Consider the following 57671-nt stretch of genomic DNA (forward strand, 5'->3'; position numbering starts at 1 on the left):
GTGCCCCTTTCAGCGTGAAGAAATCACAGTCACCATACATTCCCAAAGTAAGCTGCATCCGTTCATCCGGAAGTTCTGTCAGCGGAAGATTCTTTGGCAGATAGATGTTTCCAAACTCATAAAGGCGTACATTCTGATTTCTGTGGCTGTAATTATTTGCAAGGGATGTCATCATGCCATTTAAGGAAATGGTACGCATAATGCTGAAATCCTCACCCAGCGGATTGGAAATCTTTATTGCCTCCCGCTCCCTGGCATCTTCCGGCAGCAAAAGCAGGTCAAAAACTTTCGGACTTTCAAAAGAGTAGCACATTCCGCCGCTGAATCCATTTTTCTCAACGGACTCTCTCGCAATGTCCTCTACCCGGATCTTAAATGGCTTTTTGCCTGCTGTAGCCTCTCCTCTCGGAAGAGTGACCGGAATGTTGTCGTATCCGTAAAATCTCGCCACTTCCTCTGCCAGATCAGCCATGCAGTTTAAATCCTGCCGGAAAGACGGGATCAGCAGTTCGTTGGCGTCTACATCATATTTCACGTCAATGCGTCTGAAATACTCGATCATATCTTCCATGGAGATTTTTGTGCCGAGAAGGGCATTGATCTTGTCTGTCTCTAACGGAAGGCGTACCGGCTGTTTCGGATTTGGGTATACATCCACAGCGCCCCCGATCACTTCTCCTGCTCCCAGCTCTTCAATCAGCTGGCAAGCACGGTCCATGGCAGCCATTGCATTTTCCGGGTCCAATCCCTTTTCAAACTTGCTGGAAGCATCCGTCCTAAGACCGATTCTTTTGGAGGAAAGACGAATATTAGTGCCATCGAAGCAGGCAGCTTCAAATAATAATGTCTTGATATCATCCGTTACCATGGAGTTTTCGCCTCCCATGATACCGGCAATTCCAACTTCCTTTTCCCCATCGCAGATCATGAGTACATCGCTGTCCAGATTTCTTTCTTCGCCGTCCAGAGTGGTGAACTTATCCCCGTCCTTAGCCCTGCGCACAATAATCTCATTTCCCGCTATGGTGTCTAAGTCATAGGCATGCATAGGCTGTCCATACTCTTCCATCACATAGTTTGTAATATCTACCAGGTTATTGATCGGACGGATGCCCATAGCTGCCAGCCTTCTCTGCATCCATTCCGGAGACGGTGCAAGCTTGATATTTTTCACGACTCTGGCCGTATATCTTGGACAAAGTTCTGTATCTTTTACGGTCACTTTGATAAAATCATTCACGTCCTCGCCGTTGCCTGTCTCTTTTACTACAGGCGGATGGAACTCTTTATGAAAGGTTGCAGCCACTTCTCTTGCCATACCGATCATGCTGAAACAGTCTACACGATTTGATGTGATCTCAAATTCCACTACCTGGTCACGAAGCCCCATGGCCTCCACAGCATCATCTCCCGGCTTTACATCCTTCTTAAATATATAAATACCGTCTTCCGGCGCTTCCGGATACATATCTTTGGTAGTTCCCAGTTCCTCCACAGAACACATCATCCCGAAAGATGCCACACCCCTTAATTTTCCTTTTTTGATTTTGATGCCGTTTTCCGGATTTGGGCTGCCGTCATGGCCTCCGGCTACTCTTCCTCCCACTAAAACCACAGGGACCAGATCACCTTCTGATACATTGCTGGCACCTGTGACGATCTGGATGGTCTCTGTTCCCACATCTACCTGGCAGACGATCAGCTTGTCTGCATCCGGATGCTTTTCAATGGAAAGAATTTTTCCTACAACAATCTTTTCCAGGTTTTTATCTAATTCCTCATAACATTCCACATTTGATCCGGAAAGTGTCATCTTGTCCACATACTCCTGAATCGTACAGTCAAGATCCGGCACATATGCCTTGATCCATGAAATTGGTGTATTCATTCTCTATTCTCCTTCAATCATTATCCTAAATTCACTGAAATCTTCCTAAACTGCCGCTTTAGAACTGGCTTAAAAATCTCTTATCATTTTCATAAAGCAGGCGCATATCATCAATCTCATATTTCAGGAGCGCTACACGTTCCAGACCGATTCCAAAGGCAAAACCTGAATAGATGTCCGGGTCGATTCCGCATGCCCTGAGTACATTCGGATGCACCATACCACAGCCTAAGATCTCGATCCAGCCGCTTCCCTTGCACATGCGGCAGCCCTTTCCTCCACACTTAAAGCAAGTGATATCCACCTCTGCGCTTGGCTCTGTGAACGGAAAATGATGCGGGCGGAATTTGACCTTTGTCTCCGGTCCGAAAAATTCCGTGGCAAACTGCTGAAGCGTCCCTTTCAGATCCGCAAAGGTGATCCCTTTGTCCACGACCAGCCCCTCCACCTGATGGAAAGACGGAGAGTGGGTAGCATCCACTTCATCGGAGCGGAATACCCTTCCAGGTGCAATCATCCGGATCGGCATTTTGCCTGTCTCCATCACGCGGGCCTGTACCGGTGATGTCTGTGTTCTCAATAAAATATCTTTTGAGATAAAAAAGGTATCCTGTTCATCCTTCGCGGGATGATTTTCAGGAATATTCAGCATTTCAAAATTATACTTATCGTATTCTACTTCCGGGCCTTCCACAACCTCATAGCCCATCCCTATAAATACCCGCTCCAAATCTTCCAGGGCAATCTGGTTCGGATGACGGTGTCCTTTTTCATGCACCTTTCCTGGAAGCGTCACATCGATGACTTCCTTTTTAAGTTTTTCTTCCATGATCTTTTTCTTGAGCACGGACATTTCCTTTTCCAGTGCCTGTTCAATAACCGCACGTGTATCGTTGACCATCTGTCCTACGGCAGGACGTTCCTCTTTCGCAACATCCTTCATGCCCTTTAATACCTGGGTCAGCTCTCCCTTTTTCCCAAGGACCGCTACCCTGATATCATTCAGAGCGTCCATGGCCTCTGCTGTGTTGATCTTCTCCAAGGCCTCTTTTCTAATCGCCTCAAGTTTCTCCTTCATAATCACTTCTCCTTGTACTTATAGAATTAAAAAATCCCGTTCCTTATAAAATATATAAGGGACGGGAATCATCTCGCGGTACCACCCTAATTCCAGGCACAAAAAGATACCTGGCACTTAGTATCCTGCGTAACGTGCAGCCTGCGTTATCCCCTACTGATATTTCAGGGATACAACTCCGGTGTGAAATTCGGGAATAGCTTCCTTACTGTGCACCTTCTCTGTCTTTATCATTCCTTATTCTATCACACAAAGGCAGAATGTCAAGACGGAATAACAATCCTCACCTTATGGATATCTAATTATTTTTTTAATGAGAGCACCTCTGTGCCGGCATTCAGTTCACCGGCATTTACTATCGTAATACTCGTATACTCCTCGCTGTTGCTCACAACGACCGGTGTTGTGACAAAAAATCCTTTTTGTTTAATTTCCTCAAGATCAAATTCAGCGATTCTGTCTCCTTTTTTCACCCTCATGCCGGGCTCCACCTTCACATGATGATATTTCCCGGCCAGTTTCACCGTATCAATCCCCATATGGATAAGGATTTCAGCCCCTCCCCCGGATTTAATGCAGATGGCATGTTTGGTATTAAATACAGCAGTGACCGTGCCGTCTGCCGGGGCAAAGACCGTTCCTTCAGCCGGCCTTACGGCAAATCCCTGCCCGAGCATTCCTCCTGCAAAGACCTCATCTTCCACTTCACTAAGTTCTATGACTTCTCCTTTGACAGGCATGCAGACTGATTCTGCTGCCACCTCTGGTATCTCTTCTGCCGCCGGCATTCTCGGCATTTCCACAGCTGTCCTGTCTGACATACTGCTTGCCAGATAATCCTCCAGATTTGACTTTATGACTGTGACCATCGGTCCATAAATAATCTGAACCCCATCGCCTTTCTTTACAATTCCCCTGGAACCGCTCTCTTTCAATATCCTGTCATTCACCTTTTCCGGATCCAAAATCGTACATCTTAAGCGTGTGACACAGCAGTCAACATCTTTTACATTTGCTTTCCCACCTAAACCGGCAACGATCAGTGCTGATATATCAGATCCGTCAATTTCAGGATCACTCTCCAAAGGCTTTGATGCCATATCAGTTTTGGTATACAGCTTGATATTCTGGTCTTCCTTCTCCCTTCCCGGAGTCTTCAGGTTTAATTTTCTGATCAGAAAGCTGAACAGAAAGTAATATACAATAAAATATACAATGCCCACCGGAATGAACATGAGCCAGTTAGTTTTTGACTGTCCCTGAAGAACGCCAAAAAGAAACATATCGATGATACCCCCTGAAAAAGTCAGGCCCACGCAGACTCTAAGCATATGCATAAGCATATAAGCCGCTCCTGCAAAAACACAGTGTATTGCGTACAGACCCGGCGCCACAAATAAAAACGTAAATTCAAGAGGCTCTGTGATCCCCGTCAGCATAGAAGTCAGAGCAGCAGAAGCCAGCAGGCCGGCCACGGCCTTTCTTTTCTCCGGCCTTGCACACCTGTACATGGCAAATGCAGCTCCCGGCAGGCCAAAGATCATCAGAGGAAATTTGCCCGTCATAAATCTTGTGGCAGAAACCGCAAAATGGGTTGTCCCTGGATCGGCCAGCTGCGCGAAAAAGATATTTTGAGCGCCGTCGATCATCTTCCCTCCGATTTCCATCGTGCCTCCAAGAGAAGTCTGCCAAAACGGCAGATAAAATACGTGATGCAGTCCGAACGGGATCAGTGCACGCTCCATAACACCATAAACAAAGGTGCCGAGATAACCTGAAGCACTCACAAACCCTCCTGCCGCATACATAGCATCCTGGATGGGCGGCCAGATAAAATACATCAGGATTCCCACAAACACAAATACAACGGTACAAATAACCGGTACAAATCTTGTCCCTCCGAAAAAGGACAATACTTCCGGAAGTTTGATTTTATAAAATTTGTTGTGCAGTGCTGAAACACCGAGGCCAACGATAATACCTCCGAACACTCCCATCTGAAGAGAGGTGATCCCCAGAACAGAAGCTGTTGCACCCTCACGCATGGCCTCTGCCCCGCCGTTGATGGAAATCATGGCTGAGATAGCCGTATGCATAATAAAAAAAGCAATAGCGCCGGCCAGTGCCGCGACTTCCTTTTCAGCTCTGGCCATACCCACGGAAACTCCGATGGCAAAAATCAGCGGCAGGTTTCCGAATACGGCATTTCCGCAGTCACCGCAGACTTTTAATATTGCATATGGAATCGTGTCCGGTCCCATAATTTTCATCAGTCCATAGGCATTCAGCATTGTTTCATTTGTCAGTGATTGTCCGATTCCCAACAGCAGCCCCGCCACAGGCAGAATTGCGATCGGAAGCATGAAGGAACGTCCCACACGCTGTAAAACACCGAATATTTTGTCTTTCATATTTTCCCTCCTAAACACCTCATATCAAAGACATATCTGATGTTTCGGCTTTATATTTACACTGAAACCCCTTTTCATACAGTTACAGCGCTGCTATCATAACATCCATTGTTCCGTTAAAAACAGTTTCCTTCTGGTCTGAACAGATAAGGAAATGGTCACCTTTTTTAACACTCTGGCCATCTATATCCCCTTGTCCTTCTATCACGCTGACCATCTGGAACGGTGAACAATTTTCTATTGTATTCCTGCCGTTCAATTTATAGCAGTCTACTTTAAAGAAATCACTCTCCACATACCTTACTTTTGTTCCATTTTCGATTTTGCTTTCACTGAAGCTTTTACTGCTGCTGATCTGTGCAGGAACATTGGTAACATCAATAGACTGCTGAACATGCAGCTGTCTCTCATTGCCGTCCTGATCCTTGCGGTGATAATCGTAAACACGGTAAGTAATGTCAGAAGACTGCTGGGCTTCATAGATCAGCGATCCGCTGCAGATAGCATGCAGTGTGCCGGAAGGTATATAAAAGAAGTCTCCTTTTTTAATATCAAAGGAATTCAAAAGATTGTCATAATCATCTTCCTCTATGGCTTTTATAAATTCTTCCTTTGTTTTTGCATGATGGCCCATGACCATTTTGGTGCCCTCGTCCGCCTGAAGTACATACCAGCATTCTGTTTTTCCTAAAGAATCTTCATGAACCTTTGCATATTCATCATTGGGATGAACCTGCACAGACAAGTCATCTCTGGCATCAATAATCTTTACCAGAAGAGGAAATTCATCACCCTCAATATTTCCAAACAGTTCACGATGATTTTCAAAAAGCCATGAAAGCGTTTTTCCGGCAAACTCGCTGTTTTCGATTGTACAGTCACCATTCTTATGGGCAGAGATAGCCCAGCATTCACCCGTATGGCTGCTGGGGATCTCATATCCGTACACATCTTTCAGCTTGCGGCCTCCCCAGATCATTTCTTTAAACACCGGTTTCATTTTTAAAATATGTCCCATAATCTTTTCCCCCTAAGGCTTATTTGCTGAATTTAGATTTTAGTTTCTTTTTGATTACTCCAAAAAAGCTCAGAGAACGGACCATATGATCCGGGGCTACATATTTGCTGATCGCACGAAGTACCTTTTTCGGCTCTTTTGAAGCAAACGAATAAGTTCCGTTTTCTTTCGTCTGCAATGCATAACGCGGAATGTGTTTTCCCTTGAACATGACTGAGGCAATCACATAATCAACTTCCTTCCAGGGAATCTGAATAAAGTCATTCACATTCCTGTCATTATAAAATTCAAATCCTTTATCACCGATCATAATCTTTCCATAACTGTTCAGACCGTGATATGAAGTTCCGCTGATCACCAGATCTACTTTTGTGTTTATTGACTGAGCCATAGCAACTCTCCATTTCTATTTTATTCTTTGCGCATTCAGCGCAGCTTTGGTATCTTACACATTATATCATGTTATTGTTCTGCGGAGAACAACGTTTTTAAGCCTTCTTCGGCACATGATCTGCCTCATATAATCAAAGAAAAAAAGTTCGGATTGCTCCGAACTTTTTTCATTAGCTTATAACAATCCGATAAGGTGTCCGCCAATACCAACTAAGAATAATGCGATGATAATAATGATCGGTGAAACATTCTTTTTCAGCAGCCACATACAGAATAATGTTAATAACAATGGAACTAATCCAGGAATCAAAGAATCCAGGTTGTTCTGTAAGGTTGTAACCTTGGTAGCAGACAGGGACAGTCCTGATGCATACTGTTCAAATGCCTGCTGTACTCCTTTTGCCCCTTCCGGAAGCTTAGACCAGTCGATGTACGCCCCGTCACTTAAGCTTACCTTTGATACGACTGGCTGGAAACTGATGGATACCCACCGCTGAACCAATGATCCAAGAATAAACATACCGAGGATAGATGCACCTTTTGTGACTTTCTGTAATACTCCGCCGGAAAGATCCTCTGTAATCTTTGCACCTGCTTTGTATCCGAATTCCTGTGTATACCACATGAATCCCCAACGAATTACATTCCACAATACGAAGAATAAGATTGGTCCTAAAATGTTTCCTGTCATTGCCAGAGAAGCACCGAGAGCTCCTAAGATCGGACGTACTGTAAACCAGAATACCGGATCACCGACACCGGCCAGAGGTCCCATCATACCGACTTTAACACCCTGGATCGCTGCATCGTCAACTTCTGCTCCGTTTGCACGTTCCTCTTCCAATGCCAGTGTAACACCGATAACCGGAGAAGCCACATAAGGATGAGTATTAAAGAATTCCAAGTGACGTTTTAACGCCTCTGAACGTTCTTCATCTGTTTTGTATAACTTTTTGATAGCCGGAATGATTGAGAATGCCCAGCCACCGTTCTGCATACGTTCATAGTTCCAAGAACCCTGAAGGAAGGTAGAGCGCAATGCAACGGACAATCGTTCCTTCTTACTTAATGTAATTTTTTCTGCCATTTTTCATACCTCCTTCAATTAATAATTATTTAAGATGTCGCCCAGCGGATCACCTGTATTGCTTCCTCCGCCATTGGAAGAACCGCCGCTCTCAGACAATGTTAAGTAGATCAATGCCAAAGATACACCGATTGCTCCTAATGCGATTAATGTTAAATCTGAAAGTGCTGCTACACAGAAACCGATTGCAAAGAACGGCCAAACTTCTTTTGTTGCCATCATGTTGATAACCATTGCATAACCAACGGCTACAACCATTCCTCCGCCGATTGCCATACCGTCTGTAAGCCATGCCGGCATAGATGTCAGGAACTTCTGTACTGTTGTTGCAGGAATAAACAGAAGCGCTCCTGCCGGAATCGCAATACGGAGTCCCTGCATAGCAATCGCGATGATATGCCACAGTTCAACACCTCTGAAATTTGCTTTTTCAGCAGCTGCATCCATACGGTGAACACATGCTACAGAAAGTGTACGTACGATCATTGTTAAGAATAAACCTGCAACTGCCAAAGGAATGGCAACTGCGATAGCAGTGCTGACACCTGCTGTGCCCTGTCCTCCCAGGACTAAGATGATAGCGGAAGCTACGGAAGCTAACGCGGCATCCGGTGCAACAGCGGCACCGATGTTTGCCCATCCTAAAGCGATCATCTGTAATGTACCGCCCAAAATAATACCCGCTTCTAACTGACCGGTAACAAGTCCAATTAAGGTACATGCAACCAACGGCTGATGGAACTGGAATTCATCCAGTACTCCTTCCATACCAGCTAGAAAGGCAACTATAATAACTAATACGATTGAAATTGCTGACATTATAATTCCTCCTCTATTCTCTGATTGTGTGAAGCTTAAGACAACTCAGCTTCCGCTTTTTTTATGATCTCATCCATGTTTTCTTTGGAATCGCTCGGTACTTTGCGGACATCAAAGGAAATTCCTTTTTCCTTTAATTTTGCGAAAGTCTCCACATCTTCTTTTCCCAAAGAGACAACTTTGCTTACTGCAACTTTTCCGACAGAATGAGCCATTGAACCGATGTTCAGTTCTTTGATGTCCACTCCGCCTTCGATAGCACGAAGAGCATCCTGAGGTGTTTCAAAAAGCAGCAGCGCTTTTGTGTTTCCAAAGCGGGGATCTTTTGAAACCTCGATCATTTTGTCCACAGGAACAACATTGGCGCGTACCCCTGGAGGTGCAGCCTCCTGAATTAACTTTTTACGAAGATCATCATGTGCTACAGAATCAGACACAACAATGATCCGGTTCGGCTGGGTTGTTTTTGTCCATGCAGTTGCAACCTGGCCGTGAAGCAGCCGGGAATCAATACGTGCAAGCACATATTTGATATGTCCGTCTCCTAATACTGTCCCCTCCGGAATTGCTCCCTGAGGCTGGCTCTGTGCCGGCTGTGCAGCTGCAGGTTCTGTCTTAGGCTCAAGTTCTTCCGGATAAATCCGTACCCCTTCTTTACCGCTTCCTGCGATCTGTACTGCAATCTCATGAGCTGTTTCCATTGTCATACGTGAAGCATAAGCGTCAATCAGCATCGGCAAATTCAAACCGGCTACAATTGCCCATTTATCCTCATGACCTGATACCAGGCCATTTGCCTGGTTGAACGGGGTACCACCCCAAAGATCCACTAAGAATAACACTTCATCCTGATTTTCGAAAGAAGCGATTGCATCTTCCATCTTCTTTTTGACGTCGTTTGGCCCTTCGCTTGGCTGCAGTGTAACAGCTGCCACATCAGGCTGGTCTCCGAAGATCATGGATCCAGACTGCATGATCCCAGTCGCAAATCCACCATGCGTAGCAAGAATAATTCCTACCATTTAAACATTCCTCCTTTTCTAGTTATCTTTCGGAATCTTTGTTCTGTTCTCTTGATTAAGAACTCAAATCCCTTTTATTAAAATCCCCCGCTGGGGGTGATTTCCTATGGAATAAAAAAACCTGACTCAAACAATGAATCCTTTCCCGCTCCATACACCCCGACAAATGCTGCGAAATATATGGATTTTAAAAAAAATCCTTTGGTTTGAATCAGGTTTAGCCTGCATTACCAGTAACAATCCTTATTCTATATCAATATTAACTTTTATCTTGTGACAACCCGCTTAATATGTACAGTGAGATACATCATTTCTTCATCTGTAATATCGTGGTTGCATGTGTTTTTTATATAAATCCTGATTTTTTCGACACAGTCCAGACACTCCTGATACTTGTTCCGGATGATCTCCTGAAACTCCGTATCGTCACTTTCCACCTCGTTGCCTGTAAAGATTCTCTGGGCAAAGAACTTCAAGTGTGTGATAAACCGTTCGTAAAAAACAGAGTCTTTATCCATCTGGTTCGGAAAACAGTCGTCAACGATCTTCAGAATATTTTTTGTCAGTTTCGTCATGGAAACCATCTCTGTCATATCCAGATCCAGCTCTGCGTTGACAATATGAAGTGCAATGAATGCCGCTTCATCCTGAGGCAGAGTGACCTTAAGCTTTCTTTCGATCATTCCAATCGCTGCCTGCCCGATTAAATATTCCTGATAGTAGAACTTCTTGATTTCCCATAAAAATGGGTTTTGGAAGGGAACTCCCATTTCTACCCGTTCAATGGCAAAATTAATATGGTCTGTGAGAGAAATATAAATATTGTCATTGATATTCTTTTGCAAAGTATCTTTTGCATATTGAATAATTTCATTACATATTTCCAATCGCTCTATGGGAATGTCCTCGACCAGCTGCTGAAAGCGGTTTGTCATCCCATGGTCTTTCATAATATAAGTCTTTTCAACCTTATCCGGGTTAATCTCGTCTCCCGGACGCCCTTGAAAGCCCAATCCTCTTCCCATTAGTACCACTTCACGATGGCTGTTATCTTCTGAAATTACAATATTATTATTTATAATTCTTGTAATTTGCACAGTTCCACTCCGTATTGTAAAATATTAAGTTAAGAAAAAAAATAAACCACACCTATTGAAATCTATCTCTAAAAATCCCATAAGTTGGTTTAGCCTGCATTACCAGTAACAATCCTTCTTTCTTTATTCTCCTAACTTATTTCCAATTTTATCAAAGCCAACCCTCTATGTCAACCACTTTGTTTATATTTTTTTTATAATTTTTTAAGATTTATTATCTATAAGACAAAGCACATTCTTCTGAAAGTCCGGGAATCCCTTGTACAGGCGCTTCAGGCAATTTCCCTCCTGTCAGTATTTTTTCTTGAGTATTTACAGTACTTATGGTAGAATATATAAATTATTTGCGTAAAATTAAGCTTTATTCACTTTATATGATCTGAGAGGTATTCATATGTTAAAGTTTATTGCCCTTCTGAATTCGGTTATTGCCAAAGCCCAGAAGGATCACATCACCGCCTTCTCTGCCCAGGCGGCATTCTTTACGGTGCTTTCCTTTTTTCCGTTTTTGATTGTCGTGCTGAGCCTGATGCGTTTTGTGCCTGTGACACCGGCAGACCTGATCGGGCTTGTCAACTACTATCTGCCTGAGCAGTACAGTGTAAGTCTTGTTGCGGTTATCAATTCCTTATACGGAAAGATAACGACAACTTACATGTCATTTACAATCATCACCTTGCTCTGGTCAGCATCCAAAGGTATTCTTTCCATGATGACCGGGCTGAACACCATACATGAAATCCCGGAAAAGAGAAATTATTTTGTACTGCGGTTTATTGCCACACTATATATTGCATTTATCGCTGTTGCTGTCCTGATCGGGATCATCGTGCTTTTATTCGGTAATACTCTGCTGAACCAGCTTTACCAGTTCTACCCGTTCCTTGCAACGCAGCATATCGTTTTTCTGCTGATTCGTTTTGGAATAGCGTTTTTTATTTTCTTTCTGGTGTTTTTTATTATGTACCGCTTTCTTCCAAGTGAACATTTTAAAGCAAAACAGGTAATGCCGGGTGTAATTTTCAGTTCTGCAGGATGGATCATTTTGTCCTCCCTGTTTTCTATTTATTTTGATAATTTTAAATTTTTCAGTATTATGTACGGCGGGCTGACCGGTATTCTTCTGACACTGTTCTGGCTGTATTTCTGTATGATGATCTTGTTCCTCGGAGCCGAGCTGAACCAATATCTCATGAGAAACCATAAATAAGGACAAAGCGGTGCTTGATCACTTCAGCTTACATGACAAAAACAGGACCTTTTCTGTATTGATAACAGACAGGGTCCTGTTTTTATATGCTTAAAGTATAAAATGTTCCGGAACTCCGTCTTTATACGGAATCCGCACTTCTCCCTGAATCAGCGGTTTGAGATAATCCACCAATTCCTGTGTAATATCATGTCCGTCTTCTGTGATCCATTCAAGAGGCACTGTTTTTTCCACATTTGCAATCTTTGACAAGTCTGCAAGTACAATATCAACCTGATAGTTTTCCCCCGGCAGCCGCCTGATGGCAGACATCTTTCCGCTCTCTCCGCGGATGGCACTGACAGCTGCAAAAGCACCCAGATTTCTGGACTCTATAATATCTGTCTCGCTGAGCATATATCCGGCACAGCGCTGCAGAATATTAAGTTCCACAGAACGCACCTTGCAGCCGATCTGATCCGTAACCACCTGCTCCAGATATTTGCCGATGCCGGACAAATATTTGTGTCCGAAAGCATCTTCCTTCCCGGACTTCATCTCTTCTCCGACATAATTGCCCCGGGCATCCTTCAGTCCTTCGCTGACCGCAATAATGATGTTGTTTTCTTTTTTCAATGCTTCCCTTACATCTTCCACAAAGCGCTCCGTACAGAATGCTTTTTCACACAGATAGATCAGCTGGGGAACATTCCTCGCCTCATTTCTTGCAAGCACCGCACTTGCTGTCAGCCATCCTGCATTTCTTCCCATGACTTCCACTATGGTTACTGACGGAACATCATAAACATAACAGTCACAGGCGATCTCTGTAAAAGCAGTTGCAATAAACTTTGCCGCTGACCCAAAGCCCGGACAGTGATCGGTTTCTCCCAGATCATTGTCAATCGTCTTTGGAGCCCCCATAATCTTAATATCATCCACTCCGTGCTCTTTACAGTACAAAGAGAGCTTATACACGGTGTCCATGGAATCATTTCCTCCCGTATAAATAAAATAGCCAATATTATTCTTTCTGAGAATCCGGATGATCTCCTCAAATTCTCTGGCGTCTTCCTCCGGATTCTTCAGTTTCCAGCGGCAGGATCCCAGCGCAGCAGCCGGTGTGACCGCCAGAAGATCCCTTGTCTCCTGACTTCTGCATATATCGTCCAGCATAACGAAATTTTCATTTAATACTCCCTTGATCCCATTCAGTGCACCATATACATGCTCCACCTGACTGCTTGCAAGGCCAGCGTCAATTACTCCTGTTATCGTCGCGTTGATGGCAGCTGACGGCCCTCCCGACTGTGCCACTAACATGTTTTTCATCCTCGATGTCCTCCTCATTCAGTTGCAAAATTTCTGTACAAATTCTATTTTTTATTATATCGTGTTATAATAAAAATCACAACTGCAGAAAGGAGACTTTGCACTATGAAAACACCTTTAGCAAGACTTCAGGAATCTATGAAGGAGAAAAACCTCACTTATTACCTGATTCCCAGTGAAGATCCTCATCAATCAGAGTATGTCGATGATCACTATAAATGCCGCCAGTTCATCTCCGGTTTTACCGGTTCCTCCGGTGCTGTTCTCGCTGAACAGGACAGCAGCAATCTCTGGACAGACGGAAGATATTTTACTCAGGCAGAATCACAGATTGATACAGAACAAATGAATCTTATGAAAATGGGCGTCTCCGGTGTTCCCACAGTGCTGGAATACCTGGAACAGCATTTGAAGGAAAATGATATCCTTGCCTTAAACGGGCGCACCATCAACACAGCCTACGGCAAAAAACTTTCTGCCCTGGCTGCTTCAAAGAAATCCATTTTAGAAACTGACCACACTCTTGCAGAGGATTTGTGGACTGACCGTCCTCCGGCTGCGGCTTCCGAAATTTTTATCCATGATGAAACTTATGCCGGTGAATCCGTATCTTCAAAGCTGAAAAGAATCCGAAAACAGATGGAGCTGGTTTCCGCTGAGGCCCATTTCATCGCTTCACTGCCGGATATCGCATGGATCTTTAATCTGCGGGGCAGTGACATGGCCTGTACTCCCTTATTTTACAGCTATGCCTGGATTACTATGGAAGGCTGTTTTCTGTTTGTGAAAAAACACTGCCTCTCAGACGCAGCAAAAAGCTATTTAGCCCAAAATCATGTGTCCATTCTGAATTATGATCAAATCGGCACCTTCCTGAAAGAACAGAAAGCAAGCATTCTTATGGACCCGGATACAGTCAGCTACAAACTCTACCTTGAGATTAAGAATAACCGGATTATTTTTGGTGAAAATCCCTCTTACAGTATGAAGGCTGTAAAAAATGATGTGCAGATCAAAGGACTTTACAGCTGCCACCTTTCCGATGGCATTGCAATGACTAAGTTCATGTGCTGGCTGAAGCAGAACATTGGCTCCACCCCTATGACCGAACTTTCTGTTTCAGACCGTCTGGAAGAAGAACGCAAAAAACAGCCTCTGTATCAGGGCCCAAGCTTTGACACCATATGTGCCTATAAAGATCACGCTGCAATGATGCATTATTCCTCCACAGAAGAATCTAATGTTGTACTCAAGCCTGAAGGACTTCTCCTGATTGATTCCGGCGGCCAATATCTGACCGGGACGACAGATGTAACCCGGACATTTATATTAGGTCCCATCACCGAGGAAGAACGGCGGAATTTTACTCTTGTATTAAAAAGTATGCTTTCCCTGGGAGATGCAAAGTTTCTGCTTGGATGCCGGGGCAGCAGCCTGGATATTTTGGCAAGAGGGCCTCTCTGGCAGGAGGGCATTGACTACCGCTGCGGAACCGGACACGGCGTAGGGCATTTTCTGGGTGTCCATGAAGGCCCGAACGCTTTCCGCTGGCAGATCAGGGAAAACCAGCTGGATGCTGTTCTTCTGCCCGGCATGGTAACCACTGATGAACCAGGTGTTTATGTACCCGGAAAATATGGAATCCGCACAGAAAACATGCTTCTGTGCAAAAAACAGAAACAAAATGAATATGGTTCCTTTTTAGAATTTGAACATTTGACATTGGTGCCCATTGATATGGACGGGATAGACGAAACACTTCTCAGCGAAAAGGAGCTTCGTCTCCTTTCTGACTACCACCGTATGGTTTTCGGCCGGCTCTCCCCTCATCTGACAGAAGATGAGACTAACTGGCTGTCCGGTTTTTTGAAACTCTAAAAAGATAATCCCGGCAGTTCTTTTCCTGCCGGGATTATCTTTTTATCTTAAACTATTTTAAACTGCTGTCAGGTCATCCTGTCACTTCTCTAAAAAAATGCCTCGCCCAGGGAAATCATAAGCGGAAGAGTAGCAATGGCTGCGATTGTAGATATGGCAAACAGCTCCGCCGCATAACCTACATCTTTCTTAAACTTAACCGCAAACATGGTTGTTATGGCTGCCGTAGAGGCCGCTGAGGCAAGCAGTGAAAGGATTTTAAGGTCCTTGGCCACAGGCATAAAAAGCAGTATTAAAAACATAGCCAGCGGCACAGCCAAAAGCCGCAGAGCTGTCATAATATAAATTCTTGGTTTCGCCAATGTTTTCATCAGGTTCGTCTGTGCAATGGCAGTTCCCGAAATCATCATTGCTAAGGGAGTGTTCATATCTGCGATGGCCTTCAGCGGCCTGAAAACCAGCACCGGAAACTTAATCTGAAGCAGATAGCAGAAAAGCCCTGTAAATGTGGCAATCATCACAGGGGCTTTAAACACCTCTTTGATGGATTCTTTTTTAAAAGCCCCCTGCATGCTGGCAACTCCATGAGACCAGATAAACAGATTCTGTGCAGCGATAAACGCTGTTATGTAGATAACCCCTTTTGAACCCAGTACCGCCTGGGCTAAAGGGATTCCCATAAATCCGCAGTTTGGATACACCATACTGAACCGTTCCAATACTGTCCGGTCCTGATCCCTGCCCCGAATCAGACAGAAGGACAAAAGGATCGCCAGTCCGTGGGCTATGATCCCCAGTACAAAGGTAATCATGATGCCGTGAAAAATATTTGCGTCAAAATCAATCTGAAAAGACGTGAGCACCACAAAGGGGATCACAAAATACAAGGTAATATTGGAAAGTTCCGCGCTTCCCCTTTCAGTTACAAGGCCCGCTTTATATGCACCTGCCCCCACAGCCATCATCAAAAACATCATGACGATCTGTCCGAATACAATCGAAACAATATTCATGAATTTCCCTCTTTAATCTTCGTCTTCCGATCCGATCCACGTGTTCTTGATATTCTGGTAGGTACCCTCCGTGTTCAGCACCTGCAGGGTTACATTAAACTTCCCTACAGAATCATCATTTTTCCTGAACATAATACCGTAGTTGCTCTCTGCCGAATTCAGCCTTTCATCCAGAGCCGATATCTTATCTCCCTTATAGTTGTCCATAAAATAATCGACACCGGTAGTATCATAAACAGTAGCATCAATCTTGCCTTTTTCAAGTTCTTTAAATACCTTGTCCATAGAGGAATAAGCCTTAATCTTATTCTCTTCTGAAAGGTTCTGCTGTGCATACTCAGCGTTGGATGTCCCCTCTTCCACGCCGATTGTTTTTCCGACCAGTTCTTTCCTGTCTGTGATATTTTTATCTGCATTGACCATGATCTTCAGCGTATTCTCAAAGTAAACATCAGAAAACTGAAACTCTTTCTGACGGCTGTCCGTAATGCAGATGCCGGATATAGCCAAATCAATCTTCTTTTCCCGGAGCAGTTTTGTAAGTTCCCTCATAGGAGCCACGCGGAGTTCATATTTAAAACCAAGATATTCACTCAGGCCTTTCATAAGGTCAATATCAAAGCCTTTCATTTCTTTGGTTTTCTCATCTCTGAAGGAAAATGGTGCCATGCCGTCTGATACACCTATCACCAGCTCTTTCCCCTTCATAGAATCTTTCACTTCTGATGCTGTTATATTTTCTTTTTTTACATCTTTATTTTCTGCCTTCTCTTTGTTCCACGGAAAGCTGCAGCCCCCTAAACAAAAAATAAGACATATCATCATACAAATTGTCAGTAATTTTTTCATGATATGATTCCCCATTTCTATATATTCTTTTTATCATAATATCATTGGTAAATATGGGTGTCAAACGGTCTGGCAATTTTTTCATCGTATAAATCCATTTTGATTGGTGAATGATTTTAATATATCGTTCGCAAGAACAATTTACAAATGGAGGAATTATCATGGCACTTAATAAAGTTGAAATCTGCGGAGTCAATACTGCTTCCCTTCCTTTACTCACCAATGAAGAAAAAGAGGAACTGTTCATAAGAATTGAACAGGGGGACCAGGAAGCCAGGGAACAATACATCAAGGGCAATTTAAGGTTAGTTTTAAGTGTCATTCAACGTTTTTCCGGCAGCAGTGAAAATGCTGATGATCTGTTTCAGGTTGGATGCATCGGACTGATGAAGGCAATCGATAACTTTGACCGCACACTAAACGTTAAGTTTTCTACTTACGCGGTTCCGATGATCATCGGTGAAGTCAGACGTTATCTCAGAGACAACAATTCTATGAGAGTCAGCCGCTCTCTCCGGGATATTGCTTATAAGGCCATAACGGCAAAGGAAGCCCTGACAAAAAAATTCAACAAGGAGCCGACCATCGAAGCCATTGCAGAAGAAATCGAAATGAAAAAAGAAGATGTCTTATTTGCCCTGGATGCGATCGCTACTCCGCTTTCTCTCTATGAACCGGTGTACCAGGATGGGGGAGATACCCTGTTTCTAATGGATCAGGTAAAAGATAAGAAAAACAAAGAAGAACTGTGGGTGGAATCCATCGCACTCAAAGATGCCATGGAACATCTGCCGGAACGGGAATATAATATCATCAAGCTTCGGTTCTTTGACGGCAAAACACAGACTGAGGTAGCTGACGAAATCAGTATCTCCCAGGCACAGGTCAGCCGGCTGGAAAAAAACGCGCTGAAACATATGAAGCACTATCTGGATTAAAACACATGGGACATTTCTTTTAACAGGGAAATGTCCTTTTTTATTTCATCGGAAAGTGCGTCCTATGAAATAAAAAGCACTCCGTGCAGGATGCGCACAAATGTGCAAGGAATCTATTTGCCTTTGGCAAATCACATTTGGCGCGCAAAGTGAACAAGCCCCTCAAAGAGTGAGGGGTGGGGGAGCTGAGGTGGGCGTGCCCACTTTGTTCTTCTTTCACAGCACAGGAATCCAGAATTGAATATCGCTTCGGCCATTCTCAGCTGTTTCCTCTCCATATTTTACAAAATCATATAGATTCCTTTCATTAAACCTGCATGCAGAGTTTGGAAACCACTCTTCATAAATATATTCTGCCGCGGGCTGCAGGCTGTCTTCATTTTTCCCTCGAAAAGAAAATACTGCATATTTGCCGGGCGGCAGAGTAAACGCTTTCATATGTGCCGGAATCCGTTCCAATGAAGTTACCTGAGCTGCCACAATATAATGGAATACTGGCCCGCTGCTTTCATATTCAGCATAATCATTCACGCCGATCAGAAAATCCATTTCTGACCTATTGACGATCTCATATTTATGTTTATGCATCAGTTTCCAGCAGCGCCCGATACTTCCGAATCCCCGCTTTGTACTTCCATCATATCCAATTAGAAGCATACCGTCTTCCTCAGCCATCTTTATATTCAGTATCATGTCACCCGGTATCTTTTTATGTTTTTCAATATTATATTTAAGCTGAACCGGCATAAAATTTCTTTGCTTCCGATAACTGCTGGGTGTACACTTATACATCGACTTAAAACTCCTTGAAAATGAACGCTGAGTATCATATCCCGCGTATAACCCAATCTCCATTAAAGTTTTTTCGGTAAATACAAGCATCCTGGATGCCTCCGTCAGCCTGCGGCGCTGAAGATACTGATGAATAGAAATACCCACAACAAACGTAAACATTCTGTGCAGATGATACTTAGAATACCCCATTTGTTCTGCAATCATATCCAGATTTAATTCCTCATCATTTAAATGTTCCTCTATATAATCCAGCATCCGCCCAATCACCTGTAAATTGTTTTCCATACAAATACCTCCTGCCCTAAGAATAACAAAATACAGGACACAATAGTTCACATATCTTGCTGACTAGATACGAAATCCTTATGCTTTTATTCTGTATATTTATATTTCATTTTATTTTCCTTAAAACGAAAGTCTTTGTTTTCTACGGAAAATTCATTTTCTAAAAAATAACGCTTATCCTCAAAATCAAAAAAGACATGCACATAATACTTCTTCAAGGGAATCAGCTTTTCTTTATAATGTACTAAATTAATTGTATAAGTTCTCGATTCCTCCTTTTGTTTTACTTCTCTCACAGATTTACGCTGGAATACTTGATAAAATCCTGATGTACTATAATTTTCTTCTTTTTTTTCTGCTATTTTCTTTTCTTCTTCAGCTGAATAAATTTGTACCAAAATATGATCTATATCTTTATCAGATTTTGTATAAATATCTATTTTCCCCTTCGGACTAAATCGCGTCTCCACAGTCACTTCGGGAGTAGAGCTAATTACACCTGCAGCAAAACTAAGGGAAAGAGCAAATATAATTGTGTATAATATAAGATCATCCAGCAATATCTTTATCTTTACTATGCTTAATTTTCGATGAAAAAGAAAATAATAATTAAATAAAGCAAAACATATTATCACCAGAACAAGAAAAAAATAAAATACATTTCTTTCAATCACAAACACGGCAATAACACAAAATAGAATTGATAGAATAACTGTAACAATTGAACTTAAAATCACCATGTGATACATTCGGTCTTCCCATTTTTTTAATGGTACATTAAATAGACGCAGATTGTCCTGTTCCATTAAATATAGAAATATATATGACACCACGATAAAAAATGTGGCAGTCAATCCGCAATAAAAAACAAAAAGAGGGGTGATTTTTATTAAACTTCCCCCAATATTTGTTGTGAATATTTTTATCTGCTCTTGTGTTACTTTACCAGTGATTTTAAAACACATCCAAAAAACAGGGACTAATCCTATTAAAAAAACTACTCTCTCTTTTCTATTGACTTTATCATCCATACGATCTGCTCCTCTTATCATGTTCATAAATATAGGTAGGGGAGCTATCTAAACAGATGCCCCCCATTTTAATTCTTCATTATTTTTTTACAGCATTTCTGCAAACATCACAGTAAATTTTTCTTCTTGAGGATCAGTACCGCAATCACGCACACCGCAACAGAAAATGCACTGACTATAAAAAATCCTACAGGACTTCCCGAAAACGGCATTCCAACGGGATTCAGGTTCATTCCATAAAGTCCGGAAATCATGGTTGGGAGTTCCAGAACGATGGTGATAGCTGCAAGAAACTTCATCACCTGGTTTAGGTTGTTATCAATGATCGAACCAAACAGTGACATGGTGCTCCTTAAGATATTATGGTAAATATAGGTCATCTCCATCGCCTGTTTGTTCTCTATAATGACATCCTCCAAAAGTTCCTGATCTTCCTCGTAATGTTTAAGCCCGATATGTTTTCTGAGCTTTTCCAGCACTACTTCATTGGACTTCAGTGAGGTCGTAAAATACACAAGGCACTTTTCCAGGTCGTAAAGCTGTATCAAATCCTTGTTCCTGGAAGTCTCATGCAGGATCTCCTCCACTTCATTGGCCCGTCTGTCGATCATCCGCAGATGCATCAGAAACAGAGCCGCATTGTTGTAAAGAATCTGATAGACAAATCTTGTTTTCATATATGTATAAAAATTCGGAACCAGTCCGTCTGTGAACTGCTTTAAAATATTGGTTTCTTCCAGACAGACGGTAAAGACCACCTTCTCTGTGATAAAGATGCCGAGAGGAATCGTCTCGTACATCCGTTTCCCTTCTTCCTTCCGGACCACCGGGATATTGACCAATATCATCGTATAACTGTCTTCATGTTCAAGACGAGACCGCTCTTCCTCATCCAACGGCGCCCTCAGATCATCTAAATCAATCTGATACTTTTCCGCCACCATCTGCAGTTCCGCCCCGCTTGGATCCGTCATCATGACCCAGGATTCCCGCTCAATGCCAGTAATCTCCCTTAATTCTTTTGATCCCTCATAGGTTTTAAATATCCTGACCATGATTCCCCTCCTTTTGACAATATCACTATTATATCAACTGGAAAAGGAAACAGCAACCATTATTCAAATGGATACTTCATTCCCCACTGGGTTCTTACACTGCTTAAAATCTTCATAACATCTCTTGAAATTTCCAGGCTGTCATCCGAAAAACTGCCTGCCACTGTCCCTTCCATGGCTTCCACTTCATACACCAGCGCATCTTCTGTGTTTCCTGCTTCAATAGTCTCTGTGACACCGGTCTCTGTGTTGGTGATGGTAGCTTTTGATGCCCGCGGATATTCATACACTTCTATATATCCCTTATCCCCGGTAACAACACCCCTCTTAGGCTGTTTTGCCCGGATGGTCAGACAAATCACTGCCATCTGATCGGATTCATTTTTCAAAATAATCCCGGACTGTTCATCTACGCCGGTTTCCTGATACTGTACAGTGGTCAGGACAGTATTCGGCGCTTCATCCATAAATGTCCTTGCAAAAGTCGTTGCGTAACATCCAATGTCCAGGAGCGCTCCTCCTGCAGCTTCCAAAGCAAAGAAACGGTTGGTGGAATCATAACCTTTATTGCTCCCAAAATTGACCTGAACCATTTTTACCGTTCCGATGGCTCCCTGGCTGATTCTGCTCTTTAGCTCTTTGAACAGCGGCATATGGCTGATAGTCATTGCCTCCCGGACAGTAAGGCCCTTTTCTCCGGCCAGAGAAAGAATTTCTTCCAGCTGATGGTCATTGACTGTGATAGCCTTTTCACACAGAATATGTTTGCCGGCCTGGACTGCTGCTTTCATATTTTCGTAATGCTGGCTGTGGGGTGTTGCAATATAAACCACATCAACCTCTTTGTCTCCAAGCATCTCCTCATAGGTTCCGTAGACTTTCTCAACACCGTATTTCTCTGCAAATGCTTCTGTTTTTGCTTTTGTCCGGCTGCTGACTGCATAAATCTTTCTTCCCATTTTTTCAAATGCCTGCGCCATTTCGTTGGCAATCACACCGCATCCAAAAATTCCCCATTTCAAATCACTCATTTGCTTCTCCTTTCCCAAAAAAGAAAATATGTTTCTTATTTTGATTTTATCACGAAACTTTATTTTGTCAACCATTGCGTTGCTTTTTCTTTTTTTTCATATTACAATGGGGATACCAGATATGAGAAAGGAGCACGACAATATGGGTAAAAAATTGAAAAAGTTTATGAAAGTTGTGACTTTTATCATCTCCATCGGCGGAATTTTATATATCGCCAGAGACCAGATCAAAGCAATCATTGACAAGCTGAAAGAACTGAAGGACCAGGAAAAGGATGAGGATCTTGATGACTGGGATCCGGATGAGTTTGACGATGACGATATCTTTCCTGATTCAGCGGAAGACAGCCGCGATTACTTCTCCATCCATATCACGGACGAGGAAGCAGAAACAAAAGATGAAACATCTGAGGAAGAAACCTCTTCTGAGGACGAAAGTTCCGAAGATGATAAGACTTCTGAATCAACAGAAGAAGATGATAAAGAATAAAAAAATTCCTATGCTTAGTTTCAAGCATAGGAATTTTTTTATTCTTTACAGATCCATCTGCATGACGTAATCATCCATGATAAATCCATTTCCTATATCAGTTTTTACGGAGTCAATGGTCTTGAATCCTTTTGCTTTGTAGATCTCCAGGCTGTTCTGGTTATATTTATTGCATGTCAGATAGACAGCCCGTTTCCCATGTTCCGCTGCAAATGCCAGTGCTCTTTTTAAGAGTATGCTGGAACTTCCTTTTCCTCTTTGATCCTTATGCAGATACAGTTTGCTTAAAAACAAGCGGTCCCCATCCGGCTTCACGCCGCAGAATCCAGCCAATTCCCCTTGGTCATAACCAAGAAAATAGGTATACTGTTCTTCTTTTATGGCTTTTTTCAATGCATGATAACTTTGAAACTTTTCAACCATATAATCTATCTGTTCCTTTGAGATGATCGATACAAAATATTCATGCCATATCTCTGAGGCCAATTCTGCCAATGCTTGTATTTGCTCGTCTGTTTTGCATACTTTGATTTCCATGCTGTCACCCATCCTGTTATTTTATTTTCACTTTCTTTGCCTTGGAATAGCTTCCAAAGTATTTCTTGCCGCTGATTGTTTTATAAGCCCTTACTTTTACATAGTAAGTTTTCTTTCTTTTAAGCTTCTTGCTTTTATAAGAAACCTTTTTGCCGCTGGTATACTGCTTTACCCTTTTGTACTTTCCTTTTTTGCCTGTCCGGATGTAAATTCTGTAGCCGCTGGCACCGGAAACTTTCTTATATTTGATCTTTAGCCGCCGGCCGCTCTTTTTCACTGTGACTTTCGGCTTTCCCGGTCTTGTTCCGGATTTTAACGGCGCTGAGTATGGACTGAAATACCGGTATTCAAATACATTTCTGTATGCCCTGACTTTATAGTAATATGTTTTGCCGGATTTCAATTTTGAATTAGTATAAGAGGTTGTCTTATTTGAAACTTGTTTTAAATATTTATATCCTGAATTTTTTTTCGTGGAACGATAAATCCTATATCCGGTCACATCTTTTAGTGCCTTCCATGAAATTTTAAGAGAAGATGAAGTCCTGCTTACATGTTTAACGGTTGTCTTGGAACTAAGATACAGAGGATATTTTACATAAAAAGCCAATGGGAGTATATCAGCTTTCCCCCCAGCTATACATCCGTCTTCATAATTGATGACTAATTCCGGCAGGAAACGAATGACTGTATTATCGTTATAATATTCATAGTCTCCATTCTCTATAACCTTAAAAAAGTTGCTTTTAAGACGATTCGTATCTAAGACAATAGTAAATGTATTGGTTCCTCCCTCTGCATTTTGAGCAGCAGATCCTTTATATTCATATGTTCCATTTGAAAATTTAAAGTATCCCTTTGGATCCAATTTAAATGACTGTACAGGAACAGATTCATTTCCCTGATTTTTATAACTTACCTTTATCTCATTTTTACTTTTTGAGAGATCCAAAGTACCCAGGATTTTGGTTCCATAACTTAAAGATCCGCTCCATTGGCTGGCTCCGGTATTATGTTCATCATATTCACCCGGAGTATCGTACGCAAAGGGAATTTTCTTTATAATATTTCCTGTTGAATTATCCTTTATATAGATGGCTGTCCAATTCAGCTTAGGGTCGACTCTGTTTTTAGAAAAATTGACAGATAACTGAATTTTGCCGCCTGCATTCAAAACAGAAGCAGAAGGCGATACTTTAATATCAGTTTTTGCACCATTCTTGTCCTGCATCTCAGCTGAAATGCTGCTGTAGTTTATCTGCCCCTTATTTTCTATGGTAAATATCTTGTCCTGTCCTACTGCTATGGTATTATCTAAATTTCGTTCGGCTGAAAGCTGATACCAGGTCACAACGTTATTACTCTTAATGACTTTTCCTGTATAATTGGTTATTACAATATTTTGATCTTCATTTGTATCTTCCGCCTTCACCATGTTGATCTGGGTTATCACCAAACAGGCTGTCAGCAGTGCTGCCAGTATTCTTTTTATCTTCATCTTTTCTCCTCCTTTCCTCATATCATATCATTTTTCAGCAAAAAAAACCATGGTCTCCCATGGTTTTCCTCACAGCCAAAGCAGACTTGCCTGCTCTGTTTTCACCTTCCGGCTTCGATATTCTCCACCATCTGTTTTAGCTCGTCCACACTGAATGTATAGTGTGTGTTACAGAAATGGCAGTTCACTTCAATATCCTCGCCGTCCTTGATCATATCATTAATTTCATCTTTTCCCACGCTGATTACCGCTTTTTTTACACGCTCTTTGGAACAGTTGCAGGAAAACCTGGCAGGGATCGTTTCATAAAACTTTGTCCCGAATTCTCCAAGCAGTTCGTTCATCATATCTTCCGGTGTTTTTCCGTCCTCCAAGTGAGAAGTAACAGACTGAAACTCTGCAATCTTCTTTTCCAGAGCCGTGATAACTTCCTCAGAAGCATACGGCATCATCTGAATAATAAATCCTCCGGCATGCCGGACTGTATTGTCCTTATTCATCAGAACTCCCAGTGCTACGGAAGTTGGAATCTGTTCGCTGGCTGCAAAATAGTAGGTCAGATCCTCTGCAATCTCTCCTGATACAAGATGTGTCTGCCCGGAATACGGCTCTTTCATCCCAATGTCCTTGATAACCGTCAGAACTCCCAAGTCCAGTGCCTTGCCCACATCCAGTTTCCCTTCCTTGCTGGGCGGCAGCATCACATCCGGATTTACCACATATCCTTTCACATTGGCTTTGGAATCAGCAGTCACAGTGAGTCCTCCGATTGGCCCGCTGCACTGGATCTGCAGAGTAATCAGATCCTGTTCATTTTTACACATGCTGCCCATCATGGCACCGGCAGTCAGAAGCCGTCCCAAAGCCGCTGTGGCCACAGGGCTTGTGTTGTGTCTCTGTCTTGCCTCTTCCACTATATCTTTTGTATAAGCAGCAAAAAAACGAATCTGATCGTCTGCTGCCGTTCCTCTTACAATATAATCTTTCATTTGTCTACCTCACTATTTATCGTTGAAATAAAATACAGCCGTTCGCTCTCCGCATCCGGCTCCTTTAAACTGTCTGCATCCACAACTTCCTGGACTGAAAATCCTGCCGAATGCAGTGCACTGACAATTTCCTCTGTTTTATATGCTCTCTGAAAATGCACTTCCTCAAACTTCCGGTACAGCCCGGAATCACTTCGGATAAACAAAGTCAAATCATACTCATTGATCCTGTCCTGCGGGTCATAAAAATTCTGCCAGATAAAACTGCAGTCCTCGCGGTCTTCCGCAAATGTGTTTTCCGCCAGCAGGGTTTCATATTTGAAGTGAGAGTTCATATCAAACAAAAATACTCCGCCCTTTTTCAGATTTTCCCTCACCCGGCAGAATACCTGGATAAGATCCTCCGGCTCTAATATATAATTCAGGCTGTCACAAGTGCTGATCACCGCATCAGCAGGATGGAGCAGTGCCATCTCTCTCATATCCTGGCAGATATATGTGATTCCTTCCCCGTCAGAGACTGCGGCAGTCTCCAGCATTTCCCGGGAAATATCCAGGCCTGTCATCCGGTATCCATAGTCCCGGAGCACCTTCGTCATCTTCCCGGTTCCGCATCCTAAATCCAGGATCTCTGCGCCGTCCTGCACCTGATATTCAGTCAAAAAACTTCTGATATTTCTGCCCCACTCCTCATAGGGTGTCTGGTCCATAAATTCATCATAAACCCCGGCAAAACTTTGATAGCTTGTAAATTCATCCATTGATCCTACTCCTTACAACAGCGGCGCCAAAACGCGGAGTACACTCTGCATCAAACGCTTTACCATATTGCCCTGGCATTTCTCTTTCGTAATCAGTTCACACTGCCGGAATGTCTTCAGCATATCGATTTTTACTTCCGTAACTGCCAGACAGTGATACATAAAGACCCCATTCTCAAAATGCAGGTAAAGACTCCTGTAATCCATATTGATGGTTCCCACAGTAGCAATGACATCATCACTGACAAAACACTTGGCATGGATAAAGCCCGGTGTGTATTGATATACCTTGACCCCTGCTTCCACAAGCTGGGCATAATAAGACTGGGTCAGCAAAAAGACCGTTGGTTTATCCGGAATTCCCGGAGTGACGATCCGCACATCCACTCCCCTCTTGGAAGCCAGACAGAGAGCTGTCATCATCTCATTGTCAATAATCAGATACGGGGTATAAATATATACATACTCTGTAGCTGCATTAATAATGTTCAGATATACGTTCTCGCCTACTGTCTCCGTATCCAGGGGATTATCCGCATAAGGCTGGATAAAGCCGTCATCTACAAAACGTCCCTCGTGATGCCCGTGGGGAACAAACATGCCGTATCCCTCATCGGTCTTTCTGATCGCATTCCAGACCTGTAAAAACATCACAGTGAAATTCCATACCGCATCACCGATCACTTTAAGACCTGCGTCTTTCCAATAGCCAAAGCGCTCCTTCCGGTTAATATACTCATCTGCCAGATTTAAGCCTCCTGTATAGGCCGTATGCCCGTCAATCACCACTACTTTCCGGTGATCTCTGTTATTCCATGCAGTTGATACCAGCGGAATGATTGGGTTAAAAGCCACACAGGAAATGCCGTACCGTTCCAGTTCCTTATAATATTTATATGGCAGCAGATCCACACAGCCTACATCGTCATACATAAATCTGACTTCTACGCCGTCATCCACCCGCTCTTTCAGAATATCCAGAATCGTGTTCCACATATATCCTTCTTCCACAATGAAGAATTCCATAAAAATATAGTATTTGGCTTTTTTCAGGTCCTCAATCATTTCCTCAAACATAGATTCCCCTGACGGGTAATACTTGGCAGAAGAATTCTGATAGATCGGATATCCTCCGGAACCGTCAATATATTTTGCCTGGGTTGCCGCCTGGGGACTTCTCTGTTTAAGGTTGTTCATGACAGTTTCGTCCTGACGCAGCAAAAAGTCTGTCTCCTCCAAAGACCGTTCCAACTCCAGTCTGAGCTTCTTGGCCGGTTTTTTATTGCCCAGTGTCAGATATAGCAGACCGCCGAAAATAGGGAAAATCAAAATAGGGATCGTCCACGCCAGCTTATAGGCAGGATTTTCTTCCTTATTTACTATATAAATAACAACCGCTATGCTGACCAGCTGAAGACACCATTCAATCGGCTTTGAGTGTTCTCCTATGATCTGTGCCAGCCAGATCAGCCACAGTATCTGCAGTATGATGACCACACTGACAATCACAAGTCTCCTCAGCAGGACCTTCAGCATCTTCGATATAGCCTTTTTCATCACTTTAAAAAACTTCATAATCCCTCCTGCTGTCTAATCAATCTCCTATAAAATGAAAGAAGACCAGAAAATTCTGGTCTTACTATTCTATAATGATTTAAGGAACGGTGTCAAGAAGGCTTCTTGTCCTTTTTATATCCATCCAAAATGCTCACAGGCCTTTTTAATACCGTCATTGACATTGGTATCCGTCACATAATCTGCTTTGTCTTTTAATTCCTGGCATCCATTTCCCATGGCAATGGAGAGCCACTGGGGACTGAACATATCCAGGTCATTATAATCATCGCCGAACACCACAACATCCTCCAGCGGTCCGTTTAAATGCTGCATCATCTTGACAATGCCTTCTCTTTTATTGTCCGGCTGGAACATCAGATATTCAGGCTCAAACCGGAGATGTCCGATCAGGTTCTTTGTGGTGAGTGTCTCTTCTTCCTCTTTCGGAATGGCCACATAAATCTTATAGAAATCCTCAACCTCATGAAAATCCATAGTATCGTCGATGATATAGCGGGTAGGCTCTTTTCTTTTTCCCACCTGCCGCAGGAACAGATCATTGGTCATATATACGTCCTTTGTATCATCAATGGCAATGCACCATCCATATCCAAGCTTTTCTGTCTCTTCGATGATCTTAATGCACCCTTCTTTGTCGAGAGGAATATTTTCTACAAATTTGTTCTCAATGACAAATCCATTTCCTCCGTTGCATACCATGTTTTTAAATCCATTTGCCTGAATGAACAGCTCTGCCTTATAGTGAGCTCTTCCCGTGGCAATAGCTACAAAATGTCCGTTCTCTTCCAGCTTCCTCAGGGCCTCCAGCGCACTCGGCACTACCTGATTTGTAGAACGGTCTGTCAATGTTCCGTCAATGTCAAAAAAACAGTATTTCTTTTTCATAAGTACCCTCCATCTTGATATATTTCTCCTTCAAGTATGCCCCAGCACTTATAGCTTGTCAATCATTTTAGGCGACTTCATAAAGCCTGACATCATACACCCTCCGGCTGCTCCGGCTGCCAGAACCTCTTCTATGTTATGAGGCGTAATGCCTCCGATCCCATAGACAGGGACAGATACCGCTTCGGCTGTTTCTCTTAAAAATGAAAGGCCTCTGGGCGGAACTCCTTTTTTACAGTCAGTTTGAAAAATATGCCCGGCGATCACAAAATCCGCTCCCATTTTTTCTGCCTCCACAGCTTCCTCTACCGCATGGACAGAGGTGCTCACATGAGAAAACCCATCTAATTTTCCCTGGTTTTCCTGAAACACAGGAAAAGGCAGATGAATGCGTTTTGCCTGAAGTCTTCTGGCGGCTTCTATGTCATTGTGCAGGGTAAGGGAAGCTCCTTCCCTGCGGCAGATTTCCATGCACTCTTCGGCCAGCTGTTCATATTCTCTCCCCTTAAGATCCTTCTCCCTCAGTATGATTGTTTTTAAACCCTGTCCGGCCAGAGTACGGATAACCTCCAAAAAATCCTGTCCGCAGAGTTTCCTGCTGGTCACAGCGATCCATTGCCTGTTCATATGCCCTCCGTTTCTAGACTCTGACATAGTCCGTGTAGATTCCCTGCATTCCTCTCTGTGCAAGCATAGCAGCAACCTCATCCACACTTCTCGGATCAGAAATCATAAACTGTGCATCGCCTTTTTCCTCTTCCTCATGGCCGCCGACTCCTGTGCTGACGCCCGCCGAAATCTTGGTCGCTGCCATGCCTACCACATGATCTCTGAAGCCTGCCCGCTCCCTTGTAGAGATTGTGATGCCCGCAAACGGCATAAACAGACGATGGGCCAGCATTACCTGCAGAAGCTGTTTTTCATGGACATCTTTAGCATCGTTTGTCTCATTGTTTTTATACGGTCTGAGCCTCGGGACAGAAAAGGATACCTCCGCCCGTGGATACTTTCTCTGCAGAAGATATGCATGGATTCCTGAAGCAAATGCATCCTTTCTGAAATCATCAAGACCCAGCAATGCTCCGCAGCCCACACCTCTCATTCCGCCCTGCAGGGCTCTCTCCTGTGCATTCAGACGGTACGGGAAGACTTTTTTCGGTCCGCTTACATGCACCTCGTCGTAAGTTTTTGTATTATAGGTTTCCTGGTAAACACTGACAAAATCCGCACCTTTTTTATGAATGTATTCATATTCATCCACATCCATCGGATAAACCTCAATGCCAATGGTAGAAAAGTACTTTTTGGCCAGTTCAACTGCTTCCCCGATATATTCCACACTGGAGGCTTTCTTTGATTCTCCCGTGAGAATCAGAATTTCTTTCAGACCAGTCTTTGCAATCGCCTGGTATTCCTTTTCGATCTCTTCCATGGTAAGCTTTGCCCTGTGAATCTTGTTTGTACAGTTAAATCCGCAGTAGACACAGTGATTCACACAGTAATTGGCAATATAAAGAGGTGTAAACAGGCTGACACTGTTGCCGAAATGCTTCAGAGTTTCTTTCTTAGCCCTTTTTGCCATAGGCTCCAGCAAATCCATAGCTGCCGGAGACAGCAGGGCTTTATAGTCTTCTGTACCAATGGTTTCTCTTGTCAGTGCCGCTTCCGCATCCTGCCTTGTATACCTGTTATAGTCGTATTCCTCATATTCTCTTAATACTTCTTCTAATATTTCCATAACTCTAGTCCTCCAAAAATCCTGTCAAAGGGGAAGACGCATCTCCTCCCTGATCCAGCACACGCCCCAGTCCTGCCAGATAGGCTTTTCTTCCGGCATCTACTGCCATCTTAAATGCCCCTGCCATAGCTGTCACATCCTGTGCTGTCGCCACTGCCGTGTTTGCCAATACGGCATCTGCCCCCATTTCCATTGCTGCACAGGCCTCAGACGGTTTTCCGATCCCTGCATCCACAATCACAGGAAGATCGGTATCCTCGATCAGCATCTGTATAAAGTCTTTGGTCAGAAGACCTTTGTTGCTCCCAATCGGTGCCGCCAGAGGCATCACCGCTGCTGCTCCTGCATCTGCAAGATCCCTTGCTGTATTGAGGTCCGGGCTGATATAAGGAAGGACTGTAAACCCTTCCCGGGAAAGGATTTCTGTGGCCTTAACTGTCTCCGCATTATCCGGCATGAGATATTTTGTATCCCTGATCACCTCAATCTTTATAAAATCCCCGCAGCCCACTTCTTTTGCCAGCCTTGCAATTCTGACTGCTTCGCCGGCATTCCTGGCACCGGAAGTATTCGGCAGCAAAGTCACTGTATCCGGTATGTACTCTAAAATGTTGCTGGAGCCAGCCTCCTTCACTCTCCGCAGAGCCATTGTAACGATCTGTGCATCTGCCTCACGAATTACCTGTCCAGTCTTTTCAAGGCTGAACTTTCCGGTTCCGAGCAGAAACCTTGATGTAAATTCTTTTGTCCCGATTTTTAATGTATCCTTCATTTTTTATACCTCTTTTTCTCCTAAAATTAATCGAATTGCCATATTTGCCTCATGTCCGGCACATATGCTGACTCTTGCTGCAGTCAGAGATTCTGTTTCTGATATCCCATGGATTCCGTCCCCGCATACATAAAGGCGTTCCATTTTTTTGTCTGTCCGGATCAGGTTGGAACTGTAGGAACCGGCCATTCCGTTTCCTGAGATCACAAAAGCTTCCGGCAGCTTTGAAAGTACTCCGCTTACAAGCACTGCTTTTGATTCCGGCGTATCAAACGCCTCACATATAATCATATAGGGTTTAAACAGCGTACCTACATTTTCTTCTGTCACTCTTCCATCAAAGGTTTCCAGCTCTATCCACGGATTCACCTGTCTGATCAGTTCCTGTAAAGCATCCGTTTTTTTCATTCCCATCTGGGAAACCGTATAGGCCTGCCGGTTTAAATTGGACGGGTCCACTGTGTCAAAATCTGCAAGAAACAGTTTTTTAATCCCTGTCCTTGCAAGCATCAGTGCAATATTTGAACCCAGGCCCCCAAGTCCTGCCACAGCCACACATCCCTCCCGAAGCCTGTTCCGCACCTCCGGTGTCTGGCGTCTGACCAGTTCAAGTTCAAACTGTTCTCTCGTCAGCATCTCAGCCTCCTCCTACGAAACTGACAATCTCCAGAGTGTCTGCCTCCGTGAGCAGGATTTGTCCATACTCAGACTTCGGGGCAATCTCCCCGTTCCTTTCCACTGCAATATGCTTTAACTGATACCCTTCCCCCAGAAGAAATTCTTCCAGGCTCTTCTTATGCCCAAGGGGCATTTCTTTTCCATTGACACGCATAATAATTCTCCTTTCTCTTTTCCAAGAGCCAACAATCGAACAAAGTGGGCACGCCCACCTCATCTCCCCGAACCCTTCACTTTTTGAGGGGCTTGTTCACTTTGCGCGCCAAATGCGATTTGCCACAGGCAAATAGATTCCTTGCGCATTTGTGCGCATCCTGCACGGAGTGCTTTTATTTCATGGGACGCACTTTCCCATGAAATAAAAAAAGATGAAGCGTAAGCTCCATCTCTGTGTTCTATCGATTGAAAACTCCCTACGCTAGTGCTAACTAACAGGTTCCATGAATCTTCAGGTTATACCTTCTTCTCAGCCGATAACATCGGTTCTCCAGTTTTACTTGTTTATGAAATTTGTCATGCAGAATTATGATCTGCCTTACGAAAAATTATTATAATCCTGTTTGCCTGAAAATTCAAGCAGGAATTTTGCCGTTTGCGTTGATTTCATTGCTTCTTGCGCTTTTTTCTCCCCGAAACAAGCTTTGTGTGATAAAAAGAATACATCATAACATTTGCTTTTGTTACACCGGATATTCATGGTTGGGCAGCAACCCTGCAAAGCGCTTTTTCATTTGATTCCAGTACACACATAGTAAAATGAATTCGATAATGATTGTCCCCCAATGATTAAAGATCGTTGCTATAAAGAAATGCAAATTCCTTAGTTCAAAATAACCTTTAGTAAATCTAAATGAAACAAAGTGGAATCTCCTCCATCCATGTGGGCAAAACAGATGTTCATGATCTCAGGCCATCCTTAAGAAGTTATCCATTATTTCTTAGGGTATGGCTTTTTCTTTTATCCTTTCGGGTCAGCGGCAGAAAACTTTCTGCCCGCCGATATACTTGGCCATAATATGCTCATTTTGGCTGAGGTACATGGCTCTTTCCATCCTCTGTTCTATATCAGGATCAAGAGCAGTCCTAATCGTCACATCATCAAGGATCACAGCGTCAAATTCACAGTCCGGCTCAAAGCTTCCTGCTTTTCCAAAGAAGCTTCCGCCTCCTTTCGTCCCCAGGTAAAAAGCCTCCGATGCTGACAGCGGCTTTTTATCCTGATCCAGATACCGCCAGTACATTTTGGAAACCTGAACAGCATCAGTCATCGCACGCAGTATGGAGAGAGAAGCCCCTCCTGCAATATCTGTCCCAAGCCCTACATGCAGTCCTTCTTCCATCATCACCCGGACCGGAGCAATTCCCGAAGACAGATTCAGATTTGACTGCGGACAGTGTGCCGCATAGACCCCTCGCTTCTTCATCAGTGCTCTCTCCTCTGCCCCTGAATATACGCAGTGGGCCATAACTGTTTTCCCATGATTTCCGAACAGCTCAAAGCGGTCATAGGCATCCCCATAGAATTCTGACGTGGGTGCCAGGTCCTTTACCCATTCCACCTCTCCCGGGTTCTCCGATAGATGGGACTGCAGATAAATACCAGTTTCTTTCTGAAAATCTTTCAGCTGCTCCATGAGGCTGTCAGAACAGGCAGGCAGAAATCTCGGTGTAAGAATAGGACGGATCCCGGTTCTGCCTTTCACTGATTCATACCACTCTCTTGTATCTTTTACCGATGTTTGAGCATCCTTTTCCCTGTAGAAATCCGGGCAGTTCCGGTCCATATTGACTTTTCCGGCAAAGCCTCTGATGCCTGCCTCTTCAAGCATATCCATGAGCAGGACTGTGGCATCCCTGTGGATTGTGCCAAAGACATTGACTCTTGCTGTGGCGCTCTGTCTCAGATCTTCTGTAAATATTTCATACGCTTTTTTGGCGTATTCTATATCCTTGTACTTGGACTCTTCCGGAAATGTATAGGTTTCAAGCCAGGAAAGCAGTTCCATATCCATTCCCATTCCTCTGAATGAGTACTGGGGTGCATGGATATGCAGATCACAGAGTCCCGGAAAAATAAGCTTCCCGCTGTAATCTTCAACTCTGATGCCTGAAAACTTTTCCGGAAGTTCCTTCCATATCCCGCTTACCCTTCCGTCCTCACAGACTAAATAACTGTCTCTGTAAGTCTCAAACTTTTCAGGTGAAGGGGTAAAAATAATATCTCCTTTTAAGGCAAAATTCTTCATAATGATTACTCCAATACATAAAAGAACAAATTGGGCAGGCACACACCTCGTGCTTTTTTATTTCATAGGGAGGTTTGGAGAACTTTCCTATGAAATAAAAAAGTTATTCCCTTATTAAACAAGGGAATAACTCATAGTCCGGCTTTCGGAAGCCTGGTAGAAACTCCCGGGCCATTATCCCGGGAATATATAAGTCTTAGGTGCCTTTAATTACACGGTTATCATACCAAAGTACATTTCTGCTGTCAATCGTTTGTATAACCGCCCTAATCTTCTGCTTCCTGTGCCTTTTGTCTCTTTCTCTTGGTCATCAGCCCGCCGATCCTTCCGGTCTCACTGGCAGAAAGTGCTTTCCAGCCTTCCTCCCTGACCTTATCAGCCAGTCCGATCTCCACTGCGATTTCATATTTTAAACGCTCATCTTCTGTCATCTCTTCGTATGATTTTTCAATAAAATCTTTTTCCTTAGACATCATGTACTCCTTTCTTCTTATCCGCCCGGCTTCTGTGCCGGTTACATATAGGATAACCAAAGAAAGGCCTAATCATTCATCTGTTCTATCACAATATGTCCTGATTCATTCTCACTTACTTTAATTTTATCTTTTACTGCTGAGATGTTTGATGTGCCTGCCAGCAACGTTGCGGCCAGGGCAAATGTTAAACTCTTCTTCATCAATTCTTCTACCGAAAGCGTTGCCTTCTCTGACATGGTCATCACTCCTTTTCTTCATGTCTGTTCCTTCTTTGCTTTCCATGTTTTAATGATAACAGACAATTGTGACTTCCCTATGCCCAGTTTCTTAAAAATAGCTGATATTATGTTAAATAATTATAAACTGATGGCCTTCCTCAGAGGAACTGAATAAATATAACATTCTTTGACTTTTTTTTGCTCCATCTGCTCCAGTGCCTTTTTGTAGTATTGAAGCTGTGCCCTGTACCTGGAAACAAGAATTTCTTCTTCCCCCGGCTTCACACGGTCTGTCTTGTAATCCACCAGAACAAGCTCATCCCCTTCTTTAAAATACAAATCTATGATCCCCTGCACTACAACATAATCGTTACTTTTTGCTTCCGGCTCCATCTCACGGAACTTTACACCCATGACAAACTGTGCTTCCTTATATTCTTCCTCTCTTTCTGCCGCTTTCCTGATTCTATGGCCCAGGTCCGAATTCAAAAATGCCATAATGTCATCTTGCGGGATCAAGGGTTCCATGCCTTCCTCAATTTTTCCTTCCGCAGCCCACTGACGGACATGTTTCTTGAGAAGCTCAGGCGTATACTCAGAAGAAAAGTCCAAAAGTTCCATAACCTTATGTACTGCCGTTCCCCGGGAAGCCGGAGAGACCCCCGCTTCCTGTTTTAAAAATTTCGGATAGACAGGTTCAGTTTTTGTTTCCGGCTGATATGCTTCTTCCGGTTCTGCCGCCTGGGACATTCTTTTAATCTCTGACACAGAATATTTCAGCCTCCCGTCCCTTTCCCTTTTATATGGATATTGATAAGCAAAGGCACGTTTCATAGCCTGCGCCTCCTCTGTCCCTGACATGGCTTCCAGCTCATCGGTCAGCATCCCTTTGTCCCTGCAGGATGTAAAGATTTCTTCTACCCTGTTCAATGCCATATCTTCCTCTGAAAAGAAACGGACTTCAAACGGACTGCTGTCCATATTTCCGGCTGCCATAAGAAGCCATTCCAGATAGGACCGCGCACTGAGAAGATCCACATAGGAAATAGTATTTCCCTTCCTGATCTGATGGTTATTTCCCTGGACTCCTGTCATGATCAGCTTCTCTTTTGCTCTGGTAAGGGCCACATACAATACCCTGAGTTCTTCCCCAAGCGAATCCTTTACAAGCTGTCTGGATATCATTCCTTTCATGATTGTGGGCTGTTTCGTTCTCTGCTTAATATTTACAAGATCCGGGCCTATATAATAATCAGGATGGAATAAAATGCTTCCGCTGGTGTCCCTCAAATTAAACTTTTTATGGGTTTTGGAAAGAAATACAATGGGATATTCCAGACCCTTGCTTTTATGAATACTGGTAATCGTGACCAGATTCTCATTTCCGCCCAGAGGATTGGCCTCACCAAAATCCATGTTATATTCTTTGCACTGTTCCATGTAGCGTATAAAATGAAATACCCCTTTATAACGGCTGGCTTCATAGGATTTGGCCTGTTCCACCAGCATCAGCAGGTTGCCCTGGCGCTTGGCTCCCTGAGGCATGGCACCGGCGTAATGATAATAGCCGGTCAGATCAAACGCCATCCAAAGCAGTTCATGGAGGGACAGATAGGTTTTGGCTTCTCTGAGCCTGCCAAGCACCGACAGAGCTTTGCAGGCTTTTTCATTTTCCTCCTGAATTTCTGTCAGGCAGTCATACAAATGCTTTTTATTTCCCCCAAGCTTTAATCTGGCCAGATCTTCTCCCGTCATTCCCACCATAGGGGAACGGAGAAATGCCGCCATTTCTATGTCCGCATACAGATTGTCCACTACTGTGAGAAGGCTCAGGACAACGCGGACTTCCACGGTGTCAAAGTATCCGCTCTGACTGCTTGAAACAGCCGGAATCCCGGCATCCATAAGTACTTCCTGAATCTTTTCTGCATTTCCTTTGACTGAACGAAGCAGAATCACAATATCTCTGTATTCTGCCTTCCTGTACATTTCACTTCCATTTTCATCCTGGTCCAGCACCATCTGGGGTGACGGCCCGTCCACCAGTTTTTTGATCCGGTCTGCAATCATCCTTGCTTCCAGCACATCCTTGTCATCCTCAGAGGCATCCGCCCAGTCCCTGCTTACTAAGAGCAGCTCAGCATTTCCGCCGGCTCCTTCTGCTTCTTTATAAGGAAAACTCGGAACCAGTGCCACATCTTTTGTATATTCGATATTTCCAAGGGAAGCGTGCATAATCTGATAGAAGATGTCGTTTACGGTGTAAAGAACTTCTCCGCGGCTTCTGAAATTGTTTCTCAGCTCAATGAGTTTTGCATCCTTTCCGTCCGCCTGATATCCGTGATATTTTTCAATGAACAGCTCCGGCCGTGCGAGACGGAAGCTGTAAATACTCTGTTTTACATCCCCTACCATAAAGACGTTATTACCGCCAAGACTCCGCATAGAAACACTGGTAAGAATCGCATCCTGAAGAAAGTTGCTGTCCTGGTACTCATCAATATAAATCTCATGGTAATATTCTGCTTTCTCTCTGGCAATCTCACTGACAGACGGAATTCCGTTCTCATCAAAACCATCTGTCAAAAGCTCCAGGGCCAAATGCTCCAAATCACTGAAATCCAGCAGATTGTCCAGCTTTTTCCGTTCCATGAATCGATGGTAAAACCGCTCCGTAAGACTGATAAAACCTTCCATAGGCCGGCGTACCATACGGATCTGGCGGATGATCTCACTCTCCGGTTTATAAAAATAACTGCTTCTGACAGAGTCAATCAGCCCATAAGCCTTTTTTCTTAAATCTTTGCAGTATTCCTGAAGATCAGAATCAATAACATCGGTTTTTTTCTTTCTTCCATTCAGCCGGGGTTTTGAAAAATCCAGGAACACTTTTCCAAAGTCTTCATAAGTTTCCGCCTCCTGAAACTGCTCCATAGCTTCTAAATCTGCAGAGAGAGTCGGCAGATAGAAATAGGGGCCCTGCGGGGCTGATGCGGCCTCTTTTGCCGCTTTTATGACTCCACAGGCGGATTCTGCCACTGCCTTTGCATCTTTTAATATCTCTTTCATCCAGACCGCCTGTGCAAGTTCCTCCTTTGTGCGGATCTGAAAGCCTTCTCTGGCCTCAGACAGCCATCCAAGAGGATCAATATGGCTTCTGGAACTCTCATAGAGGCCAAGAACATAGTCCTTGAGACGGTCGTCGTTTTTGCCCGGAATGTAGCTTTCAATAAACTCTACAAAAGCATCGCTCTGCTCCCCGTAAGCTTCTTCTAAGACATCATCCATGACTTCCAGCTTCATAAGCTCCATCTGTCCCTGGTCCCCAATGGCAAAATTAGGATCCAGGTCAAGTTTATAATAATAATCCCTGATCAGATTCAGGCAAAAGCTGTGAATCGTTGTGATCTGGGCCTTGTGGATCAGTGACAGCTGGCGTATGAGATGTTCATTTTCCGGCTCCTCCTCCACCTTCTTCTCAATAGCTTTTCGGATTCTTTCTTTCATTTCATTGGCCGCCGCATGAGTATAAGTCACCACCAGCAGCCGGTCCACATCTACCGGATCGTTTTTGGCAGAAATCTTTTCAATGATCCTCTCCACCAGAACCGCCGTCTTTCCCGAACCTGCCGCGGCAGATACCAAAAGACTGCAGCCTCTTTCCTCTATGACCTGCTGCTGTTCTTTAGTCCAAGGCATCGTCTGCCTCCTTTCCTTCCCCTAATAACTCCTTTGCCTCCGCAAGTCCGATCTTTGCAAGCTTTCTTGGTTTTGTAAGCTTAGGCTCATATGCACATACACTTTTAAACGCACAGTAATCACAGGGCATTGTCTGGTATTCGTAAGGCTTTATAGAAATATCCCCGTCCATCATGGCTTCTCCCAGCTGCTTCATCTTTTCTTCCACCTTCTGCCCCAGGTTTTTGAATTCATTGGTATTCAGCAGCGCTGAGCCCTTTTTGTAACCTGCTTTTGTCCTTGTCACCGGGAGGGTGACAATCCCGTACTCATCCTCCTGCTCCAGATGTTCCACAAGACCAAATTCCTCATTTACCACGCCTCTGAGCTGGAGATTTTTTAGAACCTCCATCTCAGGCTCTCCGTCATTCTTTGGCGCAATCACAGGGTCATCCACATGAAAATAAAACATTCCGGCCGGAATCATACGCTTTCCCGGATGCTTTTTCCCTTCCAGCTCCAGGATCGCATTCATATACACAACCAGCTGTACCTGAAGGCCATTCAGTATTTTAGTAAAATCAAACTGCATATTCCCGGACTTATAATCAATGATCTTCAGATAAAGATTTTCCTCGTCCTCATAACAGTCCACCCGGTCAATCACACCGGTAAACTTCATCTTTGTGCCGTCCTTTAAGGAAAGATTCGCACATGAAAGACCGTCATCTGCAGAAAAGCCCAGTTCATATTCATATGGGGTAAACTCACCCCTTTTGATCTGCTGCTCTACCGCCCAGACTGCCCGCCTGGCCATTCTTTTGATTCGTTCTTTTGTATATTTATTCCGGCTGCTGCTCTCAAAAATCTCTTTCTTATCCGGATCTTCATCCAGGGCACGCTCTACCAGAGAATCTACAAAACGGTCCCTCTCTCCGTCGGTTTTCCAGTCCCAGCTTCCTTTCTCCCCCACAAACTGAAGTGTCCGGTGAAATACCTGTCCCATGTCCATCGGAAGAATCTCGTGGACCAGACGTTCTCTGAGTTTAAGCCCATACTGTAAAAAATGGGCAAAGGCACAGCCTGAAAACTTTTCCACGCGTGTTACACTGTTTTCCAATTCTTTTCCGTATAGAAGCGCCGTCAGATGCCTGTCCAGATTCTCTTCCTCATTGTTGTAGAAATAGGCGTCCAAATACCGGGCAGCCTGATTCATTTCTTTTAATACCTCATAAAGAGCTGCCATTTCCCGTCCCGGTTCTTCTTCATCGAGATTCTGCAGCATCTCTATAAACCGTTCTTTAGCCTCACTGACTGAATAAACTGTTTCCTCTGTCTTGTCCTGTTCCCTTAAAATTCCCGGAAAAATCTTTCCGATTCTCCCCAAGATATAGGAAGGCGCTTTGCTCTCGCCTGACGGGTCCATAGAGGCATAAGTGAGATAGAGCCTGTCTTCCGGCTTAGATATAGCGAGATATAAATAATACTGCTCCATGTAGGCCTGGTTTGCTGCTCCGGGAGCCAAAGAGATACCGGCTTTTGACAGCTTTTCTCTCTGGGAATCCGTCACAAGGCCTCCGCCGGAGGATGGTTTCGGCACCACTCCCTCGTTCACACCTGCAAAAAATAAGACCTTCACGCCCTCCACTCTGGTCCGCTCTATATCGCCTATAATCACCTGATCCAGCCCCGGCGGAATAACCCCTACGGTCATCTCAGAAAGCCCTGTTTCCAAAACTGCGCAGAATTCATCAAAGGACAGCTTTTCCTCACCGAGAATATCTGCCATCTGGTCCATGATGTTTAAAACCTCTCCATAAATCTGATCATAGGTTTTGGCCAGAGCCAGAAACCCTCCACGCTCAAATTCCTCTTTTCTGCGTTCCATCTGTCCCTGAATATCAAGTGTGAGAAAAAAATCATGCAGACATGTAAGCCTTTCCAGAACTGTAGCTCCGCGTTTTTTGATTCCTTCTTTCAGAGGCCCAGTCTCTTTCATAAAGGCCTCTCTGGACTGGTTTATCTGCTTCATTTCTTCCCTGGTAAATGCCCTGCTCTTAAAAGGCCTGTTCCATCCCGCATAACCTCTGATACCTGCGGCCACCACAAAATTCTCCAGCAGATCTGTCTCTTCCGGAGCCAAAACAGAAAATCCGGATTTTAAATACCTGAAAACCATATCGTAAGAGTAATCCATCTGAATCATTTTCAGGGCTGACAGTATCGTCTCCACACAAGGGTTGTTCCGAAGGGCCCTGTTTCCGTCTATAAAACAGGGAATGCCGGAATCCGCAAAGCATTTTTCCAGCTCCGGCTGATATGTCTCCATATCTCCTGTCAGTACAACAATGTCCTTATACCGATAGCCCTCTTCCCGCACCAGCTGTTCAATACATCCTAATATAAACCGGCTTTCCTCCTTGGGATTCTTCAGCCGGCAGATCTTGATATCCTCTGCCTCTTTTCTGTACACATGAAACGGATACCGGAACAGATTCTGTTCCAGATGGCGCAGTTCACCGGATCCCATATTCTCCGGGTGCAGCAAAACATCAGGCAGTATCCTTACTCCCTGCTCCTTCGCCATCTGCTTCAGATGATAAATTTCCTTCTTAGGCAGTGCAAATAATTCATATTCCCTGTACGGTCCGCGCGACCGCTCCTCGTCAATGGTAAATGCCGCCACCACCTTTTTTGCATGAGGCAGAAGCTTCTTTAATACCTTGTTCTGTATCGGCGTAAATCCGGTAAATCCGTCAATATAGATGACAGAATTTTTAAGCTTCTGTGACTCGGCGATCTTTTGGGCCAGCACATCCAGAAGCTGTTCTGACACCAGGTACCGGTCTTTCATGTACTCCTCAAACTTTGCAAGAACCAGGACGATATCCTTCATTTTAAAAGTCAGGCTGTCATGATCCTCAAAATTCTCCAATGCCTGCTTTAGCTTTTCTATAGAAACGTCATACTGATAGGTTTCTGCAAAAAAGGATTTCATCTCATCTATAAATCCCTGCTTCTCCATGCTGGAACAGAATACGAGAAGATCATTCCTGCACTCACCCATGACCTTTCTTATGACCATAGACTTCCCTTCATCTGCCAGAAGCTCTTTTGGAATGTATGACAATTCCTCAAACACCCGGTACGAAAGACGGTAAAATCCCACCACATCAATATTCATGGTCCCATGGCTGGGATGTCTTGTGACCAGTTCTCTCTGTGCATTCAGTGTAGACTGGTCCGGAACCAGAAAAAAGAAATTGTCATTCCTGTTTTCCATGGACTCTTTTATCATCTGTTCGTAAATGTAACTTGTTTTTCCTGTGCGACCTGCGCCCAGGACACACTGCAGTGCCATCGGCTTCCTCCTGTCTTGTCATTTTATCGAACGTCTTTTCTCTATTTTTATTTTTCATTATAGTGAGTTTCCCGGATAAGATCAACATATGATTTCTTTTTACAGATCAATTTTATATCTGCCGGACTCCCTGTGTAATAAAAAACGGTCCAGTGCCATATTTTAATAAATGAGCAGCAGCATCAATCATAATTTTTTTATTTATTACATATAAATAGTTCTATTCTGCCTGTCCGGGCCATATATTATAATAGAATCTTTTTAGGAGGACCCTATGTCAGCAAAAACGAAAATCGTCGTATTTAAGGCGAAAGAACTAATCTATACCGGCATCTTTGTCTTGCTTGGAATCTTGCTAATCCTGCTTTTGATTTTTATGTTTGCACCGTCTAAGGAACATAAAAAGAGCACGGAGACTATGGAGTACATAGAAGGGGTATATTCCTCTCCTCTTACACTGGGAGAAAATGAGCTGGAAGTGGAGGTCACTGTCAAGGACAACAAAGTTAATAATGTCGCTTTAAAGCATTTAAATAAAAGTGTCAAAACCATGTATCCCCTGATTGAACCGGCCCTTGGCGAAATCAACAAACAGCTTCCCAAGGTAAAGTCGGTTGATGACATTCAGTTTGACGATGAAAGCCAGTACACCAACACCATTTTAAAGCAGTCCATCAAAAATGCCCTGAAACAGGCTCAAAAGTAAGGACTTATTTCAGAAAATCCTTATCTTCACGCAAAAACAGCCATCCCGAAAAAAGCGGTTTGGCTGTTTTTATGTTCTGCATGATTGGACAAAGGCATTCTAAGAGTCAACGGAAATCATGCGGAATATGTCATAAGATACTGCCCTCTCTCCTGCCAGCTGTCCTCTCCCCTGACAAGATCAAAAACAATGATGCCCTCTTCTCCTGCCTCCGATGTCTTTGAACGGTCTTCTCCGGAACCAATCCGGACCTCTTTTATGCGGACAGCTGCTGCCGGAAGGCCGCTGCAGTCATAAATCTCTGCTTCCTCACCTTCTTTATGCACGCCCTTCACAAAGGATACAGACATCTGAAAACAGCCGTTCTCTTTGTAGATCCCCTCCACGTATGAAAGATTCCCCGCCTCCTGATGAAGCCGGTACACCCTCTCTTTTCCCTCTTCGTATTCACTGGTTGTATGAACCTTAAATCTGTCTAAAAATCCCATGCCGTTCCCCCGTCTTTTTTAAGTTGATTATAATACAACCAGCGAAAAACTCAACGCCCTATTTGGTTTTCTGTGAGAAATTCTCTGAAATCTTCCACATTTCCCCCAAGCTCCTCAATCAACGGAACCACATAGGAACGTCCCGTCTTCCTCCCATGCAGAGCTTCTGAAATCCTCGGATAGGCAATTCCCATTCTCTCTGCCAGCTGTCTCTGTGTCAGTTCCTGACGGATCATCTCAATCTTTACCCATTTTTCAAAATCTCTATACGACTTTATCATTCGTCTCTCCTTTCCCTTATCTGACTGTAAGAAACTTACATAAATTATATCTCTATATCTAGAGATAGTCAAGAAAATGGTACTATCTTCCACAGTATTTTCGTTACAACTTCGTTTACACTAAATTTTATCTATGCTACAATAGACGAGTAAATTTGTTACATGCAGAGAGGGAAAATACATGAAATTTGCAGAAAATTTAAATGAATATCTGGAAAGCCATGATATTTCCAATTATCGGATTTATAAAGATACTGGCCTCTCAGACAGCCTGATCGGATACTGGAGAAAAGGCAAGAAACAGCCGACATTAGAAAACCTGGTCATTCTTTGTGACTATCTGGATGTTTCTATTGATTATCTGGTCGGCAACATTTCCGCCAGAGAAGAAAAACTGCTTCGCTACTACCGCGGGCTGTCTCTGGAAGACAAAGATGAAATAGATACCTATATGAATAATTCCGCCATTGACACATAGAATGAAGTGTGGTAGATTATCATTATTAATAATTTAAATGCTTTGATGAGGAATAGTAGGATATAGAAGGCATTCAGAGAGCTGCTGGCTGGTGAAAAGCAGCTGCCCGGTATATGTGAACTCGCCTCTGAGCAGCTTGCTGAACAGTTAGTAGGCAACGCCGGTTCCGACCGTTATATTGGGAAGATATCAGTTTTTTAACTCGTATCGGTAGTAAGTGCACGCGGCTTCTGCGTGAATTAGAGTGGTACCACGGAGTGTATATAACCCTTCGTCTCTATCCAGAAATGGACAGAGATGAAGGTTTTTTTGTTTGATCAGAACAGCAAACCGCTTCGCGGGGATGCACACAGCCGCATGCAGTTTAATTTTTCATATTTCATGAAGGGAGATTTTATATCTATGAATGCAAACAAATATAAACGCCAATATTTTATGCCTCCTGAAGAGTGCCTTGACTGGGCAAGAAAAGAGTACATCACCAAAGCGCCTGACTGGTGCAGCGTGGATCTGAGAGACGGAAACCAGGCCTTGATCATTCCTATGAGCCTGGATGAAAAAGTAGAGTTCTTTCAATATTTAGTCAAGGTAGGATTTAAGGAGATTGAGGTAGGGTTTCCTGCCGCTTCTGAGACAGAATACACCTTCCTGCGCACTTTGATCGAACAGGATCTTATCCCTGACGACGTGACCATCCAGGTACTGACTCAAGCCCGGGAACATATCATAAAACGTACATTTGAAGCTTTAAAGGGTGCGAAACGCGCCATCGTCCACGTATATAACTCTACCTCTCTTGCACAGAGGGAGCAGGTTTTCAAAAAATCAAAAGAAGAGGTCTTAAAGATCGCCACAGACGGAGCTGAGCTTCTGAAAAAACTGGCCGGTGAGACTGACGGAAACTTCCAGTTTGAGTACTCCCCGGAAAGCTTTACCGGAACGGAAGTAGAATATGCACTGGAAGTGTGTAATGCCGTGCTGGATGTCTGGAAACCCACACCGGACTGGAAGGTTATTATCAATCTTCCTGTCACTGTGCAGCTTTCCATGCCGCATGTGTATGCCAGCCAGATCGAGTATATGAGCAAACATATGAAGTACCGGGAGAACGTAGTTCTGTCCATCCATCCCCACAATGACCGGGGCTGCGGTGTTGCCGACACAGAACTTGCACTGCTTGCGGGAGCGGACCGTGTTGAAGGAACCCTGTTCGGCAATGGTGAAAGAACCGGAAACGTGGATATTGTCACTCTGGCTCTCAACATGTACTCACACGGAGTAGACCCGCACCTGGACTTCTCCAATCTTCCTCAGCTTACGAAGACTTACGAACGCCTGACCCGCATGAATGTCTACGAACGCCAGCCATACTCCGGCAAGCTTGTATTTGCAGCCTTCTCCGGTTCTCATCAGGATGCCATTGCCAAAGGAATGCACTGGATCGATGACCGGGATCCGGATTATTGGTCCGTCCCTTACCTTCCGATTGATCCTAAAGATATCGGCAGGGAATACGAGAGCGATGTCATCCGCATTAACAGCCAGTCCGGAAAGGGCGGCATCGGCTATGTGCTGGAAGAAAACTTTGGATTCCATATTCCGGGCAAGATGAGGGAAGACGTAGGTTATACCGTCAAGGATGTATCCGACAAACAGCACCGGGAGCTTGTTCCGAAAGATATCCTGGATGTATTTAAAAAGGTCTATGTGAATATTGATTCTCCGATTGCCTTAAAAGAGTGCCACTTTATTCAAAAAGACGGCGGCATCGAGGCTGAGATCTCTCTTGACAAAGCCGGAGTCCACAAGCTGTATCACGGAAAAGGAAACGGCCGTCTGGATGCAGTCAGCAATGCCATTCAGCGCCACAGCGATTTGAATTACTCTATCGTCAGCTATCACGAGCACGCCCTTAATGTAGGATCTAATTCCAAAGCATGCTCTTATGTAGCACTCCAGCAGCCAAACGGCTCTGTCGTATGGGGAGCGGGAATCCATGAGGATATTATAACTGCCTCCGTACTTGCACTGATCAGTGCTGTCAACCGATTATAAAAAGCTCTGAACATACGAAAAAAGAGCGCCGGGTCCTGCCCTGGCGCTCTTTTTCTCATTGGCCACAATGATTCCTTGTTTTAAAGTTTCTTATTGGTCTGTCACAGTATATTCTGTTCCCAGGTCTTCTATGGAAGCTGTCCCTCCTGACAGATCTGTCAGTTTCTTTTTGATCTGCAGGCATCCGGCTTCCGGCACTAAAAACTCAAGCGTCACTTTATCTGTATACTCTGTATGAAGAACCGGGATATTCTCTGTGCTGAGAAGATACTGTATCTTACCTGCTGCAGAATAGTCACAGCCGGTCCTGAGCCTGTGCCCCAAGCCCATGGTGACAGTTCCTGCTGCCTCTACAGCTTCCGCTGCTGCCTTAGTATAGGCTCTCACAAGACCTCCGGTACCGAGCAAAGTTCCCCCAAAGTAACGGGTTACAACAATCACGGTATTCAGCAGCTGATTGCCGGTAAGCACTTCAAGCATAGGCTTTCCTGCTGTACCGTTTGGCTCCCCGTCATCGCTGGCTCTCTCCAGCGGCTGTTCAATGCCCACACAGAATGCGCTGCAGTGGTGTCTGGCATCTCTGTACCGGCGTTTCTCCTCCGCTATCACTGCCAGTGCCTCTTCCTCACTGGAAACCGGTACTGCAATCCCTATAAACTTAGATTTTTTTTCTATGACAAGGGATTCACCTTTCTTATGAATCGTCTGATACTGTTCTTTCAATCTCTTTCCTCCAACTCCATCACTGCGTCAACCGCCTCAAAAAAAGAAATCGGTGTCACTTCATATTTAACCAGCAGCCGGACAATACGCTCCGCCTGCGTTCTGGTGGCAAATGCCCCTCTTATCTCTTCTGCTTCCAGGACACTTGGCTCTCTTGTCGTCCTCTCCAAAGCCGCACCATAGACATCCTTCGCAGAATCATTCAGCATATAATAGGATACTACAAATTTGTCTCCATTGCCATCTTCTAAATAATTGGTTCCTAATTTCTCCTTCTTCATCTTTTGTTCCTCCTCTTTTGTAAAAAATCTATAACTCTCCTTAAACGTGATTCCAATGATATGCCGCCGAAGTATCCCTTATGTCCCTGTGCCGCGGGGCTGTCCGGCCGGAACTCTTTTCATTCAGACGGCTGCGCTCTGGCTGTAAGGCGTTGTTTACTTGTTATTTTTTATTTGTTATAATGCTAGACATAGGAGGTTTTACATGAACTTTAACAAGCAAAAAACAGAGCGAAAAAGAAACGCCCTTTCTTCACCGAAAGTACGGCAAAGTTCCCATCTTACGCTTTTTTTCTATAAATATGCACTGGTTGTCATCATTGCCCTGATCGTCACGGCTGCCGGCCTGTCCATCGGATTCATCCGCGGTATTCTTAACAATACCCCGAATATATCGCTGGACTCGATCCATTCAAAAGGCTTTATCACTATGATCTATGATAAGGACGGCAATGTAACAAGAAAGCTGTCCACCAGTGATTCCAACCGTGTCTACGTCTCTCTGGATGAAATCCCGGCCAATCTGCAGAATGCATTTATCTCTATCGAAGATGTCCGGTTTTATAATCACAACGGCATTGACATGCGCGGCATCGCCAGATCCCTTTTGCTTGGCCTGAAAGAACAGAACCTGGATCAGGGCGGCAGCACGATCACACAGCAGCTGATCAAAAACAATGTGTTAGGGATACAGCCTGAAAAAACCACAATCGAGCGTATAGAACGCAAGATCAAGGAACAATCCCTAGCTCTTGAATTAGAAAAAATTACTTCTAAACAAAAGATTCTGGAAGAATATTTAAATGCGATCAATCTAGGGGAAGGAACTTTGGGCGTGCAGACTGCATCTCAAAAATATTTTCATAAAGACGTGTCAGATTTGACACTGTCGGAGTGTACCGTTCTGGCCGGTATCACAAAGAATCCAACAAAGATGAATCCCATCACTCATCCGAACAACAATGCAGCCCGGAGAATGACTATTCTTAAAACGATGCTGGAAGAACATTATATCACAAAAAGTGAATATTCGGAAGCAGTGAATGATAATGTTTATGAAAGAATCCAGAAGATCAATGCAAGACAGCAGAAGAGTTCCACAGCAAATTCCTACTTTGATGATGCTCTGATTCTTCAGGTTGTCCATGATCTGAAAGAAAAACTCGGATACGATGAAACCAAAGCCTACAATGCTATTTACAGCGGCGGGTTAAAAATCTATTCTACCCAGGATTCCAAGATTCAGAAGATTGCAGATAAAGTGACAAATGATCCGAAAAACTATCCGGAAGGTACGAAAGTGGCTCTGTCCTATTCTCTGTCCGGCACTGACAAGCACGGCAGGGAAGTCAGTTATTCTGAAAATGACGTGCTAAGCTATATGAAAAAAAACAAGCTTGGAAACAGCCTTATATTTAAAAACAAATCTGCTGCTGAAGAATCTGCCCGTAAGTTTACCAAATCCCTTAAGAAACATGGAGTCACCGTGATCAATGAACAGGTTTCCACTGTGATACAGCCTCAGATTTCCATGACGATCATGAATCAAAACACCGGCCAGGTAGAGGCTCTTGTGGGCGGACGGGGCGTAAAATCCGAAAACCTTTCCCTGAACCGTGCCACCGGAACTACCAGGCAGCCAGGTTCTACTTTTAAGGTGCTGTCTACTTTCCTGCCTGCTCTGGATGCAAAAAAAATGACGCTTGCCACTGTCTATGACGATGCTCCTTATGACTATCTGGATACAGGACGTCCGGTGCGCAACTACTATAAGGGCTACCGCGGATTTTCCACCATCAGACAGGCCGTCACAGATTCCATGAACATTGTCGCTGCCAAAACTATGGCTGATGTAACTCCGGAAGTGTCTTATGAGTATTTACAAAAGCTTGGTTTTACCACTCTGGTAGACAACAAAACTACTTCAGACGGAAAGACCTACTCCGACTTGAACCAGTCCATGGCTCTTGGAGGTCTGACTTACGGTGTAACCAATCTGGAGCTCACCGGCGCTTTTTCGGCTGTTGCCAACGGAGGAAATTACTATAAACCTTCTTTGTACACTAAGGTTGTGGATCAGTCCGGAAAAGTCCTGCTGAAATCATCTTCCTCCGGTACACCGGTGATGAGAGATTCCACAGCTTTCCTGCTGACGGATGCCATGAAGGATGTTATCAAAAAAGGTACCGGAAAACCGGCAACACTTTCCTCAGGAATGCCTGCAGCAGGAAAAACCGGCACCACCACCAGTAATTATGATTACTGGTTTACCGGATATACTCCGTATCACACGGCCTCCGTATGGATGGGTTATGACCGGAATACTTCTTTTTCTTCGGGGCAGCAGCATGAAAAGATCTGGAAACTGGTTATGGATCAGATCATTGCAGAAAAGGGAGAAAGCAAAAAGGATTTCAGCATGCCTAAAAATATTGTAAAAGCCCGGATCTGCACCAAATCCGGCAAACTGGCCGTCAAGGGTGTCTGTGACCATGATCCGAGAGGCAGTACAGTAAAGACAGAGTACTTTGCCCTTGGGACAAAACCTAATAAGCCATGTGATGTCCATGTGGCTGTTGATATCTGTAAGGAATCCGGGTATCCGGCCAACAGTGCATGTCCGCCCGATCAGCTGTACCGCAGGATCTATATTACAAGGCCGAAGGGAAGCCGTGGAACAACGGATGACAGCAAATATCAGATTCCGGATCTCTATGTAAAATATATGTGCGGCCTGCACACACCAGAATAGCAAGAGCGTTTCCGATAGCTTTACCGTTATCAGAAACGCTCTTTATATATATAAAAAGCAATCCCGCCGCTTTGGCGGCATTACTTAGTATCGAATTTAAACTTTTCTCTATTTTTTAATCTTTGGCTGAAAGATCAGTGAGGCCAGGTATGAAAAGATCAGTGCCGCTGACGTTCCCACCGCTGCAGCCGTAAATCCTCCCTCAAACAGGCCAAGTATTCCATGCTGGTCAATGGCCTCTTTCATGCCTTTCCACAGAGAAAATCCAAATCCTGAAAGCGGGACCGTCGCCCCGCATCCTGCAAAATCAGCGATTTTTTCATAGATTCCCAGAGCTCCAAGCACTGCTCCGGAGATAACTAAAATGACCATAATCCTTCCCGGCTGCAGCTTGGTATTATCCATAAGAATCTGCACCAGAATGCAGATGATTCCTCCAACAATAAATGCTTTTATATATTCCATTTACAGTTCCTCTCTTTCCAGCAGGACTCCGTGGGCAATTCCCGGAACAGTCTCGCCTTCGTTAAAGCTTGTCTTTGACAGAAGTGCTCCTGTAGGTACAAACAGTACCCTCTTCCATCCCCCGTTTATCATTTTTCTTGTAATCATGGAGGACAGAACTACCGCACTGCAGGCACATCCTGATCCGCCCGCATGAGTATCCTGGATTTCATCCTGGTAGATCTCTATTCCGCAGTCTCCGTGTACTTTTGAAATATCATACCCGTTGTCTTTCAGCAGTTTGATCAGGATTTCTTTTCCCACTTCTCCGAGGTCCCCAGTATAAATAGCGTCATAATCATCCGGTGTCATAGCAAAATCATTGAAATGCTGATAAATGACTTCAGCGGCCGCAGGCGCCATACAGGCTCCCATGTTCATAGAGTCTTTCACACCATAGTCCACAATCTTTCCGGTTGTAATTCCGCGGACTTTAATCGGGCTCTTTTCATTGGAAATCACAAATCCCCCGGCTCCTGTTACAGTCCAGGTTGCCGACAAAGGTCTCTGGCTTCCATATTCCAGAGGAAAACGGAACTGTTTTTCTGCACTTCCTATATGGCTCGATGCAAGAGCCAGTGCATGGTCAGCGTAGCCCGCAGCCACAACCATGGAAGCCAATGATATGGATTCTCCTGCTGTGGAGCATGCACCGTACAGGCCGAATAAAGGAATTTCAAGATCCTTAATCCCAAAGGAAGTAGCCATGATCTGCTCCAAAAGATCCCCCGCAAATGCATACCTTACTTGATTTTTTGTGATCTCCGCCTTCTGGATTGCCAGAAGTGCTGCCTGGCGCATAAATCTTCCCTCTGCAAGTTCCCATGTTTCCTCGCCGAACAAAGGATCGTCAATCACCTGGTCAAAAGCCTGCCCAAGCGGACCTTCTCCTTCTTTTTCTCCTACTACGGATGACCATCCTTTCAGGTACGGCGGATGTTCAAATTCCAGGCTTTGTTTACCTTTCATTATTTTCATCACATAACCCCCAGTCTGACTAATATCATATAGATTACTCCCAGGATAAAAGAGGATAAGATTCCATACAGGATCACAGGACCGGCAATGGTAAAGATCTTAACTCCGATTCCGAAAACCTGTCCTTCCTTTTGATATTCAATGGCCGGTGACGCGACAGAATTGGCAAATCCAGTAATCGGGACCAGTCCTCCTGCACCTCCGAATTTTGTAATTTTAGAATACAGGTTAAAACCGGTGAGCAGTACGCTCAGCAGTACAAGGGCCAAGGTTACGGTCAGCAGTGCATCCTTTTCTCCCAGATGGAGCCAGTGCATGGACGCCCGCTTCAGAGCCTGACCGATTGTACAGATTGCTCCTCCCACAAAAAACGCACGGACACAGTTCATAAGACAGCTGCTGGCCGGCGTTACCTGTTCCACATATTCATTATATTGTTCCTTAGACGGTTCATTGTGCATAACAGACTTTTCTCCTTTCGTTATCTAGCCGCTTCAGATAGGCATTGTTGTACGGACAGGCCTGTGGGCTGTCCGTTTCTGCGGCAGTCGCCGCAGAGAATTGTTTGGTAAATATTAATTTTTTGGCTCTATTCGTTCAATCTGAGCCATACTGCGTATGGCTCTCAGGAATTTAAACCCCAACAGCCAAAAATGCTCACGCCTTTTTGGCTGCCGAATTTTAAATTCCTTCCATGCTCTGCATGGAGATTGTCCTCTGTTTTGAATATTTTTCTTTCAACCCTTCTGCGGCTCGTTGCTAACGCAAAAATTGCATATAGCATCCTGCTATTTTGCCCAGGGCTATGGAATAGATGATGAATGGTATTCCGTCTCTTATTTTCAGCCTTCTTGAAAAGACCGGCAGGCTTTTGAGCATTTCGGCCAGGGCTCCGATGAGGCATCCGGTGAAGATTCCTCCGAAAAGGCCGTATAGGATCAGCAGTGGATATCCCAGCGGAACGTGCCAGCGGTATATGAACACTGCTGTTCCCAGTACTCCGCCCAGAGTAATGCAGGTTTCGTAGAGCATCGCGTGGGATATGGTCTTTGTCAGACCGGCCAGCCTCGGAATGACTCCGATCATGCTTAAAAAGGCCAGAAAGCTTCCCGCTATCAGTCCTCCTGCGGACAGTCCATAGACAACTAAAAGTAAATTACGAAGAAACATCCTGCTCCTCCTTTTTCCGCCCGGCATCAATCATTAAAGTATCATTTACATCTCTCTCATAAAGCCTCATCTGAACCTCAAACGGCGTTGGGTCGTCTGTGAGCTTAATTTTTCCGGCATGGTTGAAGAATACGATGATTCCTATGGCAAGCCCGGCCGTATAAGCCAAATGGAGAATGGTGGGCCCTTTGGGCGGTGTCCCCATGACCAGCTGGTAGACAGTTGCAAACAGATCATCGATCCCCACATCTGTGTTGTAGCTCATAATAGAAAAACTGGCTCCGAAAAATGCTACCAGGCAGACACCTGCAATTTTCAGATAATGGGCCCATTTCTTTTCCTGTGTTACTTCCTTTAAGTAAATGATAAAATCTTCCGGTCCCATATTGACCACTTCTGCTGTTTTGTCAATCTCCTTGATAACTTCCACAGCCTTTAAGATCGATACAATCTCCCTTTCATTCCCGCGTCTCTGGAAATGAAAGAGCTTTGCTTCTTTTACCTTTTGCTCCATATCCTTATCGGTACAGTAAATGGACGCCACATCTTTTATTTTTACGTCCGGATTATGAATACATACACTGTCTTCCGCTTTGATATATACGGTCATGATGCTCCATCCTTTCCATTACCAATGTTCCGTCTTTTCTCTGCTCCTCATTTGTGTCACAGAAAAGTATGACAGATAATACTGCAAGAATGACGATCAATGCAATCACCATCCACTGTTTTCTTTGCTTCATGAATATCACCTCTCCATTTCTATGAGATAAATTAGTTGTAGTATCTGTCTTTTTTTGAATTTCATTCATGGATTCTTTCCTTGCAGGAAAAGAATCCAGATGGTATCATTTAAGAGATGCAAGTTTTATAAGGAAAGGAAGGATTGTATGGAAGAAAACGGTCTGACTTTATATAAATTAATGATTTTATTTTTAATCAAAAAAGTGGATTTCCCGCTGAGCAATTCCCAGATCTCAGAATTTATCCTGGACAAAGGCTATACAACTTATTTTAAGCTTCAGCAGGCTTTTCACGAACTGGAAGATGAAGATATGCTGAGGACAGAGCTTGTGAGAAATGCGAGCCATTATTTTTTGACAGAAGAGGGAAAAGAAGCCATTGATATGTTTGAATATCAGCTGTCAGAGCCCATTCGGAACGATATTTTAACATTTTTAGCAACAAAAGAATATCAGCTCAGAGAAGAAACAAATCTGGAGGCGGATTATTTTCCTGCCAAGCGTGATGAATATACTGTCCGGCTCAGGATCAAAGAAAAGGACAGCATGCTGCTGGAAGTGAATCTGAATGTTGTATCCAGAGACCAGGCTATCTACATTTGTGACCACTGGAAATCAAATCATTCTGATATTTATGCCTATCTGATCAACCGCCTGCTCTTTCAGGACCAAACTCAGACAGAAGAAAAGGAGACCGATTCTTAAAACGAATCAGTCTCCTTTTTACATTTCTATAACGTATCTAAATAACTTCACCAGGCATTACTGCTTCCTCGATAAAGTCCCATATCTCTTCCCTTCCCTGTTTTGAGAGAGAAGAAAACGGAAAGACAGGTGTCTCCTTGTTAAGCCCCAGTTCCTGCCGGATCTCCTTTAAATGCTTAGGCAGCTGGCTTCGCTTCAGCTTATCGCTTTTTGTGGCAATGATGGCAGGGTAATAACCGTTATGTACGATCCAGTCATACATCATTACATCATTTTTAGAGGGCTTATGCCGGATGTCAATAAGCAGAAAAACCAGCTTCAGCTGTTTTGATGTATGAAGATATCGTTCGATCATGGCTCCCCACTGTTCCTTTACGGATTCCGTAACCTTGGCATATCCGTATCCGGGAAGATCCACATAATACAGTTCTTCATTAATATTATAATAATTGATTGTCTGAGTTTTCCCCGGCTGGGCAGATACCCTTGCATAAGACTTCCGGTTCATCAGTGCATTGATCAGGGATGATTTCCCCACATTAGACTTCCCTGCGAATGCAACTTCCGGAAGCTGGTTGTCCGGAAGCTTGCTGGTAATCCCGCAGACAGTTTCAAGATTGATTGATTTTATAATCATGGCAGATCTCCTTATTTGAGTAATAATTGTGCTAAATAGCCCGCAAACAGCACAAGCATGATAAGACCGTTTCCTCTGGTCAGTTTCCGGTCCTTTGATGAAAGCATCCACAAAACCAGAGCCGAAAGAATCGCTGCTGCTGCATCTGGGATAAAGCTTGTATCAAAGGGCACCGGATGGATGACTGCCACAGTGCCTACAACAAACAGGATATTAAAAATATTGCTTCCCACAATATTTCCAACGGCAATATCAGCTTTTCCCTTAAATGCTGCGGTCACTGATGTGACAAGTTCCGGAAGAGACGTACCAAACGCCACAACCGTCAGGCCGATGATCCGGTCAGATACACTCAGAGCCTTTGCTATAGATGTTGCCGCATCTACTGTCACGTCGCTTCCCAGTACAATGGCAATCAGTCCTCCCACAGTAAACACGATCATTTTGATAAGCGATGTGCTTACCTCCTCTATGCCCTCTTCAATTCCTTCTTTTTTTGTCAGACGGAACAGGTACACAAAAAAGCCGATAAACAACACCCAAAGAATCACGCCGTCCAGCCTGGAAAGGCTGCCGCCGGCGATGCCCATGCCTGTGAGGATCAATGTAATCACCACTACAAACGGCATCTCAACTTTTACAGTTCCTTCTTTTATGGCTACTGCACAGACAACTGCAGTGAGACCCAGAATCAGCAGAATATTCATGATATTGCTGCCCAGGATATTTCCAACTGTGATCCCTACATTCCCCTTAAAAGCTGCTGAAATACTGACTGCGGCCTCAGGAGCACTGGTTCCGCAGGCTACAATGGTAAGCCCGATTACAATCTGGGGAATACCAAACTTGGCCGCTATCATGGAAGCTCCTTCAACAAAATAATCCGCACCCTTCATCAGCAGAACAAACCCTGCGGCCAGAAAGGCAATGTGTGGCAATAAATTCATATGTGTTCCTCTTTTCTAAAAAAATAAATGCTCTATTAAAATCTTACACCCCAGGATGATCAAAATCAATCCCCCCATGATTTCTGCTTTTTCCTTGAGTTTGTCACCAAACACACTGCCTATGATGACTCCCGCCAAAGATATCACAAATGTAATGCAGCCTATGACTGTGACGGATTCCGCCAGATTCACATTCAAAAATGAGAAGGTCACCCCCACCGCAAGTGCATCAATGCTTGTGGCAACTGCAAGAACCAGCAGTTCACGGAATGAAAAGCCTCCCTCATCTGATTCCTCATCATCGCCGGAGAGTCCTTCCTTCAGCATATTTAAGCCGATCATCACAAGAAGGACAAATGCAATCCAGTGGTCAATCTGCATAATGTGGCCTGCAAACTGCTTTCCGGCCAGATAGCCGGCCACAGGCATCAGAGCCTGAAACCCTCCAAAGAACAGGGCGATCCAAAATGTTTCATTCTTCCGGACTCTGCCCATGCTCAGTCCTTTTCCCACGGATACTGCAAATGCATCCATAGAAAGCCCGATACCAATCATTACTATTTCAATTATGTTCATTTCTTAACCTCTTTATGTACTTTATCATAACAGATGGACCAAAAAGCTGAAAGCCTTTGGTCCATTTGCCGCATTTGATAATAATTCTAAATTACCTCCATTTATTTGTCAACGGACACATGATGGATTTGCTGCGTATATTTTGTGATCGGAAGAATTTGATAACCATCTTTCTTTAATGTTTTGATCAGGGAATCTAAACTTTTCACTGTATTGTCCGCTTCTGCCAGGTCATGCATTAAAACAATACTCACTTTCTGTTTTTTTACATCATTTAAAATATTCTGGTTCAGCTGCTGAGGGCTTAAATTAAAGTTGACTGCATCTCCGCTCAGTGCATTCCAGTCAAAATATAAAAGATTCTCTTTATTTATATATTCAATATAAGGCTTTATATTGCCGGCACAGGAATTGCTGCTTCCTCCCGGAAAACGGTAGATCATCGGCTTTACATCTGTTATTTCGTAAAGCATTTCCTGCAGCTGTTTGATATCCTTGCCGAAGGCATCTACTGAGGAATAAATCTGATCGTAGTTATGGCTGTAAGAATGCATAGCCAGGGTATGTCCTTCCAGAACAATTCTCTGATACTGCTTTCTGGCTTTCTCCGTCTGTTTTCCTACGACAAAAAATGTTGCTTTGACTTTATTTTTTTTCAGGATATCCAGAATCTCATCCGTATTATCCGACGGTCCGTCATCAAAGGTCAAATATACCTTTTTATTCGTAATTTTGCTGTCAGCCAGCAGCCCGCTCTCTCCTTCTTTCTGGCTGGCTATGAAAAGTCCGTCAGAGTGGTCCACTGCGTACCTCAGGATGAAACCAATAAAAAATAATACACAGACAACTGCAAAATATGTTTTTCGCTTCATAAAATCGCTCCCTCACTTTCAATGATAGGATGTGAGGAAGCAAAAAAACTATGCTGGCATTTTATAGTTAATTTAAAGAGACAGAAAAATATCCTGCCGGAAGTAAACTTCTCCGGCAGGATATTTTAAATTTAATTCTTATACTTCAAAAATCAAATCACCATAGCTTGGCATTGGCCAGTCTTCTTTTGCCACAAGCATTTCCAGCTTATCTGCAGGTTCCCGGACACTGTCCATGCACTTAAATACCACGTCGTGATAATAGCATGACTGCTCGGCTGCATCCTCGATTGACTGTGCTTTATCTGTTTCTGTTTCCAGCACGCCAATAGCGGCATATAATTTTTTCAGATTATCTGTAATGTCACGGAGCAGAGAATCCTGCACGGATGTATCCATTCCTGTCTCCTTTAAAGCAGCGACAGAATCTGCCAGTGTCTTCTGATATTTCATAACCGCCGGAACAATCTGTTTCTTAGCGATATCTAATGTTGCAAGTGCCTCGATGTTGATCGTCTGCGCATACTGTTCATAAAGAATCTCCACGCGGGACTCCAGCTCTGCTTTCGTAAATACACCGAATTTTTCAAACATTTTAATTGATTTATCCTGAATCAGGGCAGGGATTGCCTCAACCATAGATTTAATGTTCGGAAGGCCT

At 43.9% G+C, this 57671-nt stretch carries 56 protein-coding genes, 1 riboswitch and 2 other annotated features (2 of these 59 cut by a window edge); of the genes, 9 read left to right on the forward strand and 47 right to left on the reverse strand.

Annotated elements, in window-relative coordinates:
• From pheT to licT, 9 genes are all read right to left on the reverse strand, one after another.
• Positions 1 to 1888, reverse strand: partial view of a phenylalanine--tRNA ligase subunit beta gene (gene pheT, locus KH180_RS08930; RefSeq protein WP_290759405.1) — the 5' portion only. The gene continues 533 nt to the left of window position 1, outside the view; the window shows 1888 of its 2421 coding nt (coding positions 1-1888); the start codon lies at positions 1886 to 1888; its stop codon lies off the left edge, out of view.
• Positions 1889 to 1946: 58 nt separating this feature from the next.
• Positions 1947 to 2966 carry a phenylalanine--tRNA ligase subunit alpha gene (gene pheS / locus KH180_RS08935; RefSeq protein ID WP_290759408.1) on the reverse strand — a complete coding sequence of 340 codons (1020 nt, stop codon included), beginning with the start codon at positions 2964 to 2966 and terminating at the stop codon, positions 1947 to 1949.
• Between the two features lie 54 nt (positions 2967 to 3020).
• Positions 3021 to 3197: a binding site (T-box leader), on the reverse strand.
• A 71-nt stretch (positions 3198 to 3268) separates the two neighbouring features.
• Entirely contained in the window at positions 3269 to 5377 is a 2109-nt protein-coding gene (locus tag KH180_RS08940; protein WP_290759411.1) for a PTS transporter subunit IIABC, read from the reverse strand.
• An 82-nt stretch (positions 5378 to 5459) separates the two neighbouring features.
• Positions 5460 to 6395, reverse strand: a complete 936-nt coding sequence (locus KH180_RS08945) for a type I phosphomannose isomerase catalytic subunit (RefSeq protein WP_290759413.1) — start codon at positions 6393 to 6395, stop codon at positions 5460 to 5462.
• Positions 6396 to 6414: 19 nt separating this feature from the next.
• Positions 6415 to 6786, reverse strand: a complete 372-nt coding sequence (locus KH180_RS08950) for a DUF956 family protein (RefSeq protein ID WP_290759415.1) — start codon at positions 6784 to 6786, stop codon at positions 6415 to 6417.
• 177 nt (positions 6787 to 6963) lie between these two features.
• A complete protein-coding gene (locus tag KH180_RS08955; protein ID WP_290759417.1) occupies positions 6964 to 7875 on the reverse strand; it encodes a PTS system mannose/fructose/sorbose family transporter subunit IID in 912 nt (303 codons plus the stop codon).
• An 18-nt stretch (positions 7876 to 7893) separates the two neighbouring features.
• The gene (locus KH180_RS08960; RefSeq protein ID WP_330624496.1) at positions 7894 to 8694 is read right to left on the reverse strand and encodes a PTS mannose/fructose/sorbose transporter subunit IIC; all 801 of its coding nucleotides are present in this window, start codon (positions 8692 to 8694) and stop codon (positions 7894 to 7896) included.
• A gap of 35 nt (positions 8695 to 8729) precedes the next feature.
• Complete coding sequence (locus KH180_RS08965; protein ID WP_290759419.1) at positions 8730 to 9716, reverse strand: mannose/fructose/sorbose PTS transporter subunit IIB; 987 nt, start codon at positions 9714 to 9716, stop codon at positions 8730 to 8732.
• Between the two features lie 266 nt (positions 9717 to 9982).
• Complete coding sequence (licT, locus tag KH180_RS08970) at positions 9983 to 10813, reverse strand: BglG family transcription antiterminator LicT (protein ID WP_290759421.1); 831 nt, start codon at positions 10811 to 10813, stop codon at positions 9983 to 9985.
• A 394-nt stretch (positions 10814 to 11207) separates the two neighbouring features.
• On the opposite strand from licT, the gene KH180_RS08975 reads away from it, so the two are divergent.
• A complete protein-coding gene (locus tag KH180_RS08975; RefSeq protein ID WP_290759424.1) occupies positions 11208 to 12023 on the forward strand; it encodes a YihY/virulence factor BrkB family protein in 816 nt (271 codons plus the stop codon).
• Positions 12024 to 12113: 90 nt separating this feature from the next.
• Here the strand turns inward: KH180_RS08975 and KH180_RS08980 are convergent, their stop codons facing one another.
• Positions 12114 to 13334, reverse strand: a complete 1221-nt coding sequence (locus KH180_RS08980; protein ID WP_290759427.1) for a 6-phosphofructokinase — start codon at positions 13332 to 13334, stop codon at positions 12114 to 12116.
• A 105-nt stretch (positions 13335 to 13439) separates the two neighbouring features.
• Between KH180_RS08980 and KH180_RS08985 the strand changes: the two genes are divergently transcribed.
• Positions 13440 to 15212 (forward strand): aminopeptidase P family protein, encoded by a 1773-nt coding sequence (locus KH180_RS08985; protein ID WP_290759430.1) that lies wholly within the window; start codon positions 13440 to 13442, stop codon positions 15210 to 15212.
• Positions 15213 to 15301: 89 nt separating this feature from the next.
• On the opposite strand, the gene KH180_RS08990 is transcribed toward KH180_RS08985, so the two are convergent.
• Together KH180_RS08990 and KH180_RS08995 are read right to left on the reverse strand one after the other, a co-directional pair.
• Positions 15302 to 16225 carry an AEC family transporter gene (locus tag KH180_RS08990; RefSeq protein ID WP_290759433.1) on the reverse strand — a complete coding sequence of 308 codons (924 nt, stop codon included), beginning with the start codon at positions 16223 to 16225 and terminating at the stop codon, positions 15302 to 15304.
• Between the two features lie 12 nt (positions 16226 to 16237).
• Positions 16238 to 17074, reverse strand: a complete 837-nt coding sequence (locus KH180_RS08995; protein ID WP_290759436.1) for a substrate-binding periplasmic protein — start codon at positions 17072 to 17074, stop codon at positions 16238 to 16240.
• Positions 17075 to 17235: 161 nt separating this feature from the next.
• On the opposite strand from KH180_RS08995, the gene sigG reads away from it, so the two are divergent.
• Complete coding sequence (gene sigG / locus KH180_RS09000) at positions 17236 to 18012, forward strand: RNA polymerase sporulation sigma factor SigG (protein WP_290759438.1); 777 nt, start codon at positions 17236 to 17238, stop codon at positions 18010 to 18012.
• Positions 18013 to 18228: 216 nt separating this feature from the next.
• On the opposite strand, the gene KH180_RS09005 is transcribed toward sigG, so the two are convergent.
• The 4 genes from KH180_RS09005 to KH180_RS09020 all read right to left on the reverse strand — a co-directional run bounded on the left by KH180_RS09005 (position 18229) and on the right by KH180_RS09020 (position 22209).
• Positions 18229 to 19092: an AraC family transcriptional regulator gene (locus tag KH180_RS09005; protein ID WP_290759440.1), complete on the reverse strand. Its 864-nt coding sequence runs from the start codon at positions 19090 to 19092 to the stop codon at positions 18229 to 18231.
• A gap of 86 nt (positions 19093 to 19178) precedes the next feature.
• Positions 19179 to 20123 carry a hypothetical protein gene (locus KH180_RS09010; protein ID WP_290759442.1) on the reverse strand — a complete coding sequence of 315 codons (945 nt, stop codon included), beginning with the start codon at positions 20121 to 20123 and terminating at the stop codon, positions 19179 to 19181.
• A gap of 107 nt (positions 20124 to 20230) precedes the next feature.
• Positions 20231 to 21178 carry a magnesium transporter CorA family protein gene (locus KH180_RS09015; protein WP_290759445.1) on the reverse strand — a complete coding sequence of 316 codons (948 nt, stop codon included), beginning with the start codon at positions 21176 to 21178 and terminating at the stop codon, positions 20231 to 20233.
• 59 nt (positions 21179 to 21237) lie between these two features.
• The gene (locus tag KH180_RS09020) at positions 21238 to 22209 is read right to left on the reverse strand and encodes a Gfo/Idh/MocA family protein (protein ID WP_290759448.1); all 972 of its coding nucleotides are present in this window, start codon (positions 22207 to 22209) and stop codon (positions 21238 to 21240) included.
• 142 nt (positions 22210 to 22351) lie between these two features.
• On the opposite strand from KH180_RS09020, the gene KH180_RS09025 reads away from it, so the two are divergent.
• On the forward strand, positions 22352 to 22699 hold the full coding sequence (locus KH180_RS09025) for a DNA-directed RNA polymerase subunit delta (RefSeq protein ID WP_290759451.1): 348 nt from the start codon (positions 22352 to 22354) through the stop codon (positions 22697 to 22699).
• A gap of 45 nt (positions 22700 to 22744) precedes the next feature.
• Here KH180_RS09025 and KH180_RS09030 read toward each other — a convergent pair whose 3' ends face one another.
• The 16 genes from KH180_RS09030 to KH180_RS09105 form a co-directional block, all read right to left on the reverse strand.
• Entirely contained in the window at positions 22745 to 23236 is a 492-nt protein-coding gene (locus KH180_RS09030) for a GNAT family N-acetyltransferase (RefSeq protein ID WP_290759453.1), read from the reverse strand.
• Between the two features lie 16 nt (positions 23237 to 23252).
• Positions 23253 to 24734 (reverse strand): fibronectin type III domain-containing protein, encoded by a 1482-nt coding sequence (locus tag KH180_RS09035; RefSeq protein ID WP_290759456.1) that lies wholly within the window; start codon positions 24732 to 24734, stop codon positions 23253 to 23255.
• A 101-nt stretch (positions 24735 to 24835) separates the two neighbouring features.
• A complete protein-coding gene (gene hslO, locus KH180_RS09040; protein WP_290759459.1) occupies positions 24836 to 25723 on the reverse strand; it encodes an Hsp33 family molecular chaperone HslO in 888 nt (295 codons plus the stop codon).
• Entirely contained in the window at positions 25720 to 26484 is a 765-nt protein-coding gene (locus KH180_RS09045) for a class I SAM-dependent DNA methyltransferase (RefSeq protein WP_290759461.1), read from the reverse strand. Before KH180_RS09045 ends, hslO begins: the two co-directional genes overlap by 4 nt.
• Before the next feature lie 12 nt (positions 26485 to 26496).
• Positions 26497 to 28059 (reverse strand): cardiolipin synthase, encoded by a 1563-nt coding sequence (gene cls / locus KH180_RS09050; RefSeq protein WP_290759464.1) that lies wholly within the window; start codon positions 28057 to 28059, stop codon positions 26497 to 26499.
• A gap of 114 nt (positions 28060 to 28173) precedes the next feature.
• Positions 28174 to 28947, reverse strand: coding sequence for an HAD hydrolase family protein (locus tag KH180_RS09055; RefSeq protein WP_290759466.1), 774 nt, complete (start codon positions 28945 to 28947; stop codon positions 28174 to 28176).
• A 48-nt stretch (positions 28948 to 28995) separates the two neighbouring features.
• A complete protein-coding gene (locus KH180_RS09060) occupies positions 28996 to 29574 on the reverse strand; it encodes a thiamine phosphate synthase (protein WP_290759468.1) in 579 nt (192 codons plus the stop codon).
• Positions 29575 to 29587: 13 nt separating this feature from the next.
• Positions 29588 to 30685, reverse strand: coding sequence for a 2-iminoacetate synthase ThiH (thiH, locus tag KH180_RS09065; protein WP_290759470.1), 1098 nt, complete (start codon positions 30683 to 30685; stop codon positions 29588 to 29590).
• A 4-nt stretch (positions 30686 to 30689) separates the two neighbouring features.
• The gene (locus tag KH180_RS09070; RefSeq protein WP_290759472.1) at positions 30690 to 31457 is read right to left on the reverse strand and encodes a thiazole synthase; all 768 of its coding nucleotides are present in this window, start codon (positions 31455 to 31457) and stop codon (positions 30690 to 30692) included.
• A gap of 3 nt (positions 31458 to 31460) precedes the next feature.
• Positions 31461 to 32093 (reverse strand): thiamine biosynthesis protein ThiF, encoded by a 633-nt coding sequence (gene thiF, locus KH180_RS09075; protein WP_290759476.1) that lies wholly within the window; start codon positions 32091 to 32093, stop codon positions 31461 to 31463.
• 1 nt (position 32094) lies between these two features.
• Complete coding sequence (gene thiS, locus KH180_RS09080) at positions 32095 to 32289, reverse strand: sulfur carrier protein ThiS (RefSeq protein WP_330624499.1); 195 nt, start codon at positions 32287 to 32289, stop codon at positions 32095 to 32097.
• Between the two features lie 817 nt (positions 32290 to 33106).
• A complete protein-coding gene (locus tag KH180_RS09085; protein WP_290759479.1) occupies positions 33107 to 34381 on the reverse strand; it encodes an amidohydrolase family protein in 1275 nt (424 codons plus the stop codon).
• Positions 34382 to 34495: 114 nt separating this feature from the next.
• Positions 34496 to 34594, reverse strand: a riboswitch (purine riboswitch).
• A gap of 53 nt (positions 34595 to 34647) precedes the next feature.
• The gene (locus tag KH180_RS09090) at positions 34648 to 34854 is read right to left on the reverse strand and encodes a small, acid-soluble spore protein, alpha/beta type (protein ID WP_290759482.1); all 207 of its coding nucleotides are present in this window, start codon (positions 34852 to 34854) and stop codon (positions 34648 to 34650) included.
• Positions 34855 to 34922: 68 nt separating this feature from the next.
• Positions 34923 to 35093 carry a hypothetical protein gene (locus KH180_RS09095; RefSeq protein ID WP_290759485.1) on the reverse strand — a complete coding sequence of 57 codons (171 nt, stop codon included), beginning with the start codon at positions 35091 to 35093 and terminating at the stop codon, positions 34923 to 34925.
• 120 nt (positions 35094 to 35213) lie between these two features.
• Positions 35214 to 38774: a helicase-exonuclease AddAB subunit AddA gene (gene addA, locus KH180_RS09100; protein ID WP_290759488.1), complete on the reverse strand. Its 3561-nt coding sequence runs from the start codon at positions 38772 to 38774 to the stop codon at positions 35214 to 35216.
• Positions 38761 to 42114 carry a PD-(D/E)XK nuclease family protein gene (locus KH180_RS09105; protein ID WP_290759491.1) on the reverse strand — a complete coding sequence of 1118 codons (3354 nt, stop codon included), beginning with the start codon at positions 42112 to 42114 and terminating at the stop codon, positions 38761 to 38763. The genes addA and KH180_RS09105 overlap by 14 nt, the downstream gene beginning before the upstream one ends.
• A gap of 274 nt (positions 42115 to 42388) precedes the next feature.
• Here KH180_RS09105 and KH180_RS09110 point away from each other — a divergent pair, with 274 nt between their 5' ends.
• Positions 42389 to 42820, forward strand: coding sequence for a hypothetical protein (locus KH180_RS09110; protein WP_137328182.1), 432 nt, complete (start codon positions 42389 to 42391; stop codon positions 42818 to 42820).
• A gap of 116 nt (positions 42821 to 42936) precedes the next feature.
• Here KH180_RS09110 and KH180_RS09115 read toward each other — a convergent pair whose 3' ends face one another.
• Complete coding sequence (locus KH180_RS09115; RefSeq protein WP_290759494.1) at positions 42937 to 43308, reverse strand: hypothetical protein; 372 nt, start codon at positions 43306 to 43308, stop codon at positions 42937 to 42939.
• 50 nt (positions 43309 to 43358) lie between these two features.
• A complete protein-coding gene (locus tag KH180_RS09120) occupies positions 43359 to 43589 on the reverse strand; it encodes an XRE family transcriptional regulator (RefSeq protein WP_290759496.1) in 231 nt (76 codons plus the stop codon).
• 181 nt (positions 43590 to 43770) lie between these two features.
• Here KH180_RS09120 and KH180_RS09125 point away from each other — a divergent pair, with 181 nt between their 5' ends.
• On the forward strand, positions 43771 to 44067 hold the full coding sequence (locus KH180_RS09125; protein ID WP_290759497.1) for a helix-turn-helix domain-containing protein: 297 nt from the start codon (positions 43771 to 43773) through the stop codon (positions 44065 to 44067).
• A gap of 33 nt (positions 44068 to 44100) precedes the next feature.
• Positions 44101 to 44349 (forward strand) — a binding site (T-box leader).
• A gap of 120 nt (positions 44350 to 44469) precedes the next feature.
• Positions 44470 to 46122: a 2-isopropylmalate synthase gene (locus KH180_RS09130; protein ID WP_290759500.1), complete on the forward strand. Its 1653-nt coding sequence runs from the start codon at positions 44470 to 44472 to the stop codon at positions 46120 to 46122.
• A gap of 90 nt (positions 46123 to 46212) precedes the next feature.
• Here KH180_RS09130 and KH180_RS09135 read toward each other — a convergent pair whose 3' ends face one another.
• Both KH180_RS09135 and KH180_RS09140 read right to left on the reverse strand, forming a co-directional pair.
• Entirely contained in the window at positions 46213 to 46845 is a 633-nt protein-coding gene (locus tag KH180_RS09135) for a YigZ family protein (protein ID WP_290759502.1), read from the reverse strand.
• Positions 46842 to 47126 carry a DUF6514 family protein gene (locus KH180_RS09140; protein WP_290759505.1) on the reverse strand — a complete coding sequence of 95 codons (285 nt, stop codon included), beginning with the start codon at positions 47124 to 47126 and terminating at the stop codon, positions 46842 to 46844. Before KH180_RS09140 ends, KH180_RS09135 begins: the two co-directional genes overlap by 4 nt.
• A 205-nt stretch (positions 47127 to 47331) precedes the next feature.
• Here KH180_RS09140 and KH180_RS09145 point away from each other — a divergent pair, with 205 nt between their 5' ends.
• Positions 47332 to 49878 (forward strand): transglycosylase domain-containing protein, encoded by a 2547-nt coding sequence (locus tag KH180_RS09145; protein ID WP_290759508.1) that lies wholly within the window; start codon positions 47332 to 47334, stop codon positions 49876 to 49878.
• 108 nt (positions 49879 to 49986) lie between these two features.
• Here KH180_RS09145 and spoVAE read toward each other — a convergent pair whose 3' ends face one another.
• The 6 genes from spoVAE to KH180_RS09175 all read right to left on the reverse strand — a co-directional run bounded on the left by spoVAE (position 49987) and on the right by KH180_RS09175 (position 53273).
• Positions 49987 to 50343: a stage V sporulation protein AE gene (gene spoVAE / locus KH180_RS09150; protein ID WP_290759510.1), complete on the reverse strand. Its 357-nt coding sequence runs from the start codon at positions 50341 to 50343 to the stop codon at positions 49987 to 49989.
• Positions 50344 to 51360 (reverse strand): stage V sporulation protein AD, encoded by a 1017-nt coding sequence (spoVAD, locus tag KH180_RS09155; RefSeq protein WP_290759512.1) that lies wholly within the window; start codon positions 51358 to 51360, stop codon positions 50344 to 50346.
• Positions 51360 to 51821 (reverse strand): stage V sporulation protein AC, encoded by a 462-nt coding sequence (spoVAC, locus tag KH180_RS09160; protein ID WP_290759514.1) that lies wholly within the window; start codon positions 51819 to 51821, stop codon positions 51360 to 51362. The genes spoVAD and spoVAC overlap by 1 nt, the downstream gene beginning before the upstream one ends.
• A 298-nt stretch (positions 51822 to 52119) precedes the next feature.
• Entirely contained in the window at positions 52120 to 52530 is a 411-nt protein-coding gene (locus KH180_RS09165; RefSeq protein WP_290759515.1) for a stage V sporulation protein AB, read from the reverse strand.
• Positions 52517 to 53140, reverse strand: a complete 624-nt coding sequence (locus tag KH180_RS09170) for a stage V sporulation protein AA (protein ID WP_290759518.1) — start codon at positions 53138 to 53140, stop codon at positions 52517 to 52519. Before KH180_RS09170 ends, KH180_RS09165 begins: the two co-directional genes overlap by 14 nt.
• Entirely contained in the window at positions 53097 to 53273 is a 177-nt protein-coding gene (locus KH180_RS09175; RefSeq protein ID WP_290759520.1) for a hypothetical protein, read from the reverse strand. Before KH180_RS09175 ends, KH180_RS09170 begins: the two co-directional genes overlap by 44 nt.
• A 147-nt stretch (positions 53274 to 53420) precedes the next feature.
• Here KH180_RS09175 and KH180_RS09180 point away from each other — a divergent pair, with 147 nt between their 5' ends.
• Entirely contained in the window at positions 53421 to 53978 is a 558-nt protein-coding gene (locus KH180_RS09180; protein WP_290759522.1) for a DUF4364 family protein, read from the forward strand.
• A gap of 37 nt (positions 53979 to 54015) precedes the next feature.
• On the opposite strand, the gene yihA is transcribed toward KH180_RS09180, so the two are convergent.
• The 5 genes from yihA to KH180_RS09205 form a co-directional block, all read right to left on the reverse strand.
• Positions 54016 to 54615, reverse strand: coding sequence for a ribosome biogenesis GTP-binding protein YihA/YsxC (gene yihA / locus KH180_RS09185; protein ID WP_290759524.1), 600 nt, complete (start codon positions 54613 to 54615; stop codon positions 54016 to 54018).
• An 11-nt stretch (positions 54616 to 54626) separates the two neighbouring features.
• Positions 54627 to 55562 carry a calcium/sodium antiporter gene (locus KH180_RS09190; protein WP_290759526.1) on the reverse strand — a complete coding sequence of 312 codons (936 nt, stop codon included), beginning with the start codon at positions 55560 to 55562 and terminating at the stop codon, positions 54627 to 54629.
• 15 nt (positions 55563 to 55577) lie between these two features.
• Positions 55578 to 56138, reverse strand: a complete 561-nt coding sequence (locus KH180_RS09195; protein WP_290759528.1) for a manganese efflux pump MntP — start codon at positions 56136 to 56138, stop codon at positions 55578 to 55580.
• A 101-nt stretch (positions 56139 to 56239) separates the two neighbouring features.
• A complete protein-coding gene (locus tag KH180_RS09200) occupies positions 56240 to 57010 on the reverse strand; it encodes a polysaccharide deacetylase family protein (protein ID WP_290759530.1) in 771 nt (256 codons plus the stop codon).
• Positions 57011 to 57148: 138 nt separating this feature from the next.
• On the reverse strand, positions 57149 to 57671 hold the 3' portion of the coding sequence (locus KH180_RS09205; protein ID WP_290759532.1) for a glutamine synthetase III family protein. Its footprint extends 1598 nt past the window's final position; the window shows 523 of its 2121 coding nt (coding positions 1599-2121); the start codon falls outside the window, past its right edge; its stop codon occupies positions 57149 to 57151.

The organism is Anaerostipes sp. (assembly GCF_018381315.1).
Lineage (GTDB): Bacteria > Bacillota > Clostridia > Lachnospirales > Lachnospiraceae > Anaerostipes.

Excerpts from the sequence above, each read along its gene's own strand:
- pheS (WP_290759408.1), bottom strand. The coding sequence starts at position 2,966 with ATGAAGGAGAAACTTGAGGCGATTAGAAAAGAGGCCTTGGAGAAGATC.
- KH180_RS08940 (WP_290759411.1), bottom strand. The coding sequence starts at position 5,377 with ATGAAAGACAAAATATTCGGTGTTTTACAGCGTGTGGGACGTTCCTTC.
- KH180_RS08945 (WP_290759413.1), bottom strand. The coding sequence starts at position 6,395 with ATGGGACATATTTTAAAAATGAAACCGGTGTTTAAAGAAATGATCTGG.
- KH180_RS08950 (WP_290759415.1), bottom strand. The coding sequence starts at position 6,786 with ATGGCTCAGTCAATAAACACAAAAGTAGATCTGGTGATCAGCGGAACT.
- KH180_RS08955 (WP_290759417.1), bottom strand. The coding sequence starts at position 7,875 with ATGGCAGAAAAAATTACATTAAGTAAGAAGGAACGATTGTCCGTTGCA.
- KH180_RS08960 (WP_330624496.1), bottom strand. The coding sequence starts at position 8,694 with ATGTCAGCAATTTCAATCGTATTAGTTATTATAGTTGCCTTTCTAGCT.
- KH180_RS08965 (WP_290759419.1), bottom strand. The coding sequence starts at position 9,716 with ATGGTAGGAATTATTCTTGCTACGCATGGTGGATTTGCGACTGGGATC.
- KH180_RS08975 (WP_290759424.1), top strand. The coding sequence starts at position 11,208 with ATGTTAAAGTTTATTGCCCTTCTGAATTCGGTTATTGCCAAAGCCCAG.
- KH180_RS08980 (WP_290759427.1), bottom strand. The coding sequence starts at position 13,334 with ATGAAAAACATGTTAGTGGCACAGTCGGGAGGGCCGTCAGCTGCCATC.
- KH180_RS08985 (WP_290759430.1), top strand. The coding sequence starts at position 13,440 with ATGAAAACACCTTTAGCAAGACTTCAGGAATCTATGAAGGAGAAAAAC.
- KH180_RS08990 (WP_290759433.1), bottom strand. The coding sequence starts at position 16,225 with ATGAATATTGTTTCGATTGTATTCGGACAGATCGTCATGATGTTTTTG.
- KH180_RS08995 (WP_290759436.1), bottom strand. The coding sequence starts at position 17,074 with ATGAAAAAATTACTGACAATTTGTATGATGATATGTCTTATTTTTTGT.
- sigG (WP_290759438.1), top strand. The coding sequence starts at position 17,236 with ATGGCACTTAATAAAGTTGAAATCTGCGGAGTCAATACTGCTTCCCTT.
- KH180_RS09005 (WP_290759440.1), bottom strand. The coding sequence starts at position 19,092 with ATGGAAAACAATTTACAGGTGATTGGGCGGATGCTGGATTATATAGAG.
- KH180_RS09010 (WP_290759442.1), bottom strand. The coding sequence starts at position 20,123 with ATGGATGATAAAGTCAATAGAAAAGAGAGAGTAGTTTTTTTAATAGGA.
- KH180_RS09015 (WP_290759445.1), bottom strand. The coding sequence starts at position 21,178 with ATGGTCAGGATATTTAAAACCTATGAGGGATCAAAAGAATTAAGGGAG.
- KH180_RS09020 (WP_290759448.1), bottom strand. The coding sequence starts at position 22,209 with ATGAGTGATTTGAAATGGGGAATTTTTGGATGCGGTGTGATTGCCAAC.
- KH180_RS09025 (WP_290759451.1), top strand. The coding sequence starts at position 22,352 with ATGGGTAAAAAATTGAAAAAGTTTATGAAAGTTGTGACTTTTATCATC.
- KH180_RS09030 (WP_290759453.1), bottom strand. The coding sequence starts at position 23,236 with ATGGAAATCAAAGTATGCAAAACAGACGAGCAAATACAAGCATTGGCA.
- KH180_RS09035 (WP_290759456.1), bottom strand. The coding sequence starts at position 24,734 with ATGAAGATAAAAAGAATACTGGCAGCACTGCTGACAGCCTGTTTGGTG.
- hslO (WP_290759459.1), bottom strand. The coding sequence starts at position 25,723 with ATGAAAGATTATATTGTAAGAGGAACGGCAGCAGACGATCAGATTCGT.
- KH180_RS09045 (WP_290759461.1), bottom strand. The coding sequence starts at position 26,484 with ATGGATGAATTTACAAGCTATCAAAGTTTTGCCGGGGTTTATGATGAA.
- cls (WP_290759464.1), bottom strand. The coding sequence starts at position 28,059 with ATGAAGTTTTTTAAAGTGATGAAAAAGGCTATATCGAAGATGCTGAAG.
- KH180_RS09055 (WP_290759466.1), bottom strand. The coding sequence starts at position 28,947 with ATGAAAAAGAAATACTGTTTTTTTGACATTGACGGAACATTGACAGAC.
- KH180_RS09060 (WP_290759468.1), bottom strand. The coding sequence starts at position 29,574 with ATGAACAGGCAATGGATCGCTGTGACCAGCAGGAAACTCTGCGGACAG.
- thiH (WP_290759470.1), bottom strand. The coding sequence starts at position 30,685 with ATGGAAATATTAGAAGAAGTATTAAGAGAATATGAGGAATACGACTAT.
- KH180_RS09070 (WP_290759472.1), bottom strand. The coding sequence starts at position 31,457 with ATGAAGGATACATTAAAAATCGGGACAAAAGAATTTACATCAAGGTTT.
- thiF (WP_290759476.1), bottom strand. The coding sequence starts at position 32,093 with ATGCTGACGAGAGAACAGTTTGAACTTGAACTGGTCAGACGCCAGACA.
- thiS (WP_330624499.1), bottom strand. The coding sequence starts at position 32,289 with ATGCGTGTCAATGGAAAAGAAATGCCCCTTGGGCATAAGAAGAGCCTG.
- KH180_RS09085 (WP_290759479.1), bottom strand. The coding sequence starts at position 34,381 with ATGAAGAATTTTGCCTTAAAAGGAGATATTATTTTTACCCCTTCACCT.
- KH180_RS09090 (WP_290759482.1), bottom strand. The coding sequence starts at position 34,854 with ATGTCTAAGGAAAAAGATTTTATTGAAAAATCATACGAAGAGATGACA.
- KH180_RS09095 (WP_290759485.1), bottom strand. The coding sequence starts at position 35,093 with ATGTCAGAGAAGGCAACGCTTTCGGTAGAAGAATTGATGAAGAAGAGT.
- addA (WP_290759488.1), bottom strand. The coding sequence starts at position 38,774 with ATGCCTTGGACTAAAGAACAGCAGCAGGTCATAGAGGAAAGAGGCTGC.
- KH180_RS09105 (WP_290759491.1), bottom strand. The coding sequence starts at position 42,114 with ATGGCACTGCAGTGTGTCCTGGGCGCAGGTCGCACAGGAAAAACAAGT.
- KH180_RS09110 (WP_137328182.1), top strand. The coding sequence starts at position 42,389 with ATGTCAGCAAAAACGAAAATCGTCGTATTTAAGGCGAAAGAACTAATC.
- KH180_RS09115 (WP_290759494.1), bottom strand. The coding sequence starts at position 43,308 with ATGGGATTTTTAGACAGATTTAAGGTTCATACAACCAGTGAATACGAA.
- KH180_RS09120 (WP_290759496.1), bottom strand. The coding sequence starts at position 43,589 with ATGATAAAGTCGTATAGAGATTTTGAAAAATGGGTAAAGATTGAGATG.
- KH180_RS09125 (WP_290759497.1), top strand. The coding sequence starts at position 43,771 with ATGAAATTTGCAGAAAATTTAAATGAATATCTGGAAAGCCATGATATT.
- KH180_RS09130 (WP_290759500.1), top strand. The coding sequence starts at position 44,470 with ATGAATGCAAACAAATATAAACGCCAATATTTTATGCCTCCTGAAGAG.
- KH180_RS09140 (WP_290759505.1), bottom strand. The coding sequence starts at position 47,126 with ATGAAGAAGGAGAAATTAGGAACCAATTATTTAGAAGATGGCAATGGA.
- KH180_RS09145 (WP_290759508.1), top strand. The coding sequence starts at position 47,332 with ATGAACTTTAACAAGCAAAAAACAGAGCGAAAAAGAAACGCCCTTTCT.
- spoVAE (WP_290759510.1), bottom strand. The coding sequence starts at position 50,343 with ATGGAATATATAAAAGCATTTATTGTTGGAGGAATCATCTGCATTCTG.
- spoVAD (WP_290759512.1), bottom strand. The coding sequence starts at position 51,360 with ATGAAAATAATGAAAGGTAAACAAAGCCTGGAATTTGAACATCCGCCG.
- spoVAC (WP_290759514.1), bottom strand. The coding sequence starts at position 51,821 with ATGCACAATGAACCGTCTAAGGAACAATATAATGAATATGTGGAACAG.
- KH180_RS09165 (WP_290759515.1), bottom strand. The coding sequence starts at position 52,530 with ATGTTTCTTCGTAATTTACTTTTAGTTGTCTATGGACTGTCCGCAGGA.
- KH180_RS09170 (WP_290759518.1), bottom strand. The coding sequence starts at position 53,140 with ATGACCGTATATATCAAAGCGGAAGACAGTGTATGTATTCATAATCCG.
- KH180_RS09175 (WP_290759520.1), bottom strand. The coding sequence starts at position 53,273 with ATGAAGCAAAGAAAACAGTGGATGGTGATTGCATTGATCGTCATTCTT.
- KH180_RS09180 (WP_290759522.1), top strand. The coding sequence starts at position 53,421 with ATGGAAGAAAACGGTCTGACTTTATATAAATTAATGATTTTATTTTTA.
- yihA (WP_290759524.1), bottom strand. The coding sequence starts at position 54,615 with ATGATTATAAAATCAATCAATCTTGAAACTGTCTGCGGGATTACCAGC.
- KH180_RS09190 (WP_290759526.1), bottom strand. The coding sequence starts at position 55,562 with ATGAATTTATTGCCACACATTGCCTTTCTGGCCGCAGGGTTTGTTCTG.
- KH180_RS09195 (WP_290759528.1), bottom strand. The coding sequence starts at position 56,138 with ATGAACATAATTGAAATAGTAATGATTGGTATCGGGCTTTCTATGGAT.
- KH180_RS09200 (WP_290759530.1), bottom strand. The coding sequence starts at position 57,010 with ATGAAGCGAAAAACATATTTTGCAGTTGTCTGTGTATTATTTTTTATT.